We start from the raw sequence: 44,796 nt of genomic DNA, 5'->3' as shown, positions 1-44,796 counted from the left end.
TTATGGCTTAGATTTGTGTTGTTGGTTATTGAATTGTTATTTGGTGGGTTGTGGGAGGGGGTTAAAATATTTATAACAAATTTGGGTTTAAGTTTTTAATAGAGTTTATAAATTTTGTTTGAAATTATTCATTGAATGTTTTATTTGGTATATAGCTTGGGTTTTAGTTGTAGGTAAAAAAAAGTATTTGTGAGTGAAGTAAGAGTGTATTTTTGTTTTTTTATAGATTTTAAAATAAAAATTATTGGTTTTATAAAAAATATTAATTTTTATAATGTATTTTATCTTTTTGTTTTTTTTGGAGGATATATGAAAAAATTATTTTTAACTTTATCACTGGGTTTTGCAACTTTATTGGCTAATGAGAAATTATTAAATATTTATGAAAGTCCTACTTGTGGATGCTGTGATCTTTGGGCTAATTATATGAAAGATAAAGGTTATAAAGTACAAATACACAAAAGTGAGGATTTTTTAAAAATAAAAGAAAAAATGAATATTCAGCCTATGTATCAAAGTTGCCATACTGGTGTAATTGATGGCTATGCTATAGAAGGGCATGTGCCTGAAGATGCAGTTGCTTGGCTTTTGAAAAATAAACCCGAAGATGTTATAGGTATTTCTGCTCCTGGTATGCCTCAGGGAAGTCCTGGAATGGAGCAAGGCTATGAAGAAGAATACCCTGTAGTTTTGATGCTTAAAAATGGAGATTATAAAATTTATGGGATTTATAAAGGACATAATTTAGTCAAGACAAACTAAGCAATTTTGCTTAGTTTATTTTATTTTATATATTAATGGTATTCTTATATGAAAAGTTTTTTCATATTGTGGAAAATTCTTAGACGCTATACGTATAGTTTCTAAAGCACTATCGTTCAATAATTTATATTTTGATGGTTTTAATATTTTTAAATTTAATAGATTTTTATCTTTAGTCCATGTGAATTCTACTAAAATTTCTCCACTCATTCGCATTTTTTTAGCTTGTCTAGGATAGATTAAAGCTTCATCTATAGCTTGTTTGATTTCTTTTAAAAGTTCATTGTTATTAGCTAAAGATATGCTTTCTTGAGAAGTTATTGGAGTGTTTTTTTCTTGTGTTATAGTTTTTTGAGGCTTTATTTTTTCATTTAATTGATTTATTGCCTTGGTATTGGTTAAAGTATTTGTTTTTTTAGGTTGCATAATAGCTTTTTCTTTTGTTTGTTCTGGCTTTTTTATTTTTTCTTGTTTAGGTTGTTCGGTTTTTACTTTAGGGGAATCTTGTAAAAATTGTTTTATGGCTATATTAAATTTTTCTTCTTTTGAAGCGCTATGTTGTATATGTAAAAAATTCTTAGTATAAATAAAAATAAAAAATAAAGGCAAAAAGAGAAATAAAGTAATAAAAAATGACTGATTTTTATGATTGTTTATAAATGTTTTCATCTTTTTTGCTCTGTTAAAATTTGAAAATTTTCATGATTTTTATTTTTTAAAATATCAATAATTTTTACAAAACTTTCAAATTTTGCTTCTTTATCACTTTTTAACTCTACTAATGTTTTAGAATCTATAGTGTCAAATTTTGCTTTTATTTCTTCTAAGGAAGCTGTTTTTCCATCGATATAAAATTCATTTTCTTTATTGATTAAAATACTCACTTTGTCTTTATTTTCGTTTATGGAATTTGAATTTTCACTTTGAGGTAGATTGATTTTGATTTCACCATGCGCGATAAAGGTGGATATGCTTAAAACAATAGCTAGTAAAACAAGCATTATGTCTATAAAAGGAATGATGTTTAAGCCTTCATTTTTCGGTAATTTAAGCATTTTTATCCTTAAAAATACGATATGCGTTGCTCAAAGTTGATATTTTTCTAAGTAATCCATTGTAAGCCATTAAAGAAGGGATGGCAACTAAAATTCCTAATGCTGTAGCTTTTAAAGCTAGCGATAAACCAATAACAATAGATTTAACATCAATATTCCCACTTGCGCCCATGTCGTAAAATGTAATCATAATCCCCACTACAGTTCCCAAAAGTCCTACATAAGGAGCATTAGTGTAAATGATATAAAGCATGGTGAGATTTTCACTAATTGCATCATCAAATTTTTCTTGACATTGATAATCATTTAGCTTAATTTTTCTAAAAAACAATATACGTTCTATAGTGCACCATATAGCAATAAATGCCATTATTCCTAAAACAATAAATATAATTAAGTCAATGTAAGTTTTTAAAAATTCCATCTTATCCTCGTTTTATTTTTTGTGATTATATTACTAAAAATTAAATTTTTTATTAATAACAATTATCATAATTGATACAATAAATTTATTTTAAATTAATAATTATTATCATAATATTCCAGTTTTGAAAATTTATTTATAAGAAAGGAAATAATGAAAAAACATTGTTTATCGTTTTGTGTTGCTAGTTTTTTGGTCTGCAATGCTTTATCGCAAGAAGTTTTATTAGATAGCTCCATAGTAAGCGCTTCTGGTTTTTCTCAAGATATTAAAGAAGCCCCTGCTACTATAAATGTGATTAGCAAAAAAGATTTAGAAAGTAAGCCTTATAGAGATGTTGCCGAAGCTATTGCTGATATTCCTGGTGTAGATTTATTTGCTAGTAAAGGAAAAACTGGATCTTATAACATTACCATGAGAGGTATTACTGGATATACTTTAATTTTAATCGATGGACGACGACAAGGGATAGGCGGAGAAGTAGGGCCTAATGGTTTTAATGAAATTTCAAATTCATTCCTACCTCCAATTTCTAGCATAGAAAGAATAGAAGTAATCAAAGGATCAATGAGTACTTTATATGGCTCTGAAGCTTTAGGTGGTGTTGTGAATATCATCACAAAAAAAGTAAGCGATAAATGGGAAACATCAGTTAGTTTAGATAGTATTTTTAATGCACATAAAGAATGGGGTAATACTTATGGTACAAGTATATATTCAAGCGGCCCGTTGATGAATGATCGCCTAGGATTAACCTTACGTTTTAGAGAGTTTTACAGAGAACAGTCGAATGTTGAATTTAGCAATGGGAGCGGACAAAGAGTGCAAGGTGATCAAGCTCAAAGTCCTACAAAAGCTAACAATTTTAATTTAGGAACTAGGCTAAATTACTTAGTAGATGATTATAATACTTTGATATTTGATATTGATTTTTCAAGAAATCATTATGATAACAAAAAAGGCCAACTAGGAACGCTGACTAAGCCATCTGGTGATAATGGGGCTTTAACAGGTGGTTATACAGATACTATGCAAGTAGATAAGTTGGTAACTTATTTAAGTCATGAGGGGGTATATGAAGACTTTTCGATTACTTCTACCTTGCAGTATAACCGTGTAAGTAATGATGGTCGTGAGGTAGTTGGTCAAAAAACACAACCATTTTTAGGACAAAATAGAGATATAGTTGCTGAAGATATTATCGTAGATACAAGATCAGTTATTCCTTTAGGCCAAAGTCATATTTTAAGCGTGGGTGGTGAATATAGACTTGAAAAAATGCAAGATAAAATAGCTAATCCTACGAATTTTGATCAGTATTTATTAGCTCTTTTTGCAGAAGATGAGTATAGTGTAAGAGATGATTTAAGATTTACTTTTGGTGCAAGGTATAATCATCATGAAATTTTTGGAAATAATATTTCACCAAGAGCTTATTTGGTTTATAATCCTACTAGCGAACTTACTTTAAAAGGTGGTGTTTCAACGGGCTTTAGAACTCCATACGCTAATAGATTGATAGCAGGTGCTTATAATTATAGTGGACAGGGTAAATATCCTATGTATGGAAATCCAAATTTAAAAGAAGAAACATCGCTTAATTATGAATTAGCTGCTGTTTATAATAATGACTTATTTTATATTTCAGCAACTGGCTTTCTAACCAATTTCAAAGATAAAATTTCTAGTCAAAAATTCGACAAAGATAGCTTGATTTCGGGTGTTGGAAAATGCGAAGCTGAGTCTTGTTATCAAGCGATTAATCATGGCAAGGTTGAATACAAAGGCATAGAGCTTGGAGCAGGGATTACCCCTATAGAACATTTAAATTTAGATTTAGCTTATACTTATCTTGATAGTGAAGTAAAAGATGCACAAGATAAGACTGTGATAGGAAAACCAGAAGTGGATAGTTTAAAACACAATATCATGTTAAAAGCAAGTTATAATATCTTTAATAAATTCACTCCATGGGTAAAAGGTGAGTGGCAAATAGATCGTTATATGGGTGATACAAATATTAATAGAGAATACTATCAAGATGTCTTTTTAGCTTCTATGGGTGTGCGTTATGATATCAATAAAAATTGGAACATTAATGCAGCAATTTATAATCTTTTTGATAAAAGTTTTACAAATGATTGGGAATCTTATAAAAGTGGTACAGATGAAATTTGGGTAAATACTTATAACCGCATAGAAGAGGGAAGAAGAATTTATATTTCAATCAATGGTAGTTTTTAATTGTGTATAGTTGGGGAACCAAAGAGCTTGTTAAGAGCTTCTTTGGTTTCGTCTTTAGGATCGTATTTTTTAGCGTCTTTTTTAAAATTTTCAAAATGCTCATTTAGATTTGGAGTGCTTTTTACTTCTTGCTTTATAGGGGTTTTGAATATATCCTGTAATTTTTGCGTGTCTATTTTTTCTATTTTTTGAATTTTTATTTGTGCTTTTTCTCCAAAAAGCTCATGAAGTAATGTTTTGATTAATTTAAAACCATTGTTTAAAACCATTCTATCATCATCTTTAGCATGTGAGCTAATGCTTAAAATGTCATCTTCAAAAGAAACAAACTGTGTAGTTTTTTTGAAAACTTCAGCTAAGTCATAATCTCTTTTATATATTGCTTTTAAGAGATTTTCATAAGGACTAAGCTTTTCTTCTTTAGGGGTTTGTTGAATAGAATGAGTTTCTTGTTGTTTTGAACTTGGTGTGTTATCTTGTTTTGAACTTTTAATAGCCTCATCAATGCTTTTTAGATAAGTTGCTTCTATAAGCATGAAAGCCATAACACAAAGCACAAAGCTATCATCATCGCTAGAATTTAACATAGTCTTAGCGCGTGAAAGAATTCTAAAAAATCTTTCATAAATTAACATAGAAAAAAGATTATTTTTGGCAAAAAATGCTTCTTTTAGAAAAAATATCATCTCATCAATGACATTACTTGCTTCATAATCTTCAAATTCTTTTAAAAACTCAAGAACTTTATCCTTATCATTAGCTAAAATGGCTTGATAAAATTCTTCAATTTTAGCTGGATCTAAAAAGCCTAGCATAGCGGTGATTTTTTGTGTTTGTATATCATTTTGACAATACACTATGGCTTGATCTAATAAAGTTAGAGTATCTCTTAAAGATCCGTTTCCGCTTCTTGCAATGAGTTTTAAAGCTTCTTTTTCATAACTAATATTTTCTTTTTCCAAAATCCATTCAAGATGATTTAAGATATCATGGGTAGAAATTTGCTTAAATCTAAAATGCTGCGTTCTTGAAAGAACTGTGGCAGGAAGTTTTAAAGGATCGGTTGTTGCTAGTATAAATTTTACATAACTTGGTGGCTCTTCTAAGGTCTTAAGTAAGGCATTTGCTGCTTGTGGGGTGAGCATATGTACTTCATCGATAATAAAAATTTTAAACCTAGCTAAAGATGGAGCGTATTTGACTTGCTCGATAAGCTCTTGTATATCTTCTAAGCTTCTATGGCTTGCAGCATCCATTTCTATAATGTCTATATTAGAGCCAGTGAGTGAAGATAAACATTGAGAGCATTTTCCACAAGGATTAGCACTTGGTCCATTTTCGCATACTAGAGCTCTTGAAAAAATTCTTGCACTTGAAGTCTTTCCGCTTCCGCGTAACCCTGAGAATAAGTAAGCGTGCGCTAAACGGTTATTTTCAAGAGCATATTTTAAGCTTGTAGAAACAGTATTTTGCCCTACAAGCTCATTGAAATTTTTTGGTCTGTATTTAACAGCAAGAGCTTGAAGCATTGCTACTCATTCATGATAGATAATAACTCTTCATTGCTTTTAGTTTTTAGCATTTTAGAGTATAAAAATTTTAATGCTTCTATATCATCCATTTGCGAAATAGCTGATCTAATTGCCCAAATTTTTTGAAGTTTTTCAACACCTTGGAGTAATTCTTCTTTTCTAGTACCTGATTTTATGATATTAATTGCAGGATAAATTCTTCTATCTGAAATATTTCTATCAAGAACGATTTCGCTATTTCCTGTTCCTTTAAATTCTTCAAAAATCACTTCATCCATTCTTGAGCCTGTTTCTATCAAAGCAGTTGCTATAATGGTTAATGAGCCACCATGTTCTATATTTCTAGCTGCACCAAAAAAGCGTTTTGGTTTATGTAAGGCATTTGCATCAACCCCACCGCTTAAAACCTTACCACTACTTGGCGTAGCAGTATTATAAGCTCTTGCTAATCTTGTAATAGAATCAAGCAAGATAATGACATCTTTGCCTGTTTCTACCATTCTTTTTGCTTTTTCTATAACAAGCTCAGCTACTCTAACATGATTATAAGCAGGTAAGTCAAAAGTAGAGCTAAAAACCTCACCTTTAACACATCTTTGCATATCTGTAACTTCTTCAGGGCGCTCATCTACTAAAAGCACAATCAAATGAGCCTCTGGGTGATTTTTAGCAATAGCAGTAGCTAGTTCTTTCATTAGCTCAGTTTTACCAGTTCTTGGAGGTGCTACAATTAAGCTTCTTTGACCTTTTCCTATAGGAGCAAATAAATCAAGCATTCTACCTGTTAGTTTTAAAGGATCGTATTCTAATTTGATTTTTTCAGTTGGAAAAATTGGAGTAAGATTGTCAAATAAAGGTCTTTCTCTAGCTTCTTTTAATGGAAGATAATTAATCGCTTCAATTTTTAACAAAGCATAGTATTTTTCTTGATCTTTTGGTTCTCTAACTTGACCAGTAACTATATCTCCAACACGCAGAGCAAATTTGCGAATTTGTGAGTTTGATACATAAGCATCATTTACACTATCGCTTAAATTTGAATCCATTCCACGCAAAAAGCCATAGCCTTCAGGTGAAATTTCTAAAATTCCTGTAAAGAGTATAAAGCCACCTTTTTTGGTTTGTGCTTTTAGAATTTCAAAAATAAGATCTTGTCTTCTAAATTCTCTTGGGTTTTCTATTTCTGCTTCATTAGCAATTTTAACTAAGCTTTCTAGATCAAGCAACTTTAAATCTTCTATCTTATAACCTTCCACTGGAATGTGTGTTCTTTGATGTTGTTTTTTTTCTTTTGTATTTTCCATATATCCTCTAAAATGTAGAAAATGTAGTATTTAATAATGAATAAGAGATTTTATTCAAAAAAATGCTTCTTTGTCAAATTTTTTAAAATTATAATATAGCTTTGTAAATAATTTTTAAAATAGTGATTTTAAAAAATGATAAAATATTGTAAAAAATTATTGAAGAAAGTATAAGATGAAATGTAAACACTGCCAATTAAGTTTCAGACAAGATCAAATGATAGAAAAAAATGGAAATTATTTTTGTTGTAAAGGCTGTGAAAGTGTTTATGGGATTTTACAAGAAAATAATTTGGAAGAATTTTATGAAAAACTTGGCAATAAAACCCTAACTCCTGCCATAATAGAACATAATGTTAAAGATTATGAAAAATACATACAACAAACCAAAGAAGGTTTTAGTGAGATTTTTTTACTTATAGAAGAAATTCATTGTGCTGCCTGTGTTTGGCTTAATGAAAAAATTCTCATTAAAAGTGAAGGGGTGATAGAAGTTGATATTAATTCTATTACTCATAAAGCTAGAATTGTTTTTGATGAAAAAAGTATAAATTTAGCAAAAATTATCCAAAGCATAGAAAGTATTGGTTATAAAGCTAGTGTGTATTTGCCTACAAAGAATGAACAAAGAGCAACTCAAACTAAAAGAGATTTTTATGCAAAATTAATAGTTGCCATAGCCTGTGTGATGAATATCATGTGGATATCTGTAGCCAAGTATGCTGGGTTTTTTAGTGGCATGGAAGCTGATACTAAGGATATTTTACATTTTGCTGAATTTTTACTTTGTACCCCTGTGCTTTTTTATACAGGCTCAATCTTTTATAAAAATGCCTATTATGCTTTGAAATTTAAAAGTGTTAATATGGATACTTTGGTAATTAGCGGGGCAAGTTTAGCTTATATATATTCAATATGGGCAATGTTTTCAAGAGCTTCGCAAGTGTATTTTGATTCTGTGGCGATGATTATTTGTTTTGTTTTTATAGGAAAGTACTTAGAGCTTTTAAGTAAGAAAAAAGCTCTTGATACGCTTGATCATTTACGATCGTTTTTAAGTAGTGAAGTAAGGGTTTTAAAAAATGATAAAATAGAAAATATCGATGTAGAAGAAGTACAAATAGGAGATATTATAGAGTTAAAAGAAGGCGATAGAATTTTAATAGATGGAGTGTGTATTAGTGGTAATATTAGCTTGGATATGTCTAGTTTAAGTGGAGAGAGTCTACCGCTTGATGTGCAAAAAGATGATATGATTTATTCTGCTTCTTTGGTTTTAAGCGGGAATGCTTTATATAGGGCAAATGCGCTTTATAAGGATTCTAAATTAGCTAGGATTATTAATTTACTTGAAAACTCCAGTTCAAAAAAAGCCAAAATAGAAAAAATGGTACAGCAAGTAAGTAAGTATTTTTCACCTATTATCTTAACTTGTGCTTTACTTTGTTTTGCTTTTACTTTTTTTGTGTTAAATTTGGGTTTTGAAGAGGCTATGATACGCATGGTTTCTGTGTTAATTATAGCTTGTCCATGTGCTTTAGCTTTGGCTACTCCGGTGAGTTCTTTAGTAGCAATTAGTGCTGGTTTGAAAGAAAAAATTTTATTTAAAGAAGCAGGTGTTGTGGAGGATTTGAGCAAGTGTAATGTGGTTGTGTTTGATAAAACAGGGGTTTTAACAAAGGCTAGCTTAGAAGTTAAAAAAAGCTTTTTGGATGAGAGTTTGGATAAAAATGAGTTATTAAATTTCTTACACCTAACTAACCACCCAGTGGCTAAAAGCATTTTGAAATTTTTAGATGAAAAAATCGATGGCAGAATAGAATTTGAAAAAGTTCAAAATTTTCAAGCAAGAGGTTATAAAGCCTTTTTGGGCAAAGATGAATTTTTGGGAGGAAATGAGAAATTTTTCAAAGAAAATCATATGCAAGTACAAGAATTTCAAACCACGCATTTTATATTTGCTAAAAATAAAATTATATTAGCAGTTTTTGAGTTAGAAGATAGTATGAGAGAAAGCTCTGAAGAGTTGATTAGATTTATGAAAGAATGTAAAATGCAAATTTATATGTTAAGTGGTGATAATTTATCTGCTGTGAGTAAGGTGGCTGAAAAATTAAAAATAAATAATTTCAAAGCCTTGTGTATGCCAGAAGATAAAATGCAAATAATAGCTAATTTAAATCAAACAGGTAAGGTTTTAATGGTAGGAGATGGAGTAAATGATGCTTTAGCACTTTCTTATGCAGGTGTTGGAGTTTCTTTAAAAGAAGGTTCTGAGCTTGCTATGGAAAATAGTGATATTATATTGTTAAAAAATGACCTAAAAAGCTTACAAAAAGCCATACAAATAGCTAAAAAAACTTATCAAATTATTAAACAAAATTTGGCTTTTTCTTTATTTTATAATGCCTTGAGCATGCCTTTAGCTTTTTTTGGTTTGATTAATCCCTTAATCGCGGCTTTATCAATGTCTTTTAGTAGTATAATAGTGATTTTAAATGCTTTAAGGATTAAAAAATGAATGGTGTTTTAATGATGATGATAGGCGTTTCTTTGGTTGCTTTGTTTTTGGCGATTTGCGCTTTGCTTTGGGGTATAAAGAATAAACAATTTGATGATGATTATAAATTTACTACTTTAAATGATAGTGAAGAAGCTTTAAATGATGCGGTGATTTTAGAAAAAAGAAAAAAAGAAGCTTTAGAAAAGAACAAAAAACAGCCCCATAAAGGCTGTTAAATTATTTTTTTAAGCTTTCGATATATTCTTCAATTGCTTTGAAATCTGCTTCTGTTAAACCTTTAAGGTTGATTTTCATGATAGCACCTTGACCATAAGCATTTCTTTTACCTGCTGCATAGTCTTTCATGTATTGCAATCTTTCAGCTGCAGTTAAAGAATTTAAAGCAGGAACTTTGTTAAGATAAACTTTATCTGCTTTAGCACCATGACATACTGCACATTTTTTGTAAAGTGTAGCACCATCTGCAGCAAAAGCTGAAACACCAAGACATGCTAAAGCTGATAAAACAAGTAGCTTTTTCATTGTATCACTCCTATATAAATTGAAAATAAAATGTTTTGAATTATAAGCTTTTTTTATTTAAAGTCGCTTAAAAAACTTTTTTACTTGATAAATTATAAAAATCTTAATAAAAATACATTATAATTTTTTTATGAAAACAAGAGCGTTATTTTTAGATAGAGATGGGATTATTAATATAGATAAAAAATACGTTCACAAGATCAGTGATTTTGAATTTTGTGATGGTATTTTTGAACTTTGCGAATTTTTTCAAAAGCAAAATTTTTTAATTTTTGTAGCTACTAATCAATCAGGCATTGCAAGAGCTTATTATAGTGAAAAAGATTTTGAAATTTTAAGTTCATATATGTTGGATGAGTTTTTAAAAAGAAACATTAGAATAGAAAAAATTTATCACTGCCCGCATTTAGAAAATTGTGAATGTCGTAAGCCAAAACCTGGCATGCTTTTAAAAGCACAACAAGAATTTGATATAGATTTTTCACAATCTTTTTTTATAGGGGATAATTTAAGCGATATGCAAGCTGGAATTAATGCTGGTGTAAAAAATCTATTTTTGATTAATAAAAATTATAATGATGATAAAAACTATAAGGTCTTTAAAAATTTAAAAGAACTTTTGCATTATTTAAAGGATAGAAAATGAAAATAGTGATAACGGGTGGAGCAGGTTTTATAGGCTCTGCACTTGCTTTAGAATTTCAAGATAAACATGAAGTTTTGATTGTAGATAAAATGCGCTCAAGTGCTACTTTTGAAAATGGAAATTTAGAAAGCTTTGGTCATTTTAAAAATATTTTAGATTTTGAAGGTGAGCTTTATGTGGGTGATATTAATGATGAAAGAACTTTAAAAGTTATAAAAGATTTTAAACCCGATGTGATCTTTCATAAGGCTGCAATTTCAGATACAACTGTTTATGATCAAAACAAAGTTTTAAAGACTAATTTAAACACTTTTAAAGATTTTATAGAACTTGCTTTGGAGCTTAATGCGAAATTGATCTATGCGAGTTCAGCTTCAGTTTATGGAGATGCTCCAAGCCCTCAAACTGTAAATTTAAGTGAAGCCCCTAAAAATCCTTACGCATTTTCAAAATTAATGATGGATAAATTAGCAAAAAAATACTTTGATAAAATGCATATAGTCGGGCTTAGATATTTTAATGTATATGGCAAGGGAGAATTTTTTAAAAATAGCACTGCTTCTATGATTTTACAATTTGGACATCAAATTTTAGCGGGCAAAAGTCCGCGTTTATTTGAAGGAAGTGATCAAATTTATCGTGATTTTGTATATATTAAAGATGTTGTGAGTGCAAATTTGCAAGCTTTAGAAGCAAAAAGCGGAATTTATAATGTAGCCACAGGTAAGGCAAGAACTTTTCAAGATATAGTTGATATTTTACAAAAAGAATTAAACACTAATTATCCTTGTGAGTATATTTCTAATCCTTATAAAAATGCTTATCAATTTCATACTCAAGCAAAATTAGATGAGAGTTTTTCATATAAAGCTAAATTTAGTCTTGAAGAGGGAATAAAAGATTATTTAGATGAGATTAAAAGGCTTTATGAAAAGGAAGTAAATGCTTGATTTTTTAAGTTCTAAAAAGCCAAAAATTTTAGTTGTTGGGGATTTTATGGTGGATCATTATATATGGTGTGATTGCACTAGAATTTCTCCAGAAGCTCCTGTAATGGTAATGAAATCACAAAAAGAAGATAAAAGACTAGGTGGAGCTGGTAATGTATATGCAAATTTAAAAAGTCTTGGTGCTGAGGTTTTTGCTCTAGGACTTGTGGGTGATGATGAGAGTGGGAGATTTTTAAAAGAGAATTTAAATGCAAAATTATTAGTAGAAAAAGATAGAAAAACTCCTCTTAAGAGTAGAGTTTTATCGCATTCTCAGCAAGTTTTAAGGCTTGATGATGAAAATGATTTTGATACTAAATTAGAAGATGAAATTATTCAAGAGTATAAAAAAATCGCAAAAGATTATGATGCGATTGTTTTGAGTGATTATGCCAAAGGGATTTTAACTTCAAAAGTAACAAAAGCTTTGATAGAGCATGCAAATACTTTAAATTTACCTATTTTGATTGATCCAAAAGGAAGTGATTTTAGCAAATATCAAAATGCAACCTTGCTAACTCCAAATAAAAAAGAAGCTATTCAAGCTTTGGGTGTAGAAAAAATTGATAATTTAGAAAAAGCTTTGAAAAAATTAAAAGATGATTTAAATTTGGCTTATTCTATTATAACTTTATCTGAAGAAGGAATAGCACTTTTTGATGAAAAATTACATATTATTCCTGCAAAAGCCTTGGAGGTTTATGATGTAACAGGAGCTGGAGATAGTGTTATAGCTATGCTTGCTTATGCTTTGGCTTTAAAAGTTGATATTGTAAAAGCGTGCGAGCTAGCAAATGATGCAGCGGCTGTTGTGGTAGCAAAAGTAGGAAGTGTGAGTGTAAGTTTAGAAGAGATAAAAAACCTCAAAAAAGCTTCTTTTGAAGATAAAATTAAAAGCAAAGAAGAGCTTGTAAAATTGCTACAAGATCAAAAAGTAGTTTTTACCAACGGGTGTTTTGATATTATGCATTATGGTCATATAAAATATCTTGAAAAAGCTAAAAAATTAGGAGATATCTTAGTTGTAGGTTTAAATTCAGATGAAAGCGTAAAAAGACTAAAAGGAAATTCAAGACCTATAAATTTAGAGTTTCAACGTGCATGTATGCTTGCGAGCATGTATTTTGTAGATTATGTAGTGATTTTTGATGAGGATACTCCTTATGAATTGATAGAGTTTTTAAAACCTGATGTGCTAGTTAAGGGAGCTGATTATAAAGACAAAGAGGTAGTGGGTTCAAATTTAGTAAAAAAAGTAGAATTGATCGACTTTGAAGATGGATTTAGCACTACCAATATAATTAATAGGATTGCAAATGATAAATAAAATCGAAAAGGAATTTATTCAACATCAAAAAACTTTAGAACAAAGTTTGAGTTTAAAAGAGCAAATTGCTATGGCTGCTCAAGAGTTAAAAGTGTGCTTGAAAAGTGGTGGGAAAATTTTAATTTGTGGAAATGGTGGAAGCGCTGCAGATAGCCAGCATTTTGCAGCTGAACTTAGCGGAAGATATAAAAAAGAAAGAAAGGCTTTAGCTGCTATTGCTCTAAGCACTGATACCTCTGCTTTAAGTGCTATAGGAAATGACTATGGTTTTGAATTTGTTTTTTCAAGACAAGTTGAAGCTTTAGCTAGTGATAATGATGTGTTGATTGGAATTTCTACTAGTGGAAAAAGTCTAAATGTGATCAAAGCTTTTGAAAAGGCCAAAGAAATTGGTGTTAAATGTATAGGACTCAGTGGAAAGGGTGGTGGAGTGATGAATGAACTATGTGAGCATAATATAGTCATTCCAAGCGATGATACAGCTAGAATTCAAGAAATGCATATTTTAATTATACATTGTTTATGTGATTTGATAGAAGAAGAATATTAAGTTTGGGTTATTTTCCCAAACTTAAATAATATTCAATTTGATCTTTTTGTAAAATTCTAATTAAATTTGTACTTCCTGCAACACCTATTGGAAAACCTGCAGTAAGAGTATAAACTCCATCTTTTTTCATAAGGCCTTTTTCGACTCCAAGTTTTACAGAATTGCTTAAAAGCTCTGTTAAATTTTCATGTTTTTCTATTAATATAGCAGGTTGAACTCCCCAGACTATACTTAAAAAATTTAAAGCTTTTTTAGAATGAGTAATAGCTATGATATCCATTTTTGGACGATATCTTGCTGTTTTAACCGCAGAAGCACCACTACTTGTGATGGTAAAAATTGCATTTGCATTTAAATCGGTTGCTAGTTGTGTGCTTGATTTAGCAATAATATCGGTTTCATTGAAACATTTAAAGGTTTCAAATTTTTCATAAGGATAGTTTTTTTCTGTTTCTATAATGGTTTGAGTCATAATATCAACTGCATTTGCCGGATCAATCCCTACCGCACTTTCTTCGCTAAGCATAACTGCATCAGTACCATCAAGCACAGCATTAGCAACATCTGAAATTTCAGCTCTTGTGGCAGTTTTGGATTTTGCAAGTGAAAAAAGCATTTGAGTAGCAGTGATGACAGGTTTATTAGCTTCATTGGCTTTTTTAATGATGAGTTTTTGTATATTTGGCACTCTATAATAAGGCACTTCAATACCCAAATCCCCTCTTGCTACCATTATACCATCACTGCAATTTATGATTTCATCGATATTTTCAACAGCATCAAATTTTTCTATTTTTGCAAAAATAGCAATTTTGGCATTATTTTCATCAAGTATTTTCTTAACTTCATCAATATCATGAGCATTTTGTACAAAAGAGATGGCTAAAAAGTCAACATCATTTTTAATACCCCATGCAAGATCGTCTTTATCTTTTTGGGTGATAACATCGATATTAATTTTTGTATTAGGAAAATTAATTCCCTTGTTTGAACTAAGCACCCCGCTATTTTCTACTTGGGTTTGGATAAAATCTTTTTCAACTTGCACTACTTTAGTTTTGATGGAGCCATCACAAAGATAGATGTATTCTCCTACCTTTAGCATTGAAAGAATTTCAGGATGATTAATACAGACTTTATAATGTTCATTAGAAAGTTTTTCTCCTTCAAAAGTATCCTTGTAAAAGTCTAGTCTATCTCCATTTTTTAATTCAAAAGCTTCTGGAATTTTTAAGGTTCTAATTTTTGGTCCACTAATATCTTGTAAAATTCCAATTCTTGCATTAAGTTCAGTTGCCACTTTTCTAATAGTAGTTAGATTTTGACTATGATACTCATGGGTTCCATGTGAAAAATTTAAACGAAAAACATTCACCCCATTAATAATCATTTGTCTTATTGTAGCTTCGTTTTCACTTGCTGGTCCAATCGTTGCAACTATTTTTGTTTTTTTTAGCATTTTTTATCCTTTTTATAGTAGTTCGCTAGTAAATAAATCCTCATTAAAATTAGCACCCAAGTATTGACAAATAAGTTTTGCATCTCTATAACCATTACCAAGACAACTTGTAGCACCTGGACTTGGTGTCATATTGAAAATTATACCTGGAATTTCAGTGATACTTGCTTCACCAAGCATTAATTCTCCTGCCTTTTTATCAAGTACTTGAGGACGTACTCCGCCAAAATTTTTAGCATAGTATATATCATCTGTTTTCAAACTAGGAACTATTTTTCTTGCATCTTTTACAAAAAGTCTTTTGTTAATGTAAGGAATTTCAAATAAATAATTATAAAGAATATAATTTCTAATAGTAGAATCTTTAAAAAGATTAAGGCAAATTTTGACTACATTCATGTCTAAGTTAAGTGTTTTGAAAAATTCAGGTAGTGATTTAAAACCATGGTATCTTTCTAACATAGGGATAACTAAGGCAGTAGGGCCAAAGCGTGTATTCATATTAGCTAATAAATCAGGATCACCATGTAGCGCAGCAAATGGTAGTTTTGGATTTTGCACCATGTAAACTTTACCATTTAAAATTTTTCTTTTAGACATATAAAAACTTCCTGCAACCGGAAAGCAAGATTTATCTAATCCTATACCCATTTTATGTGCCAAAAATAAAGAATGCGCTCCTGCATTTACTATAATAGATTTTGCACTATATTCTTTAAAATCTTTTGTTTTAATATAAAAAATATCATCTTTTTTTTCTATAAACACAACTTCTTGATTATAGGCAACATGAGTATTTTTTCCTTGTTTGCAAGCTTGCTCTATAAGATTTTGACTCATCAAGCCAAAATCTACTGTAGTATAAACCGTTCCTGCTTCTACACCCATAGCTACTACTTCATCGGTTCTATCATTTATGCCATCTTCGCCTAATACAACATTAGGTTCTATTTGCTTAATTTCATCTTTAGTATAAAATTTAATATAAGGATATAATTCTTTAAATTCTTCATATCTATTTTTCATATACTCGCATTCTTTGTCTCCAACTGCAAGTGCGAGTTTTTGGTGTGAGTGCATAAACTTATTTTGTGCATTTTGCAAAAGACCATATTTTACAATCATATCTGCTGTTGTCTTAACTTTTTTTGCTTTTTCTAAAGTGTAATTTGTCTCTATATCACCACAGTGGATAGTTTGTGAATTGCTTGTGCTATGGCTATTTAAAGTTGCAGCGCTATTGTATTTTTCTAACAAAGCAATATTTTGAATATTTGTGTATCTAGCCAGCTCGTAAAATACTGCAGCACCAGAAATCCCACCGCCAATTACCACGGTATCAAAATGTTTTTGATCCATTGTTATCAATTCCTTTTGTGTGTTTGATTTTGCTAATAATATCAAAATATAGTTGTTTTGAGTAAATAAATTTTATAATTTCAAGCGCTTGGGTATAGAAATAAATTTTAAAGTATAAAATTTTCACAAACAGCTTTTTTCATACCTCTAAAAATTAAAAATTTATCATAAATTGCATAGTCGAAAAAATTTGCAAGAAATTGCCCATCTCCGCCTGTAAAATATAATTTTTTATCATATGCACTATCTTTTATAAGTAAATATATGCTTTTAAAAACTCCATAACTTAAAGCATCAACGGTTCTTTGAGGGAAAGCATCAAAATTAATCTGTGTATTTAGCTCGTATCTTAAACGTGATGAAATATTGGAAAAAGACTTTTTATAGCTTTCAATACCTGGGAGTATAAATCCCCCAAGATGAATAGAATTAGAAATAATATCTACAGTTATTGCAGAACCCGCATCAACTACAACACCATCTTCTATAGTGTAACATGCTGCTATTCTATCAACCCCTAAATTCTCATAAATAGTATCAAAATTAAAATATGAGGCAAGATTGATAAATAAAGGATTTTGTTCTAATCTTTGCTCTAAATTTGGATTTACATTGATATAAAATACTTTTTGTGTAGGTTCGTATTGTAAAAACTGTTCAATACTCATAGAATAAAATTTTTGCTCATTTAGAAAACTAGCGGTTGTGTTACCAATATCACATAAAAGCATAATTTTTAATCCCTTTGGTAGCTAGATATTCTTTTGCTTTAGAACAAATTAAAGCTTGGTGAAATATAAAATAATTTTGAAAATTTAAGTTTAGAGTTTGGTTTATATTTTGAAAAATACTTTCAAATTCTAGACATTCTTTTGTTAAAATTTTACTTTTTGTAAAAGAAAATAAAATCAAACAACACTGTTTGTTTGTATTCTCTCCATAAATACAAATTAATTTTTTCTTTTTACTAAAAGCATGGATATCTAAGGATTTAGTATTTTTTAAAACAATCCCATATTTTATAAGAATATCGCTAAGCTCTTGATTCATTTTAGTTTAATTGTAAAAATTTATTTTGAAAGAAAAATTTACCATTAGCCATAAAACTTTTTTTATCAACGGCTTCACTTAGTTTATATACTGTATAATCTTTCAAATTTGTATTTAGCTTGATCAAATAACCTGTTTTTTCAAAAATATACAAAGAGTTATTGTGCAAGGTGCTTTTAGAAAACAGAGCAAACTGAAATTTTACTTCATCGATTTTTCTAAGATTATAATCATTTTTAATAACTCTTCCATCTTTTGTTAGTATAAAAATTTCATTATCATTAGTGTTTACTTCTTTAATATTTTCGTTTAAATATAAGGTTCTATTTGGAGTAACAACGATGATTTTTTGTGCAGTTGCAGCAACCATAGTATCATTTTTAACATGAAGATAGATGATATTGTTAAAAAATTCCTCACTACTTACTAAAATTTCTTTACTCACTTTTAGTGTGCTTTTATTAAGTATGGCTAATTTTCCATTAAGCATAGGATATATAATAATGGTATTTAAAAAATAAGGATTAGCATAACGACTATCTTGAGCATATGCTGTGCCAAGATTTTGAAGCATTTTAATACCAAGATTTTTATTTGCATATACTAAGGTATTGCTAGCTAAAATTAAAGCTATATCATCTCCATCTATACTTGCACTCACTACACTTTCATTAAATTTATGAGAAAATAATTCATCACCTTGTAAATTTAAAATCTTAAAATTTCCATTATCATCGCCAATAAGAACCTCTTCTTGTTGCATATTTATAATATGATAATTTTTATCTAGTTTAAAATTAATAATATTTCCCATAGTATCTATAAAGGAATTATTGCTTAATTGTGCTATATTGTTATTGAAATTTATAATTTTACCATTAATACTTTGAGAGCTATAAGGAAGCTGTTCTGCTTGTGTTGGTTGGTAATACTCCCTTTTTGTGCCACAAGCACTAAAAAATATTAAAGTAATGATAAATAAATAAAAGTGTTTCATTTTATTCCTTGATAATGTTTTAAGCTTGTAATAATCTGCCATAAGGGAGAATTTATAGGTATTTTATTAAATTCTATATCTGCATTTTTAAAATCGTTTTGTTTTAGAAAATCAAAACCTACCAATAAGGTATTATAATCTTTCAAAAAGTCTGATTTTTGATTGTTTTGAGCAAGCACTATTTGTTTTAACAAAGGATCTATGTTAAGGCTTAAAGTTTGATTAAGATCTTGATTGTTTTGACTCATCATGAATATGGTGTATAGATTTGCATTTTTTTGTTTTAATTCTTCAAGTAATTTTTGGTCTGAAGGATTTTTCAATAAGTTGTTAAAAATTATATTACTTTCTTGAATATTACTTTCTTGTTTTAGATTGTAAAAATAACTTCCGCTAAGATATGCGATTAAAAGTACAATGATTACAATGAAATAGTATTTGTATTTTTTTATAAAGCGCTCAGATTTGATAAAATTTTCCATCATTTGCTCTTCAGAGCTTAATTCTGCTTGAACCGCTTTTAGATTTTCTTTTAAAGCCATATTTTCCCTTTTTTAGCAAGAATAAACATTATTTATTGTTTTAAGTCTATAATTGTAACATATAAAAATGAAAAAATAAATGATTTTATGTTATAATTTTTAACCTAAAAAGAGTTTTCTTGAGTTAAAAATTAAGATTAAGGTAAATTATGCAAATTGATGATAAATTATTAACCAAACTTGAAAAGCTAAGTGCTTTAAAAATTGCCGATGATAAAAGACAAGAATTGGAAGAACAATTAAGTCAGATTGTTAATTTTGTAGAAAAATTAGATGAGCTAAAACTTGATGATGTTGAAGCTATGACTAGCACTACAAATGCTGCAACTCCATTTAGACTAGATGAAAATAGAAAATCTGATGTGATAGATATGCTTAGCAAGTATGCTCCAAATTCTCAGGATGGATTTTTTATAGTCCCTAAGATAATTGAATAAAATATTTGGAGTTTAATATAGATGGAAAATTTTTCTTGGTTTGATGTATTTGTTTTAGGTTTAACTGCGATTTTAGGTTTAAAAGGTTTGGTAAGTGGCTTATTTAAGGAAATTTTTGGTTTATTAGGCATAGTTGGCGGGGTTTTGCTTGCTTCAAGATATGCTAAAGAAGTAGCAGAAATTATTAATAATAATTTTTATGCAATTGAAAACGAAAATCTTGCGATTTTTGCAGGATTTTTGGTTTTGTTAATTGTAATTTGGGTAGCTTGTATGGCTTTAGGAAATATATTATCAAAGATTTTTAGTATGAGTGGTCTTGGTTTTATAGATCGTATAGGTGGATTTTTATTTGGTAGTGCTAAAATATTTTTGATTTTTGCAATTTTAGTGGCTTGTATTAATAATATAGAATTTTTAAATGCAAGCTTAGAAAAATATGCTAAAAATAGCTATACATTAGATTTACTTAGACAAACAGGTGATTTTATAATGAATACTGATTTTACTCAAAATGGTTTAGATAAAATACAAGAACAAATTATAGATTCTAATTTAAGTCTAAATTCGGAGGTAAATAATGCAAATTGAAAATATTGAATATGATGTTTTGCTTGAGCGTTTTAAAAAAACACTTAAAGATAATGGTCTAAAATATACTAAACAAAGAGAAGTGCTTTTAAAAACTTTATATAATAGCGATATGCATTATACTCCAGAAAGTCTATACGTAGAAATAAAGCAAAAAAATCCCGAATTAAATGTAGGCATTGCAACAGTTTATAGAACTTTAAATTTGTTAGAAGAATCCGGTATGGCTACTTCTATATCTTTTGGTGCTTCAGGGAAGAAATTTGAACTTGCAAATAAACCTCACCATGATCATTTGATTTGTAAAAGTTGTGGCGAGATTGTAGAATTTGAAAATCCTATTATCGAACAGCAACAAATGTTAATCGCAAAAGAATATAATTTTAAATTAACAGGACATTTAATGCAACTTTATGGCCTATGTCCACAATGTAGTAAAAAATAAAGGTATATTTAATGTTTGATAATATTTTAGAGCAACAAAAAATTCAAAAAGCGCAAGAGTTAAAAGAACTAGGAATCAACCCTTATCCACACTTTTTAAAAAAAGAAATGAGTATAAGTGAATATAAGGCTAAATTCACCTATATTAAAGATATAGAAAATCAGCGTGATGAAAATGCTCATGGAGTATTAGCAGGAAGATTAAAGCTTCTTAGGATAGCTGGTAAATCAGTATTTGCTAATATAGAAGATGAACAAGATAATTTGCAAATTTATTTCAATCAAAACATTTTAGGGGAAGAATACTTTGCCATTTTAAAAAAATATCTTGAAGTAGGGGATATTGTTTTGGTTAAAGGTTTTCCTTTTATGACAAAAACAGGAGAATTCAGTCTTCATGTGGAACAAATTCAAATAGCTACAAAAGCTATAGTGCCTTTGCCAGAAAAATATCATGGGTTGACAGATATTGAGCAAAGATATAGAAAAAGATATCTTGATATGATTATGAATAGTGAGGTAAGAAAAGATTTTATTTTGCGTTCTAAAATAGTTTCTTATATTAGATCTTTTTTTGATAACAAAGGATTTTTGGAAGTTGAAACACCAATGATGCATCCTATTGCAGGGGGGGCAAATGCAAAGCCTTTTGTAACTTATCACAATGCTTTGGGTGTGGAAAGATTTTTAAGAATTGCTCCAGAGTTATATCTAAAACGTTTGATTGTAGGTGGTTTTGAGGCGGTTTATGAGATTAATAGATGTTTTAGAAATGAAGGGATGGATTTAACGCATAATCCTGAATTTACTACAATCGAGTTTTATTGGGCTTATCATAACTATCATGATTTAATGAATTTAACAGAAGAGCTTTTTGCTATGCTTTTAGATAAATTAAAATTAGATAAAAAACTTGAATTTGATGAAAAAATAATTGATTTTTCTAAGCCATTTGAAAGAATTACTTATAAAGACGCATTAAAAAAATATGGCGGTTTGGATGATGAGCTTATTAATAATAAAGAATTAATTTTGGAAAAGCTAAAAAAAGATGGATTTGAAGCCAATGAAAAATTGGAATTAGGTCATTTACAAGCTGAACTTTTTGATAATTATGTTGAAGATAAATTGATTGATCCTACTTTTGTGATAGATTTTCCTATTTCTATAAGTCCTTTATCTAGAAGAAGTGATAAAGATGCAGATATTGCTGAAAGATTTGAGTTGTTTATCGCAGGTAGAGAAATTGCTAATGGATTTAATGAGCTTAATGATCCTCTAGATCAATATGAGAGGTTTTTAAAGCAAATTGAAGCAAAAAATGCAGGTGATGAAGAAGCATGCGAAATGGATGAAGATTTTGTTAATGCATTAGGTTATGCTATGGCACCAACTGCAGGACAAGGTATAGGAATAGATAGATTGGTTATGCTTTTAATTAATAAAAAATCAATTCGTGATGTAGTGCTTTTCCCAGCCATGAGGCCACTTAAAAATGAGATAAAAGGAGAGTAAATGTTGGAAAAATTTGATAAAGAAATTTTTGATTTAACCCAAAAAGAGTTAGCAAGACAATGTGATGGTCTTGAAATGATAGCAAGTGAAAATTTTACCATACCAGAAGTTATGGAGGTAATGGGAAGTATTTTAACAAATAAATATGCAGAAGGCTATCCTGGTAAAAGATATTATGGTGGATGTGAATTTGTTGATGAGATTGAAACGATTGCTATAGAAAGATGTAAAAAACTTTTTAATTGTAATTTTGCCAATGTGCAACCTAATTCAGGCTCACAAGCAAATCAAGGTGTATATATGGCATTGTTAAATCCAGGTGATAGAATTTTGGGTATGGATTTAAGCCATGGAGGACACCTAACTCATGGTTCTAAAGTAAGTTCTTCTGGAAAGGTTTATGAAAGCTTTTTTTATGGAGTTGAGCTTGATGGAAGAATTAATTATGATAAAGTTAGAGAGATAGCAAAAGAGATTAAACCAAAACTTATTGTTTGTGGTGCTAGTGCTTATCCTAGAGTGATTGATTTTGCCAAATTTAGAGAAATAGCAGATGAAGTTGGCGCGTACTTGTTTGCTGATATTGCACATATTGCAGGCTTGGTTGTAGCGGGTGAGCATCCTAGTCCATTTCCTTATGCTCATGTTGTAAGTTCTACTACACATAAAACTTTAAGGGGTCCAAGGGGTGGGATTATCATGTGTAATGATGAAGAAATTGCTAAAAAGATAAATTCTGCAATTTTTCCAGGCATTCAAGGTGGTCCATTAATGCATGTAATTGCTGCTAAGGCTGTTGGATTTAAATATAATTTAAGTGATGAGTGGAAAATTTATGCTAAGCAAATCATCAAAAATACTGCTACTTTGGCACAAGTTTTAATAGATAGAAAATATGATTTAGTCAGCGGTGGTACTGATAATCATTTGATTTTATTAAGCTTTTTAAATAAAGAATTTAGTGGTAAAGATGCAGATTTAGCGCTAGAAAGAGCAGGTATTACAGCTAATAAAAATACTGTTCCAGGTGAAACTAGAAGTCCTTTTGTAACGAGTGGTTTAAGACTTGGAACAGCAGCTTTAACAGCAAGAGGTTTTAAAGAAGAGCAAATTTCTATTGTTGCAAATTATATAGCTGATATTTTAGATGATATACAAAATACAAAATTACAAGAGGAAATTAAGGTTAAACTGAAGGATTTAGCAAGTAATTTTATTATTTATGAAAGGGCTTTATTTTGATTACAACAATGGATTTAGCTTTAATTAAAATGGTTACAAGCCATTATTATATAAAGCGTGATACTATAGTAAATAAATACGAATACAAGGGTAGAATTTTCTTTGATAAATTTGAAAAAGTTAATGCCCCATTAACTGCTAGTGTTATACAAGAGCATATGGAAAAAAAGATAATCGTGGCGCATTCTTTGATTAATAGTTTTGATAAGGTTGAAAATATTGTATTTGATTATAACGGTTTTAACGCGGAGCGTTTTTGGCATAGAGCGCAGCTTGTTTTAAGAGAAGAAGGTTTTATTAATTTTACTGCTTATAGAACAAGAACTAATAATCATTTACATTTGTATATTCATAAAGGACATACAACTTTTAACGAGGCTTGTTCTTTGGGCTCAAAACTATCTTTGCTTTTTTCTCAAAAGATGCCAGTAGAGTGGAAGGTTTTTCCTAGTATGGATATACCTAGAGAATTTAATATATTAACCTTGCCTTATGAAGTTTATCAAAAAGAACGCGGTGCTTCTTGGTCTAAACATATGTAATTTTGAAAGGATGAAAAATGGAAGAAAACAATAAAAACGAATTTGATGATATAATTTTGCAAAAAAGCAATAAAAGCGAAAAACTTAAAAAAATTTTACTTAGATCGATTATTTTAATCATTGTATTTTTAGTTGTTATGATAGTAATGAAGCTAATTAATGACCCAGGTGAAGAAAAAACATTACAAATGCCATCAGAACCACAAGAGCAAGCTGCTTATGAAAATAATTTTAATTCTTTGCCTATTACAGATAGTGCTAAAGAAGAGGATGAATTTGAAGCTTTAGCTAGAAAATTAAAAGAAGAGAGTTCTTTGAATGATACAAATACTACCATAGAAGAAAAGCAAGAAGTTCCAAGTAATAGTGTTTTAGATCAAATTACTACAATAGAACCAAAAGAAGAGCCAGCTAAGGTGGAAGAAAAACAAGAAGAGATTAAACCTATAGAAAAATCTATAGAAAAATCAACTCAAAAACCTTCTGAAAAACCAAAAAATAATATAGTTGAGCAACAAAAAGCTCCAGAGCAAAGCAATACAAATGAATTATTTGAAAGTATCAAAACACCAAATGTTCAAACACAACTTCCTTCAGGTGCTTATATTCAAGTTTTTTCTTTAAATAGTTTAGATCCTAAATCAAAAGAATTAAATATACTTAAAGAAAATGGATATGATTATAAAATTTATAAAACAACAGTAAATGGCAAAGAGCTAACGAAAGTTTTAGTTGGACCTTATAAAGAGAGTGAATTAAAGACCGAATTAGAAAAAGTACGTTCTAAAATTGCAAAAGGTGCTTTTACATTTAGAGTAAAATGAAAACTTTTGCAGTTATAGGTGACCCTATTATGCATTCTAAATCTCCAAGAATGCATAATAATGCCTTGCAAACACTCAAAGAAGACGCAGTTTATACAAGATATCATCTAAAAGATAAAGCAAAACTAAAAGAGATTATTCAAAAGTTAGATGGTGCTAATATCACCATACCTTTTAAAGAAGCAGCTTGTAAAATAGCTGATTTTAAAGATGAAAGTGTTATACATATAGGCTCTGCTAATACTTTATTAAATAAAGATAATAAAATTTATGCTTATAATACAGATTATTTGGGATTTTTAAAAGCAATTGAGGATTTTTCTTTTATCAAAAATGCTTTGATTTTGGGTGCTGGGGGTACAGCTAAAGCTTTAGCATATGCTTTAAAATCTATATATATTGAAGTTACAGTAGCAAATCGTTCTAGTGCTAGATTTGAAAATTTAGCTAGCTATCCATGTTTTTTATATAATCAACTTGATTTAAGTAAAAAATTTGATTTGATTATCAATACAACTAGTGCAGGTTTAAATGATGAGAAATTACCTTGCCAAGAAGAGATTTTAAAAAGTATTTTTCAACATGCCAAATATGCTTTTGATGTGATATACGGTAAAAATACACCTTTTTTAAAATTAGCAAGAGAAAATGGCTTAAAAATAAAATCTGGTACACAAATGCTTTTATGGCAAGGTGTTTTTGCTCTTGAGTTATTTTTAGAATGTCAAAAAACAGAAGAAATTTTTAAAGCCATGAAAATGGCTTTAAAACTTCCTTAGTGGCTAAACCAAGATTTGATTTTATCAAGCAAACTTTCTTGTTCTATAAAGCCTTCTTCATCTGCTAAGCCAAAACTTTTCTCAAGCTGCAATAGTAGATTTTTTTGTTCATCAGTAAGCGTTTTTGGAAATTTTATTTCAATTTGTACAATATGTGAGCCTAATTTTCCATTGTGAATATTTTTAACACCTTCGTTGGCTAATTCGAATTTTTGTTTATCTTTTGCACCGACTGGAAGTTTAAGATCAGCCTCTCCTCTTATAGTGGATACTTTAATAGTTTTTCCAAGAGCAGCTTGGGTAAAAAATACAGGTACTATGGTATAGATATCATCATCATGTCTGATAAATTTATCATCATCTTCTACGATGATTTTGATATATAAATCACCTCTTTGAGAAGAATTTGGAAGCTCATTTGCTTTATTTTGTACCCTAAGACTCATACCGCTGTCTATACCTTCTGGTATATCAAGTTCTATATGATCTTTTATTTCTTCATAGCCATTACCATGACATGTTTTACATTTATCTTTTATAATCTGACCACTACCTTTACAATGATCACAGCTTTGCACAAAGGTCATAAAGCCTTGTCTAACACCAACTTGCCCTTTTCCTCCGCAATGAGGACAAGTATCTAATTTTCCATTTTCTGAACCACTTCCTTTGCATGATTTACAAAAACTTTTATAGGTAAAATCGATCTTTTTTTTGCAACCAAAAACAGCTTCTTTAAAGCTAATTTTTGTCGTTATTTTTAAATCTTGAGGATATTTATTTCCTTTTTCTTTTTTACGCGTTGAGCTGCCAAAACCAAATCCATCTCCAAAAAAGCTCGAGAATATATCCCCTAAATCAACATCTCCAAAACCTCCAAAACCACCGGCTTGACCTTTAAGTCCTTCTTTTCCGTATCTATCATATATACTTCTTTTTTCATCATTGCTAAGCACCTCATAAGCTTCATTTACAAGCTTAAATTTCTCTTCTGCTTCTTTGTCTCCTTGATTTCTATCAGGATGATATTTTAAAGCCATCTTTCTGTATGCTTTTTTTATGGTTTCTTTATCTGAAGTTTGGGAAATTTCTAGTATTTCATAATAATTAAGTTCCACTTTTTTCCTCTCTTGAAAAATTAATATTGTAATTTTAGCAAAAAAATAAATGAATAGTTAAATTATGTGTTATAATGTTAAGTTCGTAACATATTTTCACTAAAGGGGTAGAGATGATTAATGTTTTAATGATCGAAGATGATCCAGATTTTGCAGAGTTTTTGGCAGAATATTTGGCCCAGTTTAATATAAAAGTTACTAATTATGAAGATCCATATTTGGGAATGAGTGCTGGTATAAAAAACTATGATTGTTTAATTCTTGATTTAACTTTACCTGGACTTGATGGTCTTGAAGTTTGTCGTGAAATAAGAGAAAAATATAGTATTCCTATTATTATTTCTTCAGCTAGAAGTGATTTGAGTGATAAAATTGTAGGACTTCAAATAGGTGCAGATGATTACCTGCCAAAACCATATGATCCAAAAGAAATGCACGCAAGAATTATGAGTTTGATTCGTCGTTCTAAACGAACCAATGAAACTCCCGAGAAAATAATCAATTCGGCATTTAAAATTGATGAAAAAAGACATGAGATAAGTTATAATGATGAGGTTTTGGTTTTAACTCCTGCTGAGTATGAAATTTTAAGCTATATGATAAGACAACATGGTTTTTCGGTTAGTAGAGAACAACTTGTGTATCATTGCAAAAGCTTAAAAGATAAAGATTCTAAAAGCTTAGATGTTATTATTGGTAGACTTAGAACTAAAATTGGTGATAGCTCAAAAGCGCCAAAACATATTTTTTCAGTTAGAGGAATAGGATATAAATTAATAGGATGAAAGTAACTATTAATCTTAAAATCACCGTTCTTTTTGCAACAGCTTTTTTATTTGTTTGTGCCTTGTTTGTGCTTTTAGGAAAGGTTCAGATTGATTCTTATTTAACCAACGAACAAGGAAGACAAAAAGAAATTGTAGAAAAAATAATATATAATCTAGAAAGAAAAGAAGATTTTTCAATACATGAGTATCTTCTTTCTAAATCTTTTAAATTAGTTGAAAATGATCGCAGCGCAAAACATATCATTGCAAAAGGTGAAAAGGTATTTAGGATTAATTCTTTGTATGGAAGTTTTTCTTCTATTATTTATCATAATCAAATTTTTTTCTATGTAGAAAGATTGAATGCGAAACATCTTTATGAATTAAATGCTTCTACGCGTTTAGAATATTTATTTTTATTAAGTTTCTTTTTTAGTTTGATTTTGATTATATTTTTATATTTTTCAGTATTAAGATCTTTAATGCCTTTAAAAATTCTAAAAAAGAAAATTAAAAATATTAGTGCAGGTAAAATTGAACCTTTATCTGAATACTCTCAGATTAATGATGAAATTTCAGAAATATCTTTTGAATTTGACCATGCTATCAATAAAATTCAAGAGCTTGTAAAATCAAGGCAGTTTTTTTTAAGAATGATTATGCATGAACTTAAGACACCTATTGGCAAAGGTAGAATAGTTTGTGAAATGTTAGATAATCAAAAGCAAAAAGATCGTCTAGTAGCGATTTTTGAAAGACTGGAATTGTTGATTGATGAATTTGGGAAAATCGAAAAAGTCTTATCAAGAAATTGTCAACTTAATTTGCAAACCTATCATTTGAGTTTGATTTTAGAGCAGGCTGAAGATTATTTAATGAGGGATGATTTTTATCAAAAAGTAAAAATATCCTATAAAGAAGATACTATGATAATTGCTGATCTAGAACTCTTTTCTTTAATGCTTAAAAATTTAATTGATAATGCTATTAAGTATTCAGATGATAAAGCGTGTGAGATTATATGCTCTGGGGATTATATAATTGTTAGAAATAAAGGGATGCAGCTTAAAAAAACTTTTGATTATTATTTAAAACCTTTTGTGAGAGAACAAAATACCCAAGTAGAGGGAATGGGGCTAGGACTTTATATCATTAACAATATTTGCAATCTTCACGGTTATAATTTAACCTACAGCTATGAAGATGGCTATCATACTTTTAAAATTGTTTTTTCAAGGTTAAAATAATTTGAAAGGTTTGGAAAAATTTAACGAGCTAGTATCTGCCTTTTCCGCTTTGCCTACTATAGGGAAAAAGTCTGCTTTAAGGCTTGCATATCATGTTTGCATAAAAGATCCCTTATTAGGTTCTAAGCTTGCTTATCATATTGAAGAATCAATTAGAATGATAAAAAAATGCACACAATGTGGTGCTTTAAGCGAAAATGAATTATGTGAAGTTTGTTCTAATATAGAAAGAAATCATAGCATTATTTGTATAGTTCAAGATTCTAAAGATGTCTTGGTTTTAGAAGATAGTGGAAGTTATGATGGGCTTTATTTTGTACTTGATGATACAAGTGAAGAAAATATTATAAAATTAAGAAGCATGATTGAGTATAATAAAACCACAGAAATATTTTTTGCTTTCACACAAGGCTTAAATTCTGATGCCATTGTTTTTTTCATAGAAGAAAAATTAAAAGATTTAAATTTGAGTTTTTCTCAAATAGCTCAAGGTATTCCAAGTGGTGTTAGCTTAGAAAATGTTGATTTTATATCTTTGCATAAAGCTATAAATCATAGAACTAAACTTGATTGATATATTGTTTTAATAATGCTAGCCATTCACTTTTATTAATATCATTTAAGATTAAATTTGCAAAATTACAATCTTTAACTCTGTTTTTAGAAAAAAGCAAAATTGCAATTTGTGGATTTTTTATCTTGTACTCTTGTAAAATTTGACTAATATGCATTAGATCAAATTTTATAACCTCATAGTCTACTAAAATTAATTTAAATCTAAATTGTAATGCTTTTTTAAAGTCACTTAAATTATCTATAGTTTGATTATGGGGACAAAATTGATTAGTTATGTTTAAAATAAGATCATTTTCAAAGTAAGAAGATTTAAAAATTAAAACATTATAACAATCTCTTGCAATGTAACACTCTTGTGTAAAATGAGTATTTAAAAAATCAACAATCTCCTCAATATGAATTTCTTCAAAAGTGAAATTTAAAACATCATCTATTTTTTCCTTTGAAATGATAAAAGAATAATTTTTATCATCTTTTTGGTTATGTTTGTATAAAATTTCACTACTAATACCCATTTTAAGCAAAATAGACTGCAATAGAAAATTTTCATTTTTGTTATTATTGATAATACCTGCATGTATGTTTTTAAAACGTCTATGCTCTAAGTTAGGTTTATAATCATTGATAAAAGGTTTTAATATATAAGCAGAATTATCTAGATATAGATAGCTCAAGCCGTGGGCAAGATATTGATAATTTTGTTCTAGATGTAGGTTTTCCTTTTTTTGCTCATGCAGTTTTTTACCCATTAAATCAAACGATAATTTTAAATTTTCTTTTAATTCTTCTAAAGAGTTTGATTTTGGTAAGGAAAAATATTTTTCTATTTCTTGAATCAAGGTTTTGTCTTTTTTGATTTTATGATTTTTTGAGATTATATAAATACAGGCAATAATAAAAATCAAAATACTTATAAAAGTATAAATGAAGAATAGTTTTTGATCCATAGGATATAAACAATAATAATTTAAAAAACATAAAATTAAAGTCAAAAGACTAATAAATAATATCATAAATTTTCCTTGATTAATTTAGCTATTTTTACATTGGAAAGTGATTTTAATTCATCAAAACTAGCTTTGCTAATTTCATCAAAACTACCATAATAATCTAAAAATTTTTTAATATATCCTTGAGAAATTCCAAGTTGTATTAATCTAGAACTTTGCAAATCTTGTTTTCTTTTTGTTTTTTGATGAAAACTAATTGCAAAGCGATGTGCTTCATCACGTAATTTTTGCAAAAATTGTAATTTTTTATCATCAGTAGAAAGTTGAATTTTGCCTTCCTGAGTATAAATTTTATCTTTCGCACTTCCTTTTGCCCTGTAAGCTTTTGTATCTATTTTCTCTTTAGAAATTGCTAAAATATCTACATTTGCCCCAGAGCTTTTTATGATATCATTGGCTAGCTTTAATAAAGCATCTCCTCCATCAATTAACCATAAATCAGGTGGGGGATTTTTATCAAATGACAAAGCCCTTTTGCTAAGGGTTTGAAGCATTTGATCGTAATCGTTTTTATAGGATAAATGGTAGTGTCTATAAGAACTTTTGTCAAATTGTCCATCTTTATAAGCTACCAAAGCACCGACATTCGCTTCACCTTGCATATGAGAATTATCAAAAATTTCTATATAATTAGGATAATTTTGTAGGTTAAAAAAATCTTTTAATTCTTTTAAAAATAAATAATTATCGCTTTTTAAGTGCTTTTGTGTGTTTATTTTTGCATTTTCTAGTGCAAGTTCACATAAGGCTTTTTTTTCGCCAAGTTTTGGAGTTTTAAGATGAAATTTTTTAGAAAACCTTTCACTAAGTAAATTTTGCAAAAGGTTCATGTCTTCAAATTCTTCATGCGTATAGATTCGGGTTGAATTTATTGGACTATCTTGGGTATAATTTTCTAATATGTATTGTTTATATATTGCATTTAGGTCAAATTCATCTTGATGATTTAGAGTTAGTACTTTATGGTTTGAACTGATTATCTTGCCGTTATTTATAACAAAACGCACCATAGAGAGTATATTTGCTTCATGGTGTATGGCAAAAACATCAAAATCTTCTAATTTTGCAAGGTCTATTTGTATTTTTACACTTAAATCTTCTATTGTTTTGATTTGATCCCTTATAGTAGCTGCTTCTTCATAGTTTTCATTTTTTGCATATTCAAACATTTTATTTTCTAAATTTTTTGTCAAAGATAAGGGATTTAAAAGAGCTTGAGTTGCCTTTTGGATAATTTTTTCATATTCTTGTTTAGAGATTTTTTGCTCACATGGACCTTTGCAACGCTTGATTTGATAAAAAAGGCAAAGCTCCTTACAAGATTTTTTTTGTCTTAGTTCAAATAATAAATACAAAGCATTTAAAAGCTCTTTTGCTCCTTTAAAAAATGGACCAAAATATTTTATTTTGTTTTTTTTGATAATTTTTCTTGTAATTTCAAATCTTGGAAAATCTTCATTTAAATCTATATAAATATAAGGGTAGGTTTTATCATCTCTTAATAATATATTATATTTTGGATGAAGTTGTTTTATGAAAGAATTTTCCAATATTAAAGCATCAGCCTCACTTTTTGTAGTGATAAATTCTAAATGATGTGTTTGGCTAATCATTTTTTGAATTCTCAAGCTATTGTTAGGATTTGGGCAAAGATTTGGAGTGAAGTTAAAATAACTTCTAACGCGGTTTTTTAAATTCTTGGCTTTACCTACATATAAAAGCTTACCTTGAATATCAAAGTATTGATATACACCAGGTAAATTTGGTAAGGTTTTGAGTTCATTTTCAAGCATTTTTTATAAGCTTTCGCAGTTCTTCAAATTTGTTATGTAAAATAGGATTTTCAAAATGATTTTTAAAATTTCCATTAGAAAGCTCTAAGTGAGCTTTTTTATGCTCATTAAAAGTTTTGTTTTTAGAAATAAAGTTTTGATCACTGAGTATTTTTATGTTTTCTACCTTTGCAAAATTACTCATTGGCCTAGCTAAAGTATAGTTTTTTATGAGACTTTTAATCATTTTTTTGGTATTATCGTGATTTAATTCCATATATGCAATGTGGTGCTTAACTAAAATAATCAAAGTATTATTTTTTATAAAGAGTTTAGTAATCATTTGTTGGTGATTGTGATTAAATAAATTTAAAAACTCTTTATATTGAAAAAATATTTTTAAAGGTTTATAATGTTTAAAATCAGCAAGCTCGTTGATGATGTAATGACTCGTTTTAATTTTCATTTAATTATTTTAACATTTTTTTTATTAATATTTCTAAATGCATGTGGTTATAAGGATGCTCCATTTTATGAGATAAAAGATAATAATGGCAGTGTAAAGGAAATAAAAAAATTCCAATCTTTGGAGAGTGAAATATGAATAAAATACTTTTTTTACTTTGTTTTGGTGTTAGTTTTTTGTTAGCTAGTCAAACACATGAGCTAAATTTAGCTTTTAGTGCTTTAGGTATAGGTATTTTAATAATTTTTATATTGGGTTATTATTTTATCGCAGCAGAAGAGAAATATCATATCAATAAAACTAAGCCTGCTTTATTTATAGGAACTTTTTCTTTTATTATCATTGGTATATATATGGTAATGAATGATTTAGACACACAAATACTTGAAGAAAGTGTAAATCATCTTATTTTAGAAATTGCGCAAATTGTGTTTTTCTTAATAGCTGCTATGACTTTTATAGAAGCCTTGATAGAAAGATCGGTTTTTGAAACTTTAAAATACAAACTTGTAAGCAAGGGTTATACTTATAGAAAGTTATTTTGGCTAACAGGTATTTTAGCTTTTTTTATTTCCCCAATTGCGGACAATCTTACAACAGCTTTGATTTTATCCACTGTGCTTTTAACTATAGATAAACATAATAAAGAATTTTTAATCCCAGGTGCTATAAATATTGTAGTAGCAGCTAATGCTGGTGGAGCTTGGTCGCCTTTTGGTGATATTACTACTTTAATGGTTTGGACAGCAAAAAAAGCCACGTTTTTTGAATTTTTTGCTCTTTTTCCTGCCTCTTTTATTGGCTGGTTGCTTACTGCTTATTTATTGTCACGTTATGTGCCTAATATTAAGCCAAATTTCCATAAGGATAATTTAGAAAAAGTCGAGATTAAACCAGGTGGTAAAGTTTTTATTGTGCTTGGTTTTTTAACTATAGCTTTGGCGGTATTTATTCATAGTATTTGTGATTTACCTGCAATGTGGGGTATGATTTTTGGCCTTTCATTGCTTAGTTTGTATATGTATTTTTTCAACAGAAAACAAGGTAAAAAAGATTTAAATATTTTTCATTATATGACGCGTATTGAGATGGACACTTTATTATTTTTCTTTGGTATTTTATCTGCTGTGGGCGCCTTGCATTTTGTTGGTTGGCTTGCTTATGCTTCTGATCTTTATGCAAAATTTGGAGCTACTAGTATTAATATAGGAGTAGGATTTTTATCTGCTATTGTAGATAATGTTCCGGTTATGAGTGCGGTATTAAAGGCAAATCCAAGCATGGATGATACTCAATGGCTTTTAGTAACTCTTACAGCAGGAATAGGGGGGTCTTTGATCAGCTTTGGTTCAGCTGCTGGAGTAGGAGTGATGGGCAAAATGAAGGGAATTTATACTTTTAATGCTCATTTAAAATATGCATGGACGATTTTGGTTGGTTATATAATATCTATTATAGTTTGGTATGTACAATTTCAATTGTTAAATTTGTAAAGGAGTTAGATGAAAAAAGCAGATATTTTAGTTTTGGACTTTGGTTCACAATATACACAACTCATTGCTAGAAGATTAAGAGAACAAGGCGTGTATGCAGAAATTTTACCTTTTAATGTAAGTTTAGATGAGATCAAAGCTAAAGAGCCTAAGGGTATTATTTTAAGTGGTGGGCCAGCTAGTGTATATGCAAATGATGCTTATTTTTGTGATAAGGGTGTTTTTAATTTAAATATACCAGTTTTAGGAATATGCTATGGTATGCAACTTATGGCACATCATTTTGGAGCAAATGTTGCCCCAGCAGGTCATAAAGAATATGGTAAGGCAACTATAGATATTCAAAATGATAGTGATTTGTTTAAAAATTTACCTAAAAAGCAAACGGTATGGATGAGCCATTCTGATAAGGTTGAGAATTTGCCACAAGGTTTTGAGGTTTTAGCGACTAGTGAAAATAGTCCATTTTGTGTATTTGGAGATGAGAAGCGTAAATTTTTTGCTTTACAATTTCACCCTGAAGTGCAACATAGTGAATTTGGAAAAAGCATCTTGAAAAATTTTGCTAAGTATGCATGTAATTGTGATAGTGTATGGAATATGGGATCTTTTGCAAAAACTCAAGCACAAAAAATCAAAGAAGAAGTAGGAAATGATAAAGTACTTTGTGCAGTAAGTGGCGGAGTTGATAGTAGCGTGGTGGCTGCATTGTTAGCAAGTGCGATAAAAGATCAAGTAGTAGTTGTTTTTGTTGATAATGGTCTTTTAAGAAGTGGTGAAAAAGAACAAGTTGAGTATATGTTTAGACACACCTTGGGCATTGATTTAATCAGTATTGACGCTAGAGAGATTTTCTTAAGTCGTTTAGCAGGGGTAAGAGATCCTGAACAAAAGAGAAAAATCATAGGAAATACTTTCATAGAAGTTTTTGAAGAAGAAGCTAAAAAACATAAAGATGTAAAATATCTAGCACAAGGAACTTTGTATACTGATATTATCGAAAGTTCGGTTGTAGGAGCTAGTAAGACTATAAAATCTCATCATAATGTGGGTGGTTTACCTGAAAAGATGAATTTAAAACTCATCGAGCCATTAAAGGAAATTTTTAAAGATGAGGTAAGAGCTTTGGGAATGGAGCTTGGCTTAAGTAAAGATGTAGTTTATCGTCACCCTTTCCCAGGGCCAGGCCTTGCTATACGTATAATGGGTGAGGTAAATGAGCCTAGTTTGGAGCTTTTAAGAAAAGCAGATGTTATTTTGATTGAAGAATTAAAAAGCAGTGGCTGGTATGATAAGACATGGCAAGCTTTTTGTGTGCTTTTAAACGTGCAAAGTGTTGGTGTAATGGGTGATAATAGAACCTATGATAATGCAGTTTGTGTGCGTGTTGTTAATGCAAGCGATGGTATGACTGCAACTTTTTCTCATTTACCTTATGAATTATTAGAAAATATTTCACGTCGTATTATTAATGAAGTAGAAGGAATCAATCGCGTAGTGTATGATATTTCTAGCAAGCCACCAGCAACGATTGAATGGGAATGATTATTTAGTGCAAAAATAAACAAAAGCAGGGGGAAGATTTTGCCAAATGATAGGTGAAATTTCTACCTTGCTAAAAGTGGCAAAAAGTTTTTTCTTAAAAGCTCTCCCTTTTGGTGTTGGGAGTATATAAGCAAATGTTGCAAAACAACCATTTTCCTCTAAAGCATCATGAATGGATTTTAGCAATAAATCTTGTTCTTTGGAATTTAATAAAGCCCAAGGAATTCCTGAGATAATTAAATCTACACTATTGATCGCTCTTTTTTCTAGCATATTTGGTAAAAATTCTGCTGAGTTGACTTCTATATCTATATTTTTTATCTTTTGCTTTAATTTTTTTGCCATTTGAGGATTGATTTCTACGGCAAAAAAACTTGCATTATGGCTTTTTTGTTTGAGGATATACTTTGTAAAACTTCCTGTACCAGGCCCTATTTCAACGATATTTTTTGCATGTTGGACATGAGAAGTTATGAGTTTACTTAATTTTTTAGAGCTTGCGCAAAACGCACCTGTTTGTTTTGGGTTTTTAAAATATTGATATAAAAACATAAATAAAATACCTAAAGACGTTTATTTTGTGAAATTTTAAAATATAATTGTAAATTTATGAAAACAAAGTTAAAATAAGAATTGAATTTTTCTTTAAATCAAGGATTTGGATATGCACGGAAAAATAATGGTTTATGTGGATGCTACTGGAAGAGGAACAGTAATCAATCTAGCAAAAACATTTTTTGAATTTAATAAACACGCATGGCATGATAAAAGAAGTATGCCAACGGTTGGTATGTTTGTTGAATTTAGATCCGATGGAAAGCATATTACCGATTTACGTCCTTCTAAATTTCAAGAATTTACAGATGGTGATTTTATCAAAGAAAGAGATTTCTGGAAAACAGATAGTGATGATGAATTAGAAGATTTAAGACTGACAAGACGCGATGCTTATGTTCAAGAACTTTATAGAGAAACAGATTATGATAATCTTGATAAAATCACATTAAATTTAACTATCCCACAAGCCATTCAAAGATATTTTTATAATGAAACTTTGTCAATTAATGCAGTAAAAGACATTAACACAGATGAGGTACCATATATTATTGATTTTTTTGCTATGAAGCGTTTTTTATATAAGGCTTTAGATACTTTATTATTTTCGGATAATACTATCAATCAAGCTGATTTTTCTGCAATGAAAAATATCATAGTACACCTTGAAATGTCATATAAAGATATGAAAGACAAGCAAAAGCATATCAATATGGAACGCTTATATGAAGAGGTTTTTTTATCTCATCAGTGTCATTATCAAGCGCTTTTAGCTTCGATCGATAATAGAAAAAATAGAAAATTAGCACTTGATCGTCAAATGAGCACTTTAATAACAGATATAAAATCAAAACAAGCAAGATTAGAAGCAGAAGGTGGAAAAAAACACCAAGAATTAGAAGAAATGATACAAGGTAAAAAACAAAAACTAATAGAATTAAAAAATGAAGCTGATTATTTTACTAAAAGCGTAGAAAGACTAGAGTTGATAAAAAAATCTTTTTATGAAAAAAATTTTACAATTTTTAGTAATAGTTTTAATATGGCAAGAGAAAAGCTTTTTGAAAAGATTAAGCAGGGTTTAAATATATGTGCAACAAAACTAGATATAGAAATTTGGAAAAAATCTTTAAAATCAACAAGCATTAAAAACTCTTATTTTAAAACAGCAAGTGAAATTTCTTTTTGTACGCTTTCTTTTGCTGAGCTTTATTTAAACAGACTAAACAAACATGCTTTAAACCCAAATGATCAATTGTTATTTTCATATGTAAAGAAAGTAAAAAAAGAATGTGAAAAGAATTTCCTAGTTGTAACTTCTAATCCTGATTTATATGTTAATATGAAGATTCAAATTTTTGCAATGAATCCTTATTATGTAGTTAAGCATGCACCTAAGAAAGTAAATTACCAAGGGTTAATGAAAAATACTGAATTTGATATAGTTTATGTCGATGAAAAGACTATATGGGCACCTGTTGCTGATGTTATTTTGGAAGGAAAATATTTTTTAAAGAAAGATTCTAAGACAAAATTTAAGATTTTATAAAAACCTTTTAAACGCTATTTTTAAGTTTTGTTAGCTATAATTATACTGCCTAAATGGTTCGATATGGTATTAAAGAGGATCCAACACATTAATTATAGGCTGTGATGTGTGATTTACCGTGTTCTGTGACTTCGTTTGAGTTTTGAAAAAAGCGAGAAGCTGCAGCCTTTAAAAATCACCTAATGGCATACTTTGACTTTTTGAGGGTCAGACACTTATACTCCGGCCATTTGGGTTTTGTAATATTTTTAAGGAAAATAATGAAAATTTTAATACTAGGAAGCGGTGCTAGGGAGTATTCTATCGCTTTGGCTCTTCAAAAAACAAATGATAATTTAGAATTTTATTTTGCTCCAGGAAATGGTGCTACTGCTAAAATAGGAACAAATCTTAATATGAAAGATCCTAAAGTTATAACAGCTTATGCAAAAGCATCTGAGATTGATCTTTGCATAGTTGGGAGTGAGAATTTTTTAGCAGAGGGTATAGTAGATCTTTTTAAAGAAAACAATATTGCTATTTTTGGGCCTACTAAAGCTGCTGCTATGTTGGAAGCTTCAAAATCTTTTATGAAGAGTTTTTTAAAAAAATATAAAATCAAAACAGCTAAATTTTTAAACACAACCGATTATGAAAAAGCTAAGAAATTTATCACATCTTTAACACCTCCTATTGTTGTAAAAGCAGATGGCTTATGTGCAGGTAAAGGGGTGATTATCGCGCAAAGCCATGAAGAAGCTTTAGAAGCTACTAAAAATATGCTAAGTGGAGAAAGCTTTGGGGAAGCTGGAAAAATTGTTGTGATTGAAGAATATCTTGATGGTTTTGAATTAAGCGTATTTGCTGTTTGCGATGGAAATGATTTTATATTGTTGCCTGCAGCACAAGATCATAAAAGATTATTAGATAATGATAAAGGGCCTAATACGGGTGGCATGGGGGCTTATGCTCCAAGTGCTTTAGCAAGTGAAAGTTTGTTAGAGCAAGTGAAGAAAGATATAGTGGCGCCAACTCTTAAAGGCATGAAAGAAGAAGGTGCTGAATTTGTTGGAGTGTTGTTTATAGGCTTGATGGTTGTAAATAATAAACCTTATGTTTTAGAGTATAATGTGCGTTTTGGTGACCCTGAATGTGAGGTTTTGATGCCTTTAATAGAAAATCCTTTGGATTTATTTTTAGCATGTGTGAATAAAAATCTTGCTAATACTCATATAAAAATTAAAAATGAATTTGCTGTGGGTGTGGTTTGTGCAAGTAAAAATTATCCTTACAAGGACTCACCAAAAGCTTTGATTGAGATAGGCGATATTCCACAAAATTCTCATATTTCTTATGCTGGTGTGAGTTTAGAAGATGATAAATTATATGCCAGCGGTGGTCGCGTGTTGGTTTGTGTGGGAACTGGCAAAAGCATTGAAGAAGCTCAAAAAAACGCTTATATGCTTTGTGAAAATGTCCATTTTAAAGGAAAACAATACAGAAAAGATATTGCCTTTCAGGTTCTTAAATGAGCACCAATCAAGAGTTATTTGATAAGCTAGAAAAAGAAGAAATAAAAATAGCAAGTTTTAAAAAAAGATTTTTAGCTTATGTTGTCGATAGTTTTGTAATTTTGGGCATCGTAAGTATTATTTTGCTCGATAAAATTAATTCTATGCAAACTTATGAAGAAATTCATAATCTTTTAATGCGTTTTGCTGGTGGGATTTTGATTTTACAGTTTGCATACCATAGTTTATTTACTTATTTATATGGCGCAACTTTAGGAAAAATGCTTTTGAAGATCATGGTGATTGATCAAGAATTGCTAGATAAACCAAATTTTACTCAAAGCGCTCTAAGAGCAGGTGTAAGACAAATTAGTGATATGTTGTATGGTTTAGGATTTGCTTGGGCTTTGAGTAATATTGTTTTGAAAACTTGGCATGATTATGCAGCCAAAACAGTGGTGATAGATCTTGCGTAAAATATTGCTTTCTTTAGCTTGTGTAGGGAGTTTGTATGCTTCTAAGGTAGACATTTATGCTTTAGATGTTGTAAAAATAAATGATATCATAGAAGCAAAAAACAATGTGGTTGTAGTTTCTGATTTATATTTAATAACCGCAAGCGAGGCTAAATTTAATGAAACAACTAAAGATTTAGAATTGTTTGGTGATGTGAATATCTTACGAGGACAAAAAGAAAGAACCAATTCTACTTATACTAAAATTAATCTTAAAGATAACACAACAGCTTTTAAAAATTTATTTTTTTCAAATAACGATTTAGAGGTTTGGTTGCAATGTCATCGAGCAGATTTAAATGATAAGTTTGTTGTAACTAAAAAGTCGGTTGTTTCTAGTTGTAATGTTGAAAATCCTGATTGGGAAATTCGTTTTGATGAAGGAAAATTAAATAAAGAGAGTAATTTTTTACATCTTTATAATGCAAGATTGTATGTAAAAAATACTCCTGTGATGTATTTGCCGTATTTTGGCTTTAGTGTAGACACTAAAAGGAAAAGTGGTTTGTTAATTCCTCAGGTGGTTTTAAAACAAAGCGAGGGGTTATATTATAACCAACCAATCTATTATGTTATTGATGATAATGCAGATATTCAATTTGAACCTCAAATTAGGACAAAAAGAGGCTATGGATTATACTCAACTTTAAGATTTATTGATAGTCCTTATTCTCAAGGTGAAATTAGCGGTGGTATTTTTGGAGAAAAATCAAGCTATAAAAAAGAAGAAAATTTAAAAAATAAAGAACATTATGGTTTAGAGATTAAATATTCAAGTGAAGCTTTATTCAAGAGCCTTTTGAGTGATGAATTTCAAGAAGGCTTATGGATTGATGCTACTTATTTAAATGATGTAGATTATATGAACTTAAGCTCTAGTGTAAAAACTGAAGCTTCTTTGGTTACCTCAAAAATAAATTATTTTTTATCTGATGATGATAATTATTATGGTGCTTATGCGAAGTATTATATAGACACTTCTAAAATTAGCAACAAAGATACCATGCAAGAATACCCTTCTTTTCAATATCATAGATATTTAAATGGTTTTTTTGATAACTATATACAGTATAGCTTAGATGCTTCTTTTCATAGATATTATAGACATACGGGTATTTATGCTAAAACTTTAGATTTTGATTTGCCTTTAATTTATCATACAAGTTTTTTGGATGATTTTTTAAATTTTGCCTTTACAGAAAGAGTTTATGCAAATTTTGTAGATTATTCTAATACAGATATTAAAAATCAAGAGCATTTGTTTAGAAATTCACATAATTTTTCTTTATATACAGATCTTTCTAAACCTTATGAAAATTTTTATCATACTTTATATTTAGGTGCTAATTATTTTATACCTGGAGCCAAATCAGGTAAAATTACCGAAGATTTTATAGAATTAAAAGATGATCCTGAGCAGTTTAATTTTTCGATGTATCAGTATTTTTATAGTGCTTTAGGCAAAAAAAAGCTATATCATAGTTTAAAGACTAAGTATTTTACCAAAGAAGGTAGTTTTGGTGGTTTTGATAATGTTGTGGAATATTTTTATAATGATTATATAAGTTTAAGAAATGAGGCAGAATATTCAGGGGTAGATAATCGCTTTGATAAAGTATTTAGTGAGGTCTTATTTGATTATGGTGAGTGGAAAGTTAGTTTAAATCATGCCTATAGAATATATGAAAAAGAAAAATATAATTTTTTAGGAACTAAAGCTCAGTATGATATAAATACCAACTATCAAATATTTGGTGGTTTGTGGTTTGATTTGAATAAAGATCCTGAAAAATGGGAGATAGGTTATACTTATCAAAGAAAGTGTTGGAATTATTCTTTGATGTATCGTAAGGATATTTCACCTAAACTTACTAGTGGTGGGATTAGCGCTAAAGATCAAAGTGGTGTATATTTTATGTTTAATTTTTATCCTTTGGGTGGTGTATCTTATGATTTTTCTCTGGAAGAAAATGAAAGGTCTATATAATGTTTTTTGAAGATGAAAAAGATGCGCTTGAAAGATTATATGATTTACTTCCATTAAATAAATTAAAAGATTATATCATTATTACTCCTTCTTTAAAATCTATAGTTTTTGTTGATGCATTGGCAAAAAAATTAGAAATACCCTATGATTTTTTATTTACAGAGCAAATCAAAGCTCCTAATAATGATGAATGTCAAATAGCTATGATTAGCGAAACAAAAGAATTAGTTTACAATGAAGCCTTAGTTAAGGCTTTTGATATAAGCTTAGATTATATTTATGGTGAGGCAAATAGAACTTATGAAGAAAAAATTTTAAAGAATGTATATCGTTATAGAAAAGGTAATCTTTTAAAAGATTTAAAAGGAAAAAATATTTTAATGTTGCATGAGGGGTGTGAGAGTGGGATTACTGCTTCTTCATGTATAAAAAGTTTGTTAAAAGAAGAGGTTAGTAGTATTATTTATGCCACCGCTTTGATGCCAAGTGATGTATATGATTATATTAGTGTTTTTGCAGATGAGGTTTATTGCGTGCAAAAAATTGATCATTTTGTAGATATTGAGTTTTATTTTAAAAATAAAACGATTTTGCAAGCTCACGAAATTTTAGATATTTTAGAAGAAAGTAGGTATTATTTACCTTTAAAAAAATAAATTTATATCTGAGCAATAAGTTGTTTAGATATAAATTTATAGGCAAAATAAAAACAGGCTTTTTAAGTTTTAGTTTTTAAAATTTAAAAAGCTTATTTGGTTTTGCCTATGATAAAAATTTAAAGGAAAATCATGCGACATGAAATAAATATCAATAATCACCTTGAAATATTTGATACCGATAAAATGGCAAAACAAGCAGCAGGTGCAGTTTTAATGCAAGAAAAAAATGCAGTAGTTTTAGCAACTGTGGCAAGAGAAGAAAAAATGGTAGAAGAGGATTTTTTGCCTCTTACAGTTCAATATATAGAAAAAGCTTACGCAGCAGGTAAAATTCCAGGAGGTTATGTAAAAAGAGAAACTAAGCCAGGCGACAATGAAACATTAAGTGCTAGGATTATAGATAGAAGTTTAAGACCTCTTTTTCCAAAAGGATATGCATATCCAACCCAAATTGTTGTAATGGTTCTTTCTGCTGATCCTGAAGTAGATTTACAAGTGATGAGTTTAAACGCTGCAAGCGTTGCTTTGTATTTAAGTGATATCCCTATTAAAGCGCCTGTTTGTGGCGTAAGAATAGGTCGTATAAATAATGAATTTGTTTTAAATCCAAGCAATAGCGAGTTAAAAAATAGCACTTTAGATCTTTATGTAGCAGGCGTTAAAGATGAGCTTTTAATGATAGAAATGAGAGCTTTGGCAAACAAGCAAGATGATAAACACCGTATGAATGAACTTAGCGAAGATGATACTTTAAAGGCTTTAGATTTTGCAAGTAGTGCAATCTTGCGTGGTTCCAATGAATATGAAAAAGCATTTGCTGCTTATAGAAAAAATTCTAAACTTGAGTTTAAAATAGAGTCAGATAATATTCAAATTATTGACTATATAAAAAATACTTATATAACAAAACTTAAAATTGCTATTAATCAAATGGCAAAAAGTGAAAGGGCAAGTGAAATTTTACAAATAGCAAAAGAGATTGAAAGCGAATCTATAGCTATTGAAAACGAATGGAAATTTGAAGATATTGAAAAAGCTTTACATGTATGCAAAAGAGAACTTATTAGAAACCAAATTATTAATGAAAATAAAAGAGCAGATGGTAGAGGTTTAAAGGATGTTAGAAAAATAGACATAGAAACAAATATTTTACCAAGTGCACATGGATCTTGTCTTTTTACTAGAGGGCAAACCCAAGCCTTAGTTGTGGCCACCTTGGGAAATGATAATGATGCGCAAATGTCAGATATGCTTACAGAAAAAAACCCAATTTGTGAAAAATTTATGGTTAATTATAATTTTCCAGGTTTTTCAGTGGGCGAAGCTAGCCCTATAAAAGCTCCTGGTAGAAGAGAGCTTGGCCATGGAAATTTAGCAAAAAGAGCTTTGCATCCTAGCGTAGATGTAGATTATGCTCATACCATTCGTTTGGTATCTGAAATTTTAGAAAGTAATGGTTCTAGTTCTATGGCTACTGTTTGTGGTGGTGCTTTGGCTTTAAGAGCTGCAGGAGTAAAAAGTGAAAAACTAGTAGCAGGTGTGGCAATGGGGCTTGTTTTTGAAGATGAAAAATATGCTATTTTAACCGATATCATGGGGCTTGAAGATCACGATGGAGATATGGATTTTAAAGTAGCGGGAAGTTATGAAGGGATTACTGCTTTGCAGATGGATATAAAACTTGGTGGTATAGAGCAACAGGTTTTAAAAGAAGCATTATATCAAGCAAAAGAAGCTAGGGAGCACATTTTACAATTAATGGAAGAGGCTAATCAAAACATAGTTGTTAATGAAGCTATTTTGCCAAAGATTGAAATTTTTAATGTAGATCCAAATAAAATTCCTGATATTATAGGTCAAGGTGGTAAAACCATTAAAGAAATTATTGAAAAATTTGAAGTTAATATTGATTTAGATAGAGATAAAGGCGAGGTTAAAATAGCAGGAATTAATCATGATTTAATTTCTCAAAGCAAAGAATATATATTAAATTTACTCCATTCTAAAGGTTCTAATAAAAAACGCGATAGAAAAGAAATGCCTAAATTTGATATCGGAGAAGAATTTATAGGAAAAGTTCAAAAAGTTGTAGAATTTGGAGTTTTTGTAGAACTTAAAGAAGGCGTGGATGGTTTATTGCATAATTCTAAGATTAAAGAAAAGTTAGAAGTAGGTAATGAAATTAAAGTTAAAGTTGCAGAAATCAAAAACGGAAAAGTATCTTTAGACTTAGCCTAAATTTTGAGTATATAAAAAAATATGCTCAAAATTTTATATTATATCTTGACAAAAGAATATTCTTTTGGCATAATTTCGTTTTTTGATTGTCTCGTTAGCTCAGCCGGTAGAGCATCTCCCTTTTAAGGAGGGGGCCGTTGGTTCGAATC

At 29.4% G+C, this 44,796-nt stretch carries 44 protein-coding genes; 27 read left to right on the top strand and 17 right to left on the bottom strand.

The window, feature by feature from the left end:
• Positions 1-309 precede the first annotated feature (309 nt).
• The gene (locus tag L8U41_RS07165) at positions 310-762 is read left to right on the top strand and encodes a DUF411 domain-containing protein (RefSeq protein WP_263728176.1); all 453 of its coding nucleotides are present in this window, start codon (positions 310-312) and stop codon (positions 760-762) included.
• A gap of 15 nt (positions 763-777) precedes the next feature.
• Here L8U41_RS07165 and L8U41_RS07160 read toward each other — a convergent pair whose 3' ends face one another.
• The 3 genes from L8U41_RS07160 to exbB are packed head-to-tail and all read right to left on the bottom strand — an operon-like array spanning position 778 to position 2,241.
• Positions 778-1,431 (bottom strand): energy transducer TonB, encoded by a 654-nt coding sequence (locus L8U41_RS07160; protein WP_263728175.1) that lies wholly within the window; start codon positions 1,429-1,431, stop codon positions 778-780.
• Positions 1,428-1,817, bottom strand: coding sequence for a TonB system transport protein ExbD (exbD, locus tag L8U41_RS07155; RefSeq protein ID WP_039628097.1), 390 nt, complete (start codon positions 1,815-1,817; stop codon positions 1,428-1,430). The genes L8U41_RS07160 and exbD overlap by 4 nt, the downstream gene beginning before the upstream one ends.
• Positions 1,810-2,241: a TonB-system energizer ExbB gene (exbB, locus tag L8U41_RS07150; protein WP_149062773.1), complete on the bottom strand. Its 432-nt coding sequence runs from the start codon at positions 2,239-2,241 to the stop codon at positions 1,810-1,812. The genes exbD and exbB overlap by 8 nt, the downstream gene beginning before the upstream one ends.
• A 153-nt stretch (positions 2,242-2,394) precedes the next feature.
• Here exbB and L8U41_RS07145 point away from each other — a divergent pair, with 153 nt between their 5' ends.
• Entirely contained in the window at positions 2,395-4,485 is a 2,091-nt protein-coding gene (locus tag L8U41_RS07145; protein ID WP_263728174.1) for a TonB-dependent receptor domain-containing protein, read from the top strand.
• On the opposite strand, the gene L8U41_RS07140 is transcribed toward L8U41_RS07145, so the two are convergent.
• Both L8U41_RS07140 and rho read right to left on the bottom strand, forming a co-directional pair.
• Complete coding sequence (locus L8U41_RS07140; protein ID WP_263728173.1) at positions 4,482-6,014, bottom strand: DNA polymerase III subunit gamma/tau; 1,533 nt, start codon at positions 6,012-6,014, stop codon at positions 4,482-4,484. The two genes, L8U41_RS07145 and L8U41_RS07140, sit on opposite strands and share 4 nt — an antisense overlap.
• Before the next feature lie 2 nt (positions 6,015-6,016).
• Entirely contained in the window at positions 6,017-7,321 is a 1,305-nt protein-coding gene (gene rho / locus L8U41_RS07135) for a transcription termination factor Rho (RefSeq protein WP_039617780.1), read from the bottom strand.
• Positions 7,322-7,496: 175 nt separating this feature from the next.
• Between rho and L8U41_RS07130 the strand changes: the two genes are divergently transcribed.
• Positions 7,497-9,842: a heavy metal translocating P-type ATPase gene (locus tag L8U41_RS07130; protein WP_263728172.1), complete on the top strand. Its 2,346-nt coding sequence runs from the start codon at positions 7,497-7,499 to the stop codon at positions 9,840-9,842.
• Positions 9,839-10,060: a cbb3-type cytochrome oxidase assembly protein CcoS gene (gene ccoS / locus L8U41_RS07125; RefSeq protein ID WP_263728171.1), complete on the top strand. Its 222-nt coding sequence runs from the start codon at positions 9,839-9,841 to the stop codon at positions 10,058-10,060. Before L8U41_RS07130 ends, ccoS begins: the two co-directional genes overlap by 4 nt.
• Before the next feature lies 1 nt (position 10,061).
• Here the strand turns inward: ccoS and L8U41_RS07120 are convergent, their stop codons facing one another.
• Complete coding sequence (locus tag L8U41_RS07120) at positions 10,062-10,367, bottom strand: cytochrome c553 (RefSeq protein WP_039668143.1); 306 nt, start codon at positions 10,365-10,367, stop codon at positions 10,062-10,064.
• A gap of 130 nt (positions 10,368-10,497) precedes the next feature.
• Here L8U41_RS07120 and L8U41_RS07115 point away from each other — a divergent pair, with 130 nt between their 5' ends.
• The 4 genes from L8U41_RS07115 to gmhA are packed head-to-tail and all read left to right on the top strand — an operon-like array spanning position 10,498 to position 13,879.
• Positions 10,498-11,013: a D-glycero-alpha-D-manno-heptose-1,7-bisphosphate 7-phosphatase gene (locus L8U41_RS07115; RefSeq protein ID WP_263728170.1), complete on the top strand. Its 516-nt coding sequence runs from the start codon at positions 10,498-10,500 to the stop codon at positions 11,011-11,013.
• On the top strand, positions 11,010-11,963 hold the full coding sequence (rfaD, locus tag L8U41_RS07110; protein WP_263728169.1) for an ADP-glyceromanno-heptose 6-epimerase: 954 nt from the start codon (positions 11,010-11,012) through the stop codon (positions 11,961-11,963). The genes L8U41_RS07115 and rfaD overlap by 4 nt, the downstream gene beginning before the upstream one ends.
• On the top strand, positions 11,956-13,329 hold the full coding sequence (gene rfaE1, locus L8U41_RS07105) for a D-glycero-beta-D-manno-heptose-7-phosphate kinase (RefSeq protein WP_263728168.1): 1,374 nt from the start codon (positions 11,956-11,958) through the stop codon (positions 13,327-13,329). Before rfaD ends, rfaE1 begins: the two co-directional genes overlap by 8 nt.
• Complete coding sequence (gmhA, locus tag L8U41_RS07100) at positions 13,319-13,879, top strand: D-sedoheptulose 7-phosphate isomerase (protein WP_263728167.1); 561 nt, start codon at positions 13,319-13,321, stop codon at positions 13,877-13,879. The genes rfaE1 and gmhA overlap by 11 nt, the downstream gene beginning before the upstream one ends.
• Before the next feature lie 7 nt (positions 13,880-13,886).
• On the opposite strand, the gene pyk is transcribed toward gmhA, so the two are convergent.
• The 6 genes from pyk to L8U41_RS07070 form a co-directional block, all read right to left on the bottom strand.
• Positions 13,887-15,338 (bottom strand): pyruvate kinase, encoded by a 1,452-nt coding sequence (gene pyk, locus L8U41_RS07095; RefSeq protein WP_263664164.1) that lies wholly within the window; start codon positions 15,336-15,338, stop codon positions 13,887-13,889.
• A gap of 12 nt (positions 15,339-15,350) precedes the next feature.
• Positions 15,351-16,697, bottom strand: a complete 1,347-nt coding sequence (locus tag L8U41_RS07090) for an FAD-dependent oxidoreductase (protein WP_263664165.1) — start codon at positions 16,695-16,697, stop codon at positions 15,351-15,353.
• A 107-nt stretch (positions 16,698-16,804) separates the two neighbouring features.
• Entirely contained in the window at positions 16,805-17,428 is a 624-nt protein-coding gene (locus L8U41_RS07085; RefSeq protein ID WP_263683203.1) for a type III pantothenate kinase, read from the bottom strand.
• Positions 17,415-17,747 (bottom strand): hypothetical protein, encoded by a 333-nt coding sequence (locus L8U41_RS07080; RefSeq protein ID WP_263679603.1) that lies wholly within the window; start codon positions 17,745-17,747, stop codon positions 17,415-17,417. Before L8U41_RS07080 ends, L8U41_RS07085 begins: the two co-directional genes overlap by 14 nt.
• 1 nt (position 17,748) lies before the next feature.
• Positions 17,749-18,744, bottom strand: coding sequence for a hypothetical protein (locus L8U41_RS07075; protein ID WP_263728166.1), 996 nt, complete (start codon positions 18,742-18,744; stop codon positions 17,749-17,751).
• Positions 18,741-19,286 carry a hypothetical protein gene (locus L8U41_RS07070; protein WP_263728165.1) on the bottom strand — a complete coding sequence of 182 codons (546 nt, stop codon included), beginning with the start codon at positions 19,284-19,286 and terminating at the stop codon, positions 18,741-18,743. Before L8U41_RS07070 ends, L8U41_RS07075 begins: the two co-directional genes overlap by 4 nt.
• A gap of 149 nt (positions 19,287-19,435) precedes the next feature.
• On the opposite strand from L8U41_RS07070, the gene gatC reads away from it, so the two are divergent.
• From gatC to L8U41_RS07030, 8 genes are read left to right on the top strand one after another with little or no spacing between them, the layout of a single operon-like run.
• Positions 19,436-19,723 carry an Asp-tRNA(Asn)/Glu-tRNA(Gln) amidotransferase subunit GatC gene (gene gatC, locus L8U41_RS07065; protein WP_263728164.1) on the top strand — a complete coding sequence of 96 codons (288 nt, stop codon included), beginning with the start codon at positions 19,436-19,438 and terminating at the stop codon, positions 19,721-19,723.
• 21 nt (positions 19,724-19,744) lie between these two features.
• Positions 19,745-20,314, top strand: coding sequence for a CvpA family protein (locus L8U41_RS07060; protein ID WP_263664171.1), 570 nt, complete (start codon positions 19,745-19,747; stop codon positions 20,312-20,314).
• Positions 20,304-20,759, top strand: coding sequence for a Fur family transcriptional regulator (locus L8U41_RS07055; RefSeq protein ID WP_039617809.1), 456 nt, complete (start codon positions 20,304-20,306; stop codon positions 20,757-20,759). Before L8U41_RS07060 ends, L8U41_RS07055 begins: the two co-directional genes overlap by 11 nt.
• 11 nt (positions 20,760-20,770) lie before the next feature.
• On the top strand, positions 20,771-22,273 hold the full coding sequence (gene lysS, locus L8U41_RS07050) for a lysine--tRNA ligase (RefSeq protein ID WP_263728163.1): 1,503 nt from the start codon (positions 20,771-20,773) through the stop codon (positions 22,271-22,273).
• Entirely contained in the window at positions 22,274-23,515 is a 1,242-nt protein-coding gene (locus L8U41_RS07045; protein WP_263679599.1) for a serine hydroxymethyltransferase, read from the top strand. It begins immediately after the preceding gene.
• Entirely contained in the window at positions 23,512-24,057 is a 546-nt protein-coding gene (locus L8U41_RS07040; RefSeq protein ID WP_012661221.1) for a DUF1882 domain-containing protein, read from the top strand. The genes L8U41_RS07045 and L8U41_RS07040 overlap by 4 nt, the downstream gene beginning before the upstream one ends.
• Before the next feature lie 17 nt (positions 24,058-24,074).
• Positions 24,075-24,881, top strand: coding sequence for an SPOR domain-containing protein (locus tag L8U41_RS07035; RefSeq protein ID WP_263679598.1), 807 nt, complete (start codon positions 24,075-24,077; stop codon positions 24,879-24,881).
• Complete coding sequence (locus L8U41_RS07030; RefSeq protein WP_263728162.1) at positions 24,878-25,660, top strand: shikimate dehydrogenase; 783 nt, start codon at positions 24,878-24,880, stop codon at positions 25,658-25,660. Before L8U41_RS07035 ends, L8U41_RS07030 begins: the two co-directional genes overlap by 4 nt.
• On the opposite strand, the gene dnaJ is transcribed toward L8U41_RS07030, so the two are convergent.
• Positions 25,657-26,778 carry a molecular chaperone DnaJ gene (gene dnaJ / locus L8U41_RS07025; RefSeq protein ID WP_263728161.1) on the bottom strand — a complete coding sequence of 374 codons (1,122 nt, stop codon included), beginning with the start codon at positions 26,776-26,778 and terminating at the stop codon, positions 25,657-25,659. The two genes, L8U41_RS07030 and dnaJ, sit on opposite strands and share 4 nt — an antisense overlap.
• 113 nt (positions 26,779-26,891) lie before the next feature.
• Here dnaJ and L8U41_RS07020 point away from each other — a divergent pair, with 113 nt between their 5' ends.
• The 3 genes from L8U41_RS07020 to recR are packed head-to-tail and all read left to right on the top strand — an operon-like array spanning position 26,892 to position 29,366.
• Positions 26,892-27,563, top strand: a complete 672-nt coding sequence (locus L8U41_RS07020; protein WP_012661225.1) for a response regulator transcription factor — start codon at positions 26,892-26,894, stop codon at positions 27,561-27,563.
• Complete coding sequence (locus L8U41_RS07015; RefSeq protein ID WP_263664177.1) at positions 27,560-28,792, top strand: ArsS family sensor histidine kinase; 1,233 nt, start codon at positions 27,560-27,562, stop codon at positions 28,790-28,792. The genes L8U41_RS07020 and L8U41_RS07015 overlap by 4 nt, the downstream gene beginning before the upstream one ends.
• Position 28,793: 1 nt before the next feature.
• Positions 28,794-29,366 carry a recombination mediator RecR gene (recR, locus tag L8U41_RS07010; RefSeq protein WP_263728160.1) on the top strand — a complete coding sequence of 191 codons (573 nt, stop codon included), beginning with the start codon at positions 28,794-28,796 and terminating at the stop codon, positions 29,364-29,366.
• Here recR and L8U41_RS07005 read toward each other — a convergent pair.
• The 3 genes from L8U41_RS07005 to L8U41_RS06995 are packed head-to-tail and all read right to left on the bottom strand — an operon-like array spanning position 29,353 to position 32,616.
• On the bottom strand, positions 29,353-30,381 hold the full coding sequence (locus L8U41_RS07005) for a hypothetical protein (RefSeq protein ID WP_263728159.1): 1,029 nt from the start codon (positions 30,379-30,381) through the stop codon (positions 29,353-29,355). The genes recR and L8U41_RS07005 overlap by 14 nt on opposite strands.
• Positions 30,378-32,171, bottom strand: coding sequence for an excinuclease ABC subunit UvrC (gene uvrC / locus L8U41_RS07000; RefSeq protein WP_263728158.1), 1,794 nt, complete (start codon positions 32,169-32,171; stop codon positions 30,378-30,380). Before uvrC ends, L8U41_RS07005 begins: the two co-directional genes overlap by 4 nt.
• Positions 32,164-32,616: a hypothetical protein gene (locus L8U41_RS06995; RefSeq protein WP_263664181.1), complete on the bottom strand. Its 453-nt coding sequence runs from the start codon at positions 32,614-32,616 to the stop codon at positions 32,164-32,166. The genes uvrC and L8U41_RS06995 overlap by 8 nt, the downstream gene beginning before the upstream one ends.
• A gap of 134 nt (positions 32,617-32,750) precedes the next feature.
• On the opposite strand from L8U41_RS06995, the gene nhaD reads away from it, so the two are divergent.
• Both nhaD and guaA read left to right on the top strand, forming a co-directional pair.
• Positions 32,751-34,109: a sodium:proton antiporter NhaD gene (gene nhaD, locus L8U41_RS06990; protein ID WP_263725326.1), complete on the top strand. Its 1,359-nt coding sequence runs from the start codon at positions 32,751-32,753 to the stop codon at positions 34,107-34,109.
• A gap of 9 nt (positions 34,110-34,118) precedes the next feature.
• On the top strand, positions 34,119-35,654 hold the full coding sequence (gene guaA, locus L8U41_RS06985; protein ID WP_263728157.1) for a glutamine-hydrolyzing GMP synthase: 1,536 nt from the start codon (positions 34,119-34,121) through the stop codon (positions 35,652-35,654).
• On the opposite strand, the gene L8U41_RS06980 is transcribed toward guaA, so the two are convergent.
• The gene (locus tag L8U41_RS06980) at positions 35,655-36,206 is read right to left on the bottom strand and encodes a class I SAM-dependent methyltransferase (protein WP_263664184.1); all 552 of its coding nucleotides are present in this window, start codon (positions 36,204-36,206) and stop codon (positions 35,655-35,657) included.
• Positions 36,207-36,318: 112 nt separating this feature from the next.
• Between L8U41_RS06980 and L8U41_RS06975 the strand changes: the two genes are divergently transcribed.
• The 6 genes from L8U41_RS06975 (at position 36,319) to L8U41_RS06950 (ending at position 44,647) form a co-directional block, all read left to right on the top strand.
• A complete protein-coding gene (locus tag L8U41_RS06975; protein ID WP_263683188.1) occupies positions 36,319-37,758 on the top strand; it encodes a hypothetical protein in 1,440 nt (479 codons plus the stop codon).
• Between the two features lie 260 nt (positions 37,759-38,018).
• Positions 38,019-39,269 (top strand): phosphoribosylamine--glycine ligase, encoded by a 1,251-nt coding sequence (gene purD / locus L8U41_RS06970; protein ID WP_263728156.1) that lies wholly within the window; start codon positions 38,019-38,021, stop codon positions 39,267-39,269.
• A complete protein-coding gene (locus L8U41_RS06965) occupies positions 39,266-39,724 on the top strand; it encodes an RDD family protein (RefSeq protein WP_012661236.1) in 459 nt (152 codons plus the stop codon). Before purD ends, L8U41_RS06965 begins: the two co-directional genes overlap by 4 nt.
• Positions 39,714-41,750: an LPS-assembly protein LptD gene (locus L8U41_RS06960; protein ID WP_263728177.1), complete on the top strand. Its 2,037-nt coding sequence runs from the start codon at positions 39,714-39,716 to the stop codon at positions 41,748-41,750. The genes L8U41_RS06965 and L8U41_RS06960 overlap by 11 nt, the downstream gene beginning before the upstream one ends.
• Positions 41,750-42,406 (top strand): phosphoribosyltransferase, encoded by a 657-nt coding sequence (locus L8U41_RS06955; RefSeq protein WP_263664187.1) that lies wholly within the window; start codon positions 41,750-41,752, stop codon positions 42,404-42,406. The genes L8U41_RS06960 and L8U41_RS06955 overlap by 1 nt, the downstream gene beginning before the upstream one ends.
• 132 nt (positions 42,407-42,538) lie before the next feature.
• Entirely contained in the window at positions 42,539-44,647 is a 2,109-nt protein-coding gene (locus tag L8U41_RS06950) for a polyribonucleotide nucleotidyltransferase (protein WP_263728155.1), read from the top strand.
• Positions 44,648-44,796: the final 149 nt, after the last annotated feature.

The organism is Campylobacter sp. RKI_CA19_01116 (genome assembly GCF_025771405.1).
Lineage (GTDB): Bacteria > Campylobacterota > Campylobacteria > Campylobacterales > Campylobacteraceae > Campylobacter_D.
This window is presented reverse-complemented; position numbering and strand designations above follow the sequence as displayed.

What these genes read in the sequence shown, in the direction of transcription:
- L8U41_RS07165 (WP_263728176.1), top strand. Translation starts at nt 310, where the DNA reads ATGAAAAAATTATTTTTAACTTTATCACTGGGTTTTGCAACTTTATTG.
- L8U41_RS07160 (WP_263728175.1), bottom strand. Translation starts at nt 1,431, where the DNA reads ATGAAAACATTTATAAACAATCATAAAAATCAGTCATTTTTTATTACT.
- exbD (WP_039628097.1), bottom strand. Translation starts at nt 1,817, where the DNA reads ATGCTTAAATTACCGAAAAATGAAGGCTTAAACATCATTCCTTTTATA.
- exbB (WP_149062773.1), bottom strand. Translation starts at nt 2,241, where the DNA reads ATGGAATTTTTAAAAACTTACATTGACTTAATTATATTTATTGTTTTA.
- L8U41_RS07145 (WP_263728174.1), top strand. Translation starts at nt 2,395, where the DNA reads ATGAAAAAACATTGTTTATCGTTTTGTGTTGCTAGTTTTTTGGTCTGC.
- L8U41_RS07140 (WP_263728173.1), bottom strand. Translation starts at nt 6,014, where the DNA reads ATGCTTCAAGCTCTTGCTGTTAAATACAGACCAAAAAATTTCAATGAG.
- rho (WP_039617780.1), bottom strand. Translation starts at nt 7,321, where the DNA reads ATGGAAAATACAAAAGAAAAAAAACAACATCAAAGAACACACATTCCA.
- L8U41_RS07130 (WP_263728172.1), top strand. Translation starts at nt 7,497, where the DNA reads ATGAAATGTAAACACTGCCAATTAAGTTTCAGACAAGATCAAATGATA.
- ccoS (WP_263728171.1), top strand. Translation starts at nt 9,839, where the DNA reads ATGAATGGTGTTTTAATGATGATGATAGGCGTTTCTTTGGTTGCTTTG.
- L8U41_RS07120 (WP_039668143.1), bottom strand. Translation starts at nt 10,367, where the DNA reads ATGAAAAAGCTACTTGTTTTATCAGCTTTAGCATGTCTTGGTGTTTCA.
- L8U41_RS07115 (WP_263728170.1), top strand. Translation starts at nt 10,498, where the DNA reads ATGAAAACAAGAGCGTTATTTTTAGATAGAGATGGGATTATTAATATA.
- rfaD (WP_263728169.1), top strand. Translation starts at nt 11,010, where the DNA reads ATGAAAATAGTGATAACGGGTGGAGCAGGTTTTATAGGCTCTGCACTT.
- rfaE1 (WP_263728168.1), top strand. Translation starts at nt 11,956, where the DNA reads ATGCTTGATTTTTTAAGTTCTAAAAAGCCAAAAATTTTAGTTGTTGGG.
- gmhA (WP_263728167.1), top strand. Translation starts at nt 13,319, where the DNA reads ATGATAAATAAAATCGAAAAGGAATTTATTCAACATCAAAAAACTTTA.
- pyk (WP_263664164.1), bottom strand. Translation starts at nt 15,338, where the DNA reads ATGCTAAAAAAAACAAAAATAGTTGCAACGATTGGACCAGCAAGTGAA.
- L8U41_RS07090 (WP_263664165.1), bottom strand. Translation starts at nt 16,697, where the DNA reads ATGGATCAAAAACATTTTGATACCGTGGTAATTGGCGGTGGGATTTCT.
- L8U41_RS07085 (WP_263683203.1), bottom strand. Translation starts at nt 17,428, where the DNA reads ATGCTTTTATGTGATATTGGTAACACAACCGCTAGTTTTCTAAATGAG.
- L8U41_RS07080 (WP_263679603.1), bottom strand. Translation starts at nt 17,747, where the DNA reads ATGAATCAAGAGCTTAGCGATATTCTTATAAAATATGGGATTGTTTTA.
- L8U41_RS07075 (WP_263728166.1), bottom strand. Translation starts at nt 18,744, where the DNA reads ATGAAACACTTTTATTTATTTATCATTACTTTAATATTTTTTAGTGCT.
- L8U41_RS07070 (WP_263728165.1), bottom strand. Translation starts at nt 19,286, where the DNA reads ATGGCTTTAAAAGAAAATCTAAAAGCGGTTCAAGCAGAATTAAGCTCT.
- gatC (WP_263728164.1), top strand. Translation starts at nt 19,436, where the DNA reads ATGCAAATTGATGATAAATTATTAACCAAACTTGAAAAGCTAAGTGCT.
- L8U41_RS07060 (WP_263664171.1), top strand. Translation starts at nt 19,745, where the DNA reads ATGGAAAATTTTTCTTGGTTTGATGTATTTGTTTTAGGTTTAACTGCG.
- L8U41_RS07055 (WP_039617809.1), top strand. Translation starts at nt 20,304, where the DNA reads ATGCAAATTGAAAATATTGAATATGATGTTTTGCTTGAGCGTTTTAAA.
- lysS (WP_263728163.1), top strand. Translation starts at nt 20,771, where the DNA reads ATGTTTGATAATATTTTAGAGCAACAAAAAATTCAAAAAGCGCAAGAG.
- L8U41_RS07045 (WP_263679599.1), top strand. Translation starts at nt 22,274, where the DNA reads ATGTTGGAAAAATTTGATAAAGAAATTTTTGATTTAACCCAAAAAGAG.
- L8U41_RS07035 (WP_263679598.1), top strand. Translation starts at nt 24,075, where the DNA reads ATGGAAGAAAACAATAAAAACGAATTTGATGATATAATTTTGCAAAAA.
- L8U41_RS07030 (WP_263728162.1), top strand. Translation starts at nt 24,878, where the DNA reads ATGAAAACTTTTGCAGTTATAGGTGACCCTATTATGCATTCTAAATCT.
- L8U41_RS07020 (WP_012661225.1), top strand. Translation starts at nt 26,892, where the DNA reads ATGATTAATGTTTTAATGATCGAAGATGATCCAGATTTTGCAGAGTTT.
- L8U41_RS07015 (WP_263664177.1), top strand. Translation starts at nt 27,560, where the DNA reads ATGAAAGTAACTATTAATCTTAAAATCACCGTTCTTTTTGCAACAGCT.
- L8U41_RS07005 (WP_263728159.1), bottom strand. Translation starts at nt 30,381, where the DNA reads ATGATATTATTTATTAGTCTTTTGACTTTAATTTTATGTTTTTTAAAT.
- uvrC (WP_263728158.1), bottom strand. Translation starts at nt 32,171, where the DNA reads ATGCTTGAAAATGAACTCAAAACCTTACCAAATTTACCTGGTGTATAT.
- L8U41_RS06995 (WP_263664181.1), bottom strand. Translation starts at nt 32,616, where the DNA reads ATGAAAATTAAAACGAGTCATTACATCATCAACGAGCTTGCTGATTTT.
- nhaD (WP_263725326.1), top strand. Translation starts at nt 32,751, where the DNA reads ATGAATAAAATACTTTTTTTACTTTGTTTTGGTGTTAGTTTTTTGTTA.
- guaA (WP_263728157.1), top strand. Translation starts at nt 34,119, where the DNA reads ATGAAAAAAGCAGATATTTTAGTTTTGGACTTTGGTTCACAATATACA.
- L8U41_RS06980 (WP_263664184.1), bottom strand. Translation starts at nt 36,206, where the DNA reads ATGTTTTTATATCAATATTTTAAAAACCCAAAACAAACAGGTGCGTTT.
- L8U41_RS06975 (WP_263683188.1), top strand. Translation starts at nt 36,319, where the DNA reads ATGCACGGAAAAATAATGGTTTATGTGGATGCTACTGGAAGAGGAACA.
- purD (WP_263728156.1), top strand. Translation starts at nt 38,019, where the DNA reads ATGAAAATTTTAATACTAGGAAGCGGTGCTAGGGAGTATTCTATCGCT.
- L8U41_RS06965 (WP_012661236.1), top strand. Translation starts at nt 39,266, where the DNA reads ATGAGCACCAATCAAGAGTTATTTGATAAGCTAGAAAAAGAAGAAATA.
- L8U41_RS06955 (WP_263664187.1), top strand. Translation starts at nt 41,750, where the DNA reads ATGTTTTTTGAAGATGAAAAAGATGCGCTTGAAAGATTATATGATTTA.
- L8U41_RS06950 (WP_263728155.1), top strand. Translation starts at nt 42,539, where the DNA reads ATGCGACATGAAATAAATATCAATAATCACCTTGAAATATTTGATACC.